Below are 57,671 nucleotides of genomic sequence, written 5' to 3'. Positions count from 1 at the left end.
TTCTTTATTCTAGAATCAGTAAACCATCTTTAACTGCAAATGGGTCTTTTTCATTGATACGATCGTAAAACATGATACCGTTTATGTGGTCAATTTCATGCTGAACAACGATGGAGTTATAACCTTTAAGTTTGATGCGGTGTTTTTCCCCATCCTTGTCAAAGTAGTCAACAGTAACGCGAGCATGGCGAACTACGTAGCCAGGCACGTTACGGTCAACAGACAGACAACCTTCTCCTTCGCCAAGAGCAGCATCTTGAACAGAGTGAGAGACGATTTTTGGATTGTACATAATAGCTTGCAAGTCGTAAGCTTCCTGTGGAGTTTCGCCTTCTTCGACAATGTTTGGCACCAAAACAGCGATAATACGTTTTGAGATATCTAATTGAGGAGCAGCAAGTCCAACACCACCTCGGAGCCCCATTTTTTCAGCCATGACAGGATCTTGGGAATGTTTCAGGAATTGCATCATCTTTTCGCCAAGAATGATTTCCTGATCAGATAGGGGGAAAGTGACTTCCTCAGCAACCGCGCGTAGAGTAGGATTCCCTTCGCGGATAATATCGTTCATATCAATTAAGTGAGCAGCTTTTGTAATACGTTCTATAGCAGACATTTTCTCTCCTTTCATTACCTCTACATGATATCACAAAATGACAAGGATTGAAAGTATTACAGACTTTAGGATTTATAGAAAATAGATACGAAGTTCAATTCATACTCAATGAAAATCAAAGAGCAAACTAGGAAGCTAGCCGCAGGTTGCTCAAAGCACTGCTTTGAGGTTGTAGATAGAACTGACGAAGTCAGCTCAAAGCACTGCTTTGAGGTTGTGGATAGAACTGACGAAGTCAGCTCAAAACACTGTTTTGAGGTTGTGGATAGAACTGACGAAGTCAGTTACATATATACGGTAAGGCGACGCTGACGTGGTTTGAATTTGATTTTCGAAGAGTATCAATTGTGAAAGAAATCCTTATCTGTGATATAATAAAAAGAAAAGGCTTGAATAAGAAAGTAGGGAGAATGAAGATGCAAAGAAGACAAGATCGATATCAGCGTGGTTCAGCTTTTCGTTTTATGAGGGGCTTGGTAAACTTTTTTAGGAGTTATCGCAAGTGGAGCAATAAAGGATTTGTGGCGGTACTCTTGCTAGCAGTTGCTTTATCAATGGGCTTGGTCTTGTTGTTTGAAAGTTTCCAAGGAAACCCTTTAACCAGTCAAAAACGAGATACTATTTCTCAAGAGGGGACTAAGCAAAAGTCTCAGGAGCAGGAAGAGGAAAAAACTGCCAGAATTATGGCCCACGGGGATTTGCTTTATCATGATATTCTTTACTTTTCAGCAAAAAAGGATGATGGAACGTATGATTTTCATGAGAATTTTGAGTATGTGAAACCATGGCTCAAACAAGCAGACTTGATTTTAGGTGATTTTGAAGGTACTGTGAACAAGGACCACTATTTGGCAGGTTATCCTCTCTTTAATGCACCTGGCGAAGTCATGGATGCCATCAAGGATGCCGGTTATCAAGTGCTAGACTTGGCGCATAACCATATCCTAGATTCACAAATAGAAGGTGTCGTTTCAACAGCAGATGCAATTGAAAAGGCAGGTATGACGCCTATTGGAGTGTATACGCATGAGTCCCGTGATCAAGCTCCACTGGTTATCAAGGAAGTGAATGGTATCAAGGTTGCACTTTTGGCTTATTCTTATGGTTTTAATGGAATTGAGCAAAGTATTTCTCAGGAAGATTATAATCGCTATCTTTCAGACCTAAATGAAGACAAGATGAAGGCTGAAATTGAACGAGCAGAGAAGGAAGCAGATATCACCATTATCATGCCTCAGATGGGTGTGGAGTATCGCTTGGAACCAACTGAAGAACAAAAGGTTCTTTATCACAAAATGATCGATTGGGGAGCTGATATTATCTTTGGAGGGCACCCTCACGTAGTTGAACCATCTGAAACGGTTGAAAAAGATGGAGACAAGAAACTCATTATCTATTCAATGGGGAACTTCATTTCCAATCAACGAATTGAAACCATGCAAGATGAAGAGAATGCTAAGTGGACAGAGCGTGGTGTTCTTATGGATGTGACCATTAAGAAAAAGGATGGCAAGACGACAATCGAAACTGCTAAAGCACATCCTTCTTGGGTAAATCGTACACCGAAAGGAACCTATTCTCCAGAAGGTTATCCACTCTTCCTTTACCAAACCTATATCTTAGAAGATTTTATCGAGGGTGGTAGTCATCGTGACCAGTTAGATGAAGCGACTAAGGAACGAATTGATACAGCCTATAAAGAAATGAACGAACATGTAGGATTGAAGTGGGATTAGCTTGAATCCAGAGGGAAGTAAATGACGATTAAAATAATTGCGACAGATATGGATGGGACCTTGCTGGATGCTAGAGGCCAGCTTGATCTTCCACGCTTGGAAAAGATTTTAGATCAGTTGGATCAAAGGGGTATTCGTTTTGTCATCGCGACGGGGAATGAAATTCACCGCATGAGGCAACTGCTGGAGCACTTGGTTGATCGAGTGGTTCTGGTTGTTGCAAACGGTGCTCGTATTTTTGAAAACAATGAATTGATTCAGGCACAGACTTGGGATGATGCCATTGTCGATAAGGCTTTGGCTCATTTCAAGGGTCGAGCGTGTCAGGATCAGTTTGTTGTGACGGCTATGAAGGGTGGTTTCGTCAAAGAAGGTACGATTTTTACAGACCTTGAAAGTTTTATGACTCCAGAAATGATTGAAAAATTCTACCAACGGATGCAATTTGTGGACGAATTAACCTCTGACCTCTTTGGTGGTGTGCTCAAGATGAGTATGGTTGTTGGTGAGGAACGTTTGAATTCGGTCTTGGAAGAAATCAATGACCTCTTTGATGGCCGTGTTCGGGCTGTATCGAGTGGCTATGGTTGCATTGATATCCTTCAAGCTGGAATTCATAAAGCATGGGGCTTGGAAGAATTACTCAAACGTTGGAACTTGAAAGCCCAACAAATCATGGCTTTTGGCGATAGTGAAAATGATGTTGAAATGCTTGAAATGGCTGGAATTGCTTATGCGATGGAAAATGCTGATGATAAAGCCAAAGCTGTGGCGACTGCTCTAGCGCCAGCCAATAGCCAAGGAGGAGTTTATAAAATCTTGGAAAACTGGTTAGAAAAAGGAGAATGAAGTGGCAGTACAGTTATTAGAAAATTGGTTACTAAAGGAACAAGAAAAAATCCAAACCAAGTATCGTCACTTAAATCAGGTTTCTGTTCTAGAGTCAGATATTCTCTTTATTGGCGATTCCATTGTTGAGTATTACCCTTTGCAGGAGTTATTTGGAACTTCAAAGACGATTGTCAATCGAGGTATTCGAGGTTATAAAACAGGGCTTTTACTAGAGAATCTAGATGCGCATCTTTACGGTGGAGAGGTAGATAAAATTGTCCTTCTGATTGGGACAAATGATATCGGAAAAGATGTACCTGTGAATGAGGCTCTCAATAATCTTGAAGCTATCATTCAATCCATTGCTCGCGATTATCCACTGACAGAGATAAAATTGCTTTCTATTTTGCCAGTCAATGAGGGAGATGAGTACAAGCAGACAGTCTATATCCGCACGAATGAAAAAATTCAGAAATGGAATCAAGCCTATCAAGAGCTTGCTTCTGCCTATATGCAGGTAGAATTTGTGCCAGTTTTTGATAGTTTGACAGACCAAGCAGGTCAACTCAAAAAAGATTATACAACTGATGGACTGCATCTCAGTGTTACTGGTTATCAGGTTTTGACCAAAGCTTTGAAAGACTATCTTTTCTAGTTAGTTGATTTCCTTTTTGCATTTTTGTGTTAGATAAGGTATAATGGTTTTACTGTCTTTTGGGGTCGTTACGGATTCGACAGGCATTATGAGGCATATTTTGCGACTCGTGTGGCGACGTAAACGCTCAGTTAAATATAACTGCAAAAAATAACACTTCTTACGCTCTAGCTGCCTAAAAACCAGCAGGCGTGACCCGATTTGGATTGCTCGTGTTCAATGACAGGTCTTATTATTAGCGAGATACGATCAAGTCTTGTCTAGCGGCTTGATAAGAGATTGATAGACTCGCAGTTTCTAGGCTTGAGTTATGTGTCGAGGGACTGTTAAATTAATACATAACCTATGGTTGTAGACAAATATGTTGGCAGGTGTTTGGACGTGGGTTCGACTCCCACCGGCTCCATTATTCCTTTGCATTCTTTTGCATTCCTTGGTAAAACGTTGTTAAATCAACGTTTTTATTTTTGAGTTTGGTATTCCTTGGTATTCTTTTGCGAAAAAGGCAGACCCTAAAACAGACCCTCTTTTTGAAGAAGGTCTGTCGTGTTTAAAAATTAATATACTTCGCAAATCGTTCTCCGATGTCGTCTTTTGCTTGCTTAGTTATGTGTGTATAAACGTTCATGGTCGTCTTCAAGTCAGAATGTCCTAAGCGATGTTGGACTTGCTTCAAAGTCATACCAGCATCAAAACAAAGGCTGGCATGTGTATGTCTGAAGCCGTGGATTTTAATCGGACGCAGGTCGCTACCTTCCACAATTTTGATAAGCCACTTTCTGGACAATGTACTTGGAATTGGCTTTTTAAACTCATTCTCAAAAATGTATTTGGTATCTGTATTTTGCTTTCTCCATTTTTTCAAAATACTTTTTGTCTTTTTGTCTAGACTGATTAGTCGATTGCTGCTGACCGTTTTTGTGTTTCCTATCTCTTCGCCTGCAAAACCTCTTGTAATGGCCTTGTTTATGTCCAGAGTATTATCATTTCAGTCACTCCATTCGAGAGCTAAAATCTCACCTTTCCGAGCCCCTGTGAAGGCTAGAAGGCGAAATAGAGTTATCTTATCTAGATCCTTTGTTTTAGCAACAAGTTTCAAAAACTTTTGAAGTTCGTTTTTGTTGTAAAAGTCGCTTTTGATATCAGATTTCTTTCTTGTTGAGGTAATCACGCTATCAACTGGATTGATTTCTATGTATCCATGTCGGATTGCATATTTGAAAACATTATTCATCAAACCCTTTAACTTACGACCATAGACTAATTTTCTAGACCATTCATTGGCCTGCTCTTGCATTTGAAGAGGAGTGATACTAGCTATTTTCCTATTGCCGAAAGCTGGATAGATGTGATTCTTAAAATTCCTAGAGGTCTTGATATAAGTGCTCTCTTGTACTGTCTCAGAATAATCATTAAGCCATTTTTTAGAAATTTCCTCAACCGTTATTTCTTTCTTAGTTTGCTCGCCACTCTCAATATCATCCTGAAGTTGAAGCAGTGCTGCTCTTGCTTTAGCTTTTGTAGCAAAACCATGGCGGGTAGCATATTGACTATATCCGTTCACTTTACCGATATACGCACGAAACATATAAGCTGTTTCTCCGTTTTTCTTTTTATAAGATCTAATTTCCATTGATTTTCACCTCATTTCTTGATAAAATGGGTACAAGAAAACTACCTTTTTAATGGTCGTTTTTTATATAGATATTCAAAACCTTTTCTAATTGCTTGCCTGCTAGTAGAAATTGTCTTTGAAAATCTCCGTCTAGTCACTTGCTACTGTCGCCAAACTTTCAGCAAGTGACTTTTTTTGGTTTTAAAAAGGGAAGCAACCGTTAAGTTACTTTCCCTGGCACGCTAAGGTGCAAAGTCTAAAATTATGAGGGCTTGCCTCTAAGTAACTTAATTCTATCATGAAAATAAATTTATTCCAATCCGATGCCGACTTTAGCAGTCAATAAATAAGCACCATTTTCTTGTTTGCTAAATGTCAAAGTAACGCTTCGGATTTTTGTCCCTGCTGAAGAATATGAAACTGTTCTGCTTTCGTGATCATTGACAGTAGTAGTGTTTATACTATTTGGTTCTCCATGAACACTAACAATATCATCGTAGTTAGTTCCACCAGCTCCATAATTCGTGATGTCACCCATCTGAAGAGCGTCAAACTGTTCTTTTGTCCAGTTAAATTTAGCATCCTCTTCTTTTTGTGATGATTCGATAGAAGAACTTACTGAGCTGACAGTTTCTTCAACGTTTTTAGCAGCGTTATTCAAAGCACGGGCATACATCAATTGCGTAGCGATAACAATAACCATTGACACAACTGCTAAAACTGTACCAATGATAGCCAACATTTTTGGTCTTTTTCTGTTGATAGCTAGACCTATCAAGCCTAATATAAGCGCTAAGATAGCAATAACAAAAGATAGATTGTTAATAATAGGCATCCAAGACCCAAATAGAGCAATTGCTCCAAAAATAATAGCCAAAATACCTAAAACTTTGCGTTCTTCATTCATAATGAAACCTCTCCCAGCTTTTAATGTGGTTCAGTTATTGCACATTTTTTTATTTCCGTTTTACGCAACTATTTCCAAAATGGGAATAGTTGTTAAATAAAAAATTAAAAGCCCACCTCATAAGAGTAGGGCTAGAGATGTCCTCTTGGGACAGTATCATCTATTTTGTCGTCAAGCGACTTTATGATTTAATTCTAACCCTAATTTTAAAAAAAGTCAATTTTTTATTTAATATAAATCTAGTCCAAGAACTTCTTTTATCTTGTCTAGTAGTTTTTTATGGTCGTTTGTATCTAGCTTGTAAGCTGGTCTATAAACTTTATCATATAACTCTTTTCCCTCTGAATCTATCATTACTTGTCCATCGCTATCAGTCTTTTTCTTTGTTTTATAGACGATTTTCCGTTTGTCTATTTCTTGGATTTTTCGGATATAAGCATAAGCTTTTGGCTTGGAAGGAGTGTTTTGATATTTACTATTTTCAATCGTGATACCACCACGATATTTCTTTCCTGATTTTTACCAGTTAAAGGTGCTACTAGGAGTGTCCCATCAGCTTTGTCAGGAGGTGTTAAGATGATAGCGTAGTGTTTTCCGTAAAATTCATTCCCACTTTTTTGTGGGAAGTTGATTAGATAAACTTCGCCTTGTTGAAATTTCATATAATGCTCCAGATAATAAAATCAGGTGTACCTATTAGAAGTACACCAGACCGTTTTGTCCTTGACGAACAAGGCTTTATAAGTAAATATCGTATCCTTGACGAACAAGGCTTTTGACATTATCAGTGTACTGCTTTTTTAACTTTTTGTCAAGTTTTTTGTTAAATTTATTTTTATTATTGTCAACTATTTCCATTTTGGAAACAGTTGTTTTTACTTGTTTATGTTATAATTATTTAAAAAGAGAGAGGAGAAAAAAATATGTTAAAAAAAGAGTTAAAAAATTTTATTGTATCGACATTTATATTTCTCTTAATTTTCAAGATTTTTTTCTCAATAACTACGATTTACATCACAAATAGCTATCTTTCAATAGCGATAACTACACTTGTCACATTTTTATTAAAAAAAATTATTTCTTTCGAGTCTAACTGATGTTAGACTTTTTTTATTCCTCAAACTTACCTGGTGGATTACTAGTAGCCTGTTGTACAACTGTTTTGTTTTCTATAGCAGCTGTTAGTTTTCTCGGAATACGAATTCCTAATTCAGATATTGGTACACCGAGTTCATCAGCTAGTTCTTTTGCTTGCTTAATCCGGTCGAGTTTGTTTTTTTGATAGTCTTGATACGTATTTATTAATCCTGGGACTTCAAGTTCTAATCCCATAACCTTTAGTTTCCCCCCACTTGTCAGAACAATTGCTCCACCAAGTATCATTGAAATTATAAGTCCATAGTTTACAGTATGCGTAATAAGTTCTATAATACCCTCGGACTGTACATTTATTTTTGAATCTACTCGTGTTTCAGGGAAAAGCAACCTTGTTAATAGAGAATATTGATAAACAAATTGACCCAAATAAACCCCTTGAATATCTTTTTCTTCTGTTACATGGTAGCTAATATATAGTTTTTCGTCTTCAATATAGCAAGGGAAAAGTGCGCGGTTAATGAACGGTTTATAATCATTTATATTTGATAGTGTTGCATGAGAATAAATCATTTTATACAATGCGCTGTCTGCATCGGAACGATTAAACCATCCTAACCAATGTACTTTCCACCTTTTTGCAAAGTCAGATCGACTATGCGTCAACTCTTCACTTTTGTATTGTTCAAGCTCATATTGATCGAGTTCGTAAAGTGGTCCAGTAACTTTACCAACTAAAAATCGTTCAGATCCTTCAGATGGGACAACAACTATATCGTTTTTCTTAATGTTATTTACAAAGCGAAGCAGTTGGCCTGCAGTGATACCATATTTGTTTTCAGATGGTTCTAAGTCATCTTGAAATGTTAGTTTTTCTTTTAAAATTTCTTTTAATATATTGGAGTTATTATCTGCTCGTCTAATATCTTCAAGGGTAATCTCATTCCATCCAATACCTATATAGCCATTTAGATTAAAATCCGTATAATATTCTCCAGAGTTAGCACGCACTAGCCAATAATCACTAGAAGAATCTAAAACAGGGATTTCTTTTTTTATATTTTCTATAATTTCTTTTAATTCTATTGTATTTTCCATCGGTCTACCTCGTTTAATTCCTATATAAATCCACGACTTCTCCAATGATTCGGAAGTCTGTTTCTGGTGTGATTGGCATATCCTTGTATGCAGGATTCAAGCTATGTAGGTAGGATTGTTCTGTATCAATGACTAGTTGCTTGATATATGCCTCTCCGTTGTAGTTAAACACTCCGATAACACCATCATTCAAATCAACACTTGTCTGGATAAATACTAGGTCGCCATCATGATAATCAGGTTCCATGGAGTCACCTTTAATCGGAATAACAAAGTCGGCATCAACATCCACTGGCAACTCAATCCGTTCCACTCGTATATCATTCAAATACTGCCCAGTACCAGCAGAAGCAGCGTGGTCGTAGTAGTCGTAACCATAGAGTTGAACAATTTTCTCTGATACTTCGTTTATCTTCGTTTTATCTTCATTTTTTTGCTCGTCTAGTTGCCTCTCGGCATAGGTTAGGACTTTGCCTTGTCTAGGCGGTGCTAGTTGGTCGTAGATTGATTGGATTTGGGAAGCGGTAGGAGTAATTTCAATAGATGAATCTTCACTTGCAAACCTCGGATCTAAAGTCGATTTTAATACTCCAAAATGATCAGCTATTTTTTGTACATTACCAGGTATAGGCAAAGAAGTTCCTTTTACATAGCCCGTTAAAGTGCTAGCAGGTATACCTGTCGCTCTGGACAATTCAACTTGCTTACAATTCCTATCCGACAAAATAGCATTTAGATTTGCGGAAAAGACCTTCATATCCTCTTTATCTTGAGGAGTTAATTTTCCTCGTCCTCTGGCCATTCTTTTTCTCCTTTTGTCTTTTACTATATAATAACGCTTATTTTCGTATTTGTAAATAAAAAATACGAAAAAAATACGGAAAAATTCTAAAAAAGTATTAATATACGATTTAATTCGTAGTACAATTAAATCAAGCTTAAGGAAAAGGAGGTAAGGCAAATGATGGAACACATCATAAAAAGCCTAGGAACAAAGGACACTGCAACCGTCATCTTGGCACTAGGCTTAGTCAGAGAAGCTCGTCTTTGGCATAAGCAGTACTTAGCATACAAGCTCAAAGACAAAGAGCTTAAGAAAAAGTAGAGAAAGGGGCAGAAGCCCCAACCTCTACTTGATAGTGTACCATCATTTGCCGTGAAAAGCAATGAGTGAAGAAACTGGATTGATAATCCTAGCAGGATTTGTGATTGTATCTTTTACTATTCGTCAAATAGTGAAGTACCAAAGTGATAAAAAAGATAAGGAGTAGGGAAATGAACGAACTAGAAAGAACAGCCCTCAACGAGATATTGAGGACCGTGACATATATTGCTGAGAAAGTGGATGAGTTAGATTCTAAGATTTCTTTGAACGATTCACAAGTTCCTGTACTGACCCCAAAAAGTTAGACAATTAATTTAAGCAAAGGATTTAGTTCTGTATTGTACAGGGCTAAGTCCTTTTAGTTTTACCTTAATTCGTTTATTGTTGTAGTAATCAATATAGTCTACAATAGCTTGTTCCAAGTGTTCAAGTGACTGAAACGTATTCTCATAACCATAAAACATTTCAAACTTAAGAATGCCAAAGAAAGATTCCATCATACCGTTATCTGGGCTATTTCCCTTACGTGACATAGATGGTTGGATTCCCTTATTCTTTAAAAAATGATGATAGAAATCGTGTTGGTATTGCCATCCTTGATCACTATGGAGAATTGTATTTTCGTAATGGTTCTCTGTAAAGGCTTGTTCTAGCATAGCTTTCATTTGTACTAAGTTCGGCGAAGTAGAAAGATTGTAGGAGATAATTTCGCTGTTAAAGCCATCTAAAACTGGTGATAAATAAAGCTTTTGGCTACTTGCTGGAATGGCAAATTCTGTCACATCTGTGTAGCACTTTTGCATTGGTTTGGTTGCTTCAAATTGACGTTGAATAAGATTATCTGCTTTCTTGCCAACCTCTCCTTGGTAGGAAGAATACTTTCGTTTACGGCGAATTCGAGCCGTTAAACCAAGTACTTTCATCAGACGTTGCACCTTCTTATGGTTCACTACGAAGCCACGATTTCGTAATTCTAGAGTCATGCGACGATAGTCGTAATTTCCTTTATGCTCAGTATAAATTGACTGAATTTCAGCTTTAATATCATAATCTTTATCGCTTTGATCCAGCTGTTTTAAGTGGTAATAATAGGTTGAACGGGCAAGCTTAATAATCTTTAGAAGGATATCTAAAGAAAACTCTGTTACCAGTCCTTGAACAATTTCCGTTTTTCTTCTTGCTCCTTTTCGTCCCTCAATCGGAGTTCTCTCAACTTTTTTAGAATAGCATTCTCCGCTCTCAAGTACTCATTTTCTGCTTGAAGACGTTCTAATTCTGTCATATCTTCAAATCTCTTCTTTGGCTTACGTCCCATTTTAGGTGGTCTCCCTCTTGTTTTCTCAACAATAGTATACCCATTTTTCTTGTATTGTGCTAGCCAATTAAGAAGTATCGTACGACTTGGGAGGCCGTATTCAAGAGAAACTCTATCTTTAGTCCAACCTTCATGTAAGACTTTATGAATCATTTCTTGTTTTAAATCAGGAGAATAGTAACGATTTTTTCCTTTTTTGACGAACTCCATTCCGTAACGATCAATCAATTTAATCATGTACCTAATATTAGAATTGTTTATCCCAAATTTATTTGAAAGCTTCTCTAAGCTATATCCTTGTTTTCTAAGTTCATAGATCTGAACTTTATCATCATAAGTTAATTTCATAATAAAAATATCCCAAAAGTTAGATTTTTTCTGTCTAACTTTTGGGGTGCAGTACATAAATCAACGTTTTTTATTTTGAAGTTCTTTATAAAAACTAAAAAAATGAACTTAATGTTCAAAAATTAGATATAACAAATTAAAAAATATACCGATTTTTATTTCCTTGAATGATATAATGATTGTATATTGTAGGTTTATTGTAAAATTGTGTTTGATTTTCAAAGAGAACAATTACCCAGGAAAAGAGGATATGTAACATCTTGAAATGATTTTTGAATTTGAACATTGGGTATAATTGAGTACGATGTTTAAAAAATTTTTGAATATAGACTTAGATACTTTATCTTGGTTGATAGAGTATTTACTTTAAAATACAAGGGTAAGCGGTTAAAAATTAAATAAACAAAAAATGATGTTTATTCGTGATGTTAGGTTTGATAAATCCAATCGTTCTAGTATTTTTATTTTTGGAGAATTACTCAAGAGGCTGAAGAGGACGGTTTGCTAAATCGTTAGGTCGGGTAACTGGCGCGAGGGTTTGAATCCCTCATTCTCCGTTAGAATAATCTTGAGATTTTCTAAAGAAACACTCTTAGGGACTTTTTCCAAGAGTAAATTTTATAAAGAGGTGTATTATGAAAAAAGTTAAGTTGCTTGGTATTTTAGCGCTCTCAGCAGTTGTCTTAGGTGCTTGTTCTTCACTTCCGACTCAGTCAGGGTCGAATTCTGACAAAACCGAACAAACTGATAAGAAAGAAGAATCAGTCAAAGAAAAAGTTACAAAAGATGCTGAAACTTTATTAGATGCAGTTTTGACTACTGATATTGCTAAGTTTAAAAAGATTTACGGCGAAACCTATGAAAAATGGACTGAGGCAGTATTTGCGGTTCAAACTAGTGAAAAGGTAAAAGATGATGGTCTTACACCAGCCTCTACCTATTCTGTTCAATGGCATGCTGATTTCCCTATTGAAACACCAGAAGAAACAATTACTGGCTTCTTAAAAGTAAGACGAAAAATGTTCCAAGAGATTGGTTATTACTCTATTAAAGATGTTAAGTTAGACGAATCAGGGAGTTCAGCTACTGTAACTTTTACATCTAAAAAGTTGCATTCTAAGGGTTTGGCTTCTTCAACAAGAAACGTTTTAACAACTCTAATTGGAGGGATTGACAACTTAGGTAAGTACAATACTGCGGGATCAAATGTTGATATTAAACGATACCAAACATTGATTTCATACTGGATTTTTGAGCATCTGTTTAGGCATGATTTTACTATCTATAACGATGTCGACCCTAACTTAGCGTATACACCATTTACTACTGGAGATTTTGATACTGAAATCAAATTAACCAAAGATAAGGATGGCAACTGGCTTATCTCTCAAGAGGATTATCGTACTCTAGCAACCGAGTTAATTGATAATACAGAAGGTTATGATACTGTTGTCCGAAGTAATGTTTCAAAATCTAACGACAAAGGCAAATCTAGTGATAAATCGACAGACAACTCAACAGACAAATCCTCAGATAAAAAAGATAAAAGTAGTATCTGATAATTAGTTTAAAAAGTAAAGAGGCTGGGCAAAAACTCGCTTCTAACTATTAAAAAAACGAGCATTTCCGTAGTTGGAGATGCTCGTTTTCTTATGTCATGGTTTATAATTAAAATAACAACAAAACAATTAGAAAGCCATGACAATGTATAAAGATTATAACACAAATCAGTTAAGTTTGGAAGTAAATCTTGCCTACGATATTCCATCAAATCACGAAGCAAGAATGATTAGCCTCTTTGTAGACAGTATCCCTAGTCAAGTTCTATTGGAAGAGACCTCTCACACTGGTCGCCCTGCCTTTCATCCAGCCATGCTCATGAAGATGACCCTGTTCGCTTACGCTCGTCAAGTGTTCTCTGGACGTAAAATCGTTCAAATGAACTCAGAAGTCATTCCCATGAAATGGTTGAGCCAAGATACCTATGTTAGCTATAAAACGATTAATAACTTCCGCTCCAGTAAACATGCCAACAACCTAATCAAAACTGCTTTTATTTACTTCACTTTACTCATGCGTGAGAATGGGATGATTGAGGATGATGCCTTGTTCATTGATGGAACAAAACTAGAAGCTGATGCCAACCTCTATTCTTTCACTTGGAAAAGAGCTATTGACAAATATGAAGCAGCCTTGAATGGGAAAATTTCCCAGCTCTATGACCAGCTGATTCAAGAAGGAGTAAATCTCGCCTTATCTAAAGAAGAACGGGAAACCAGTCAGGGTTTGGAGGAGCTACTAGAAAAAACGGAGGCTACCTTAGTTGAAATAGAACAAGCTATTGAAGAAGAGCCTAAAGTGATAAAGGGTGGGTCTGCCAATAGACAAAAACGCCGTCGGATAAAGAAAATCCGTAAGCAATTAAAGGATGATTTCCTTCCTCGTAAACAGCGATATGAAGAAGCTAGAAAAATTTTAGAAGACCGCAACTCTTTCTCAAAAACGGATCATGATGCCACCTTTATGCGAATGAAGGAAGACCATATGCAAAATGGGCAACTGAAACCTGGTTATAATGTCCAAGCGGCTACCAATGGTCAGTATGTCCTTGATTTTGATATCTTTCCAAATCCAACAGACACTCGCACTCTGAAACCTTTCCTCCAATCGATTCAAACCCTAGACTTATTCAACTATATCGTAGCAGATGCTGGTTATGGTAGCGAAGAAAATTATCGTTTTATCATTGATGAATTGGAAAAAATACCGCTTATTCCCTACACCATGTATCAGAAGGAATTGACTAAAAAGTACCAGACGAGCACAGATAATCCAATGAACTGGGAATATCTTGAGGACACGGACCAGTTTATAAAGCCCGACGGCGTAGTTTATTCTTTTAAGAACTACTCTAGTCGAACTGACAAGTATGGCTTTCAACGTGATTTCAAGATTTATGAGGCTGATAAAGTTCAAGACACTCCAGAGTTAGAACAGTTGGCTAAAACAGATAGTGGAAACCAGAAACAAATCCATTATAATCCAACTTGGAATTACTTTAAGGAACTCCTTAAGCAAACATTACATAGTGAAGAAGGCTCTCGAATCTATGCCAAACGGAAAATCGATGTTGAACCCGTTTTTGGTAGATTGAAGAGTGTTTTTGGCGTGCGCAGAGTGCATGTCAGAGGGAAACAAGCTGTCTCAACAGAAATAGGATTCATCTTTATGAGCATGAATCTCACCAAGTTGGCCAAGAATCTAGCCTCTAAAACATCCACTATTCAAAAACCACACAGTATTTCTTTCAGCTTGATTGGATTCAAGACTGGAATCACTGTGTGGTTTTATTTAGAAGCTAGTTTTTGCCCAGCCTCTTTATTTCGTTTTATTAGCAAAAAAGGATACAACATTTGTCGCATCCTAGAAATAATTTTTCTTTTCTACGGAAGACATGGGATTCGAACCCACGCACGCTGTTACACGCCTACCGCGTTTCCAACACGGCCTCTTAAGCCTCTTGAGTAATCTTCCAATACTTACTCAAATAGTCTACCATAAAGGCTCTTATCTTGCAATAAAAATTCTAGAAATAAGAAAAATGATAGATTTTGAAAGAAAATGATAAAAAATGCTTGACTTTGAAAGAAAGTGTGATAGAATGAATAGTGTAAACGATAACAGGAGGTGGTTCGGTGTTAAAAACAGAGCGGAAACAACTGATTTTAGAGGAGTTAAATCAACATCACGTAGTTTCTCTAGAGAAATTAGTTAATTTGTTAGAAACGTCAGAATCAACGGTGCGAAGAGACTTGGATGAGTTGGAAGCAGAAAACAAGCTTCGTCGCGTGCATGGTGGAGCAGAATTGCCCCACTCTTTGCAGGAAGAAGAAACCATTCAAGAAAAATCTGTCAAAAACCTTCAAGAGAAGAAGTTGTTAGCTCAGAAAGCAGCCTCTCTCATCAAGGAACAAGATGTCATCTTTATCGATGCAGGAACAACAACTGCCTTTTTGATTCATGAATTGGTCAATAAGAATATTACAGTCGTGACCAACTCTATTCACCATGCCGCGCAGTTGGTTGAAAAGCAGATTCCAACTGTCATGGTTGGAGGAAGTGTCAAGATGGCCACAGATGCTAGCATCGGGGGCGTTGCTCTTAACCAGATTAACCAATTGCACTTTGACCGTGCCTTTATCGGGATGAATGGTGTGGACGATGGTTATTATACGACTCCTGATATGGAAGAGGGAGCTGTGAAGCGTGCTATTTTGGAGAATGCCAAACAGACCTATGTCTTGGTGGATTCGTCTAAGATTGGACAAACTTGCTTTGCCAAGGTAGCACCACTCAAACGCGCTATTGTTATCACAAGTCAAGGGCATGAGCTCTTGTGGGCTATTAAGGAGAAAACGGAGGTAATAGAAGTATGATTTATACAGTCACACTCAATCCATCCATTGACTATATCGTTCGTTTGGACCAAGTCCAAGTCGGTAGTGTCAATCGTATGGACAGTGATGATAAGTTTGCTGGTGGGAAAGGAATCAATGTCAGTCGTGTCTTGAAGCGATTAGATATTCCAAATACAGCGGCTGGATTTATCGGAGGTTTTACTGGTAAATTTATCACAGATACTTTGGCTGATGAAGCAATCGAGACACGTTTTGTCCAAGTGGCAGAAGATACTCGTATCAATGTTAAAATCAAAGCAGACCAAGAGACAGAAATCAACGGAACGGGTCCAACTGTCGAACCAGCCCAGTTAGAAGAATTGAAAGCTATTTTGTCTAGTTTGACTGCAGAAGACACGGTTGTATTTGCGGGTTCAAGTGCTAAAAATTTAGGCAATGTCATCTACAAGGATTTGATTGCCTTGACACGTCAGACGGGTGCGCAAGTGGTTTGTGACTTTGAAGGACAGCCCTTGATTGATAGTTTGGACTACCAGCCACTTTTGGTCAAACCAAACAATCATGAACTTGGAGCGATTTTTGGGGTTAAACTCGACAGTTTAGAGCAAATTGAGAAATATGCTCGTGAGTTACTGGCTAAAGGTGCTCAAAACGTCATTATCTCTATGGCTGGTGATGGTGCCCTTCTTGTCACATCTGAGGGAGCTTACTTTGCTAAACCAATCAAAGGAACGGTCAAAAATTCTGTCGGAGCTGGCGATTCTATGGTCGCTGGATTTACAGGTGAATTTGTCAAATCAAAAGACGCAGTAGAAGCTTTCAAATGGGGAGTGGCTTGCGGAACGGCAACGACCTTCTCGGATGACTTGGCAACGGCAGAATTTATTAAAGAAACATATGAAAAAGTTGAGGTAGAAAAACGATGAAAATTCAAGACCTATTGAGAAAAGATGTCATGTTGCTAGATTTGCAGGCAACTGAAAAAATTGCTGTCATCGAGGAGATGATTAAAAGCTTGACAGACCACGGTTATGTGACAGATTTTGAAACTTTTAAAGAAGGAATTTTGGCGCGTGAAGCTCTGACTTCTACAGGTTTGGGTGACGGAATCGCTATGCCTCACAGCAAAAACGCTGCTGTCAAAGAAGCGACAGTTCTCTTTGCTAAATCAAATAAGGGTGTTGATTATGAGAGCTTGGATGGACAAGCAACTGACCTCTTCTTTATGATTGCAGCTCCAGAAGGTGCTAATGACACTCACTTAGCAGCCTTGGCAGAATTGTCTCAATACTTGATGAAAGACGGCTTTGCTGATAAACTTCGCCAAGCAACATCAGCTGATCAAGTTATCGAACTTTTTGACCAAGCTTCAGAAAAAACTGAGGAACCTGTTCAAGCGCCTGCTAATGAATCTGGTGACTTTATCGTTGCTGTTACAGCTTGTACAACAGGTATCGCCCACACTTATATGGCTCAAGAAGCCCTTCAAAAAGTGGCTGCTGAAATGGGGGTTGGTATCAAGGTCGAAACCAACGGTGCTAGCGGTGTTGGTAACCAACTAACTGCGGAAGACATTCGTAAGGCTAAAGCTGTTATCATCGCAGCAGACAAGGCAGTAGAAATGGATCGTTTCGATGGCAAACCATTGATCAATCGTCCAGTTGCTGACGGTATCCGTAAGACAGAAGAGTTAATTAACTTGGCTCTTTCAGGAGATGCTGAAGTCTACCGTGCCGCTAATGGTGCAGCTGCAACAGCAAGCAACGAAAAACAAAGCCTTGGCGGTGCCTTCTACAAACACTTGATGAGTGGTGTATCTCAAATGTTGCCATTCGTTATCGGTGGGGGTATCATGATTGCCCTTGCCTTCTTGATTGACGGTGCTTTGGGTGTTCCAAATGAAAACCTTGGCAATCTTGGTTCTTACCATGAGCTAGCTTCTATGTTCATGAAAATTGGTGGCGCTGCCTTTGGTTTGATGCTTCCAGTCTTTGCAGGTTATGTTGCCTACTCTATCGCTGAAAAACCAGGTTTGGTAGCAGGTTTCGTGGCTGGTGCTATTGCTAAAGAAGGTTTTGCCTTTGGTAAAATTCCTTATGCCGCTGGTGGTGAAGCAACTGCAACTCTTGCAGGTGTCTCATCAGGTTTCCTAGGTGCCCTTGTGGGTGGATTTATCGCAGGTGCTTTGGTTCTTGCTATCAAGAAATATGTCAAAGTTCCTCGTTCACTTGAAGGTGCTAAATCAATCCTTCTCTTACCACTTCTTGGAACAATCTTGACTGGATTTGTCATGCTAGCTGTTAACATCCCAATGGCAGCAATCAACACTGCTATGAATGACTTCCTAGGCGGTCTTGGAGGAGGTTCAGCTGTCCTTCTTGGTATTGTTCTTGGTGGAATGATGGCTGTTGACATGGGTGGACCAGTCAATAAAGCAGCCTATGTCTTTGGTACAGGTACGCTTGCAGCGACTGTTTCTTCAGGTGGTTCTGTGGCTATGGCAGCAGTTATGGCTGGAGGAATGGTACCACCACTTGCAATCTTTGTTGCAACTCTTCTTTTCAAAGATAAATTTACTAAGGAAGAACGCAACTCTGGTTTGACAAACATCATCATGGGCTTGTCATTCATCACTGAGGGAGCGATTCCATTTGGTGCAGCAGACCCAGCTCGTGCGATCCCAAGCTTCATCCTTGGTTCAGCAGTAGCAGGTGGCCTTGTTGGTCTTACTGGGATCAAACTCATGGCGCCACACGGAGGGATCTTCGTTATCGCTCTTACTTCAAATGCCCTCCTTTACCTTGTTTCTGTCTTAGTAGGAGCAATTGTAAGTGGTGTGGTTTATGGTTACCTACGCAAACCTCAAGCATAAAACTTAGGTAGAAAATGAAAAGATTGGACTGTTTGATCCAGTCTTTTTCTCTTTTCGAAATGTCTGTCAAATATGGTATAATAAAAGAATGGTAAACAAGAATACAAGTAAAACAAGACGGAGACCGTCTAAAGCAGAACTCGAAAGAAAAGAAGCGATTCAACGAATGTTGATTTCGTTGGGAATCGCGATTTTATTGATTTTCGCAGCCTTCAAATTAGGGGCTGCAGGTATAACCCTTTACAATTTAATTCGCTTACTGGTGGGTAGCCTAGCTTATCTGGCAATATTTGGTATCCTACTCTATCTCTTCTTTTTCAAGTGGATACGAAAACAGGAAGGGCTCCTATCTGGCTTTTTCACCATATTTGCAGGTTTGCTCTTAATTTTTGAGGCCTATTTAGTTTGGCAATATGGTTTGGACAAGTCGATATTAAAAGGAACCATAGCTCAGGTTGTGACGGATTTGACTGGTTTTCGAACGACCAGTTTTGCTGGTGGGGGCTTGATTGGTGTTGGACTCTATGTGCCAACAGCCTTTCTCTTCTCAAATATCGGTACTTACTTTATTGGTTCTATCTTGATTTTAGTGGGTGCTCTCCTAGTCAGCTCTTGGTCTGTTTATGATGTTGCTGAATTTTTCAGTAGAGGCTTTGCTAAATGGCGGGAAGGTCATGAGCGTCGAAAAGAGGAACGCTTTGTCAAACAAGAAGAAAAAGCTCGCCAAAAGGCTGAGAAAGAGGCTAGATTAGAACAAGAAGAAGCTGAAAAAGCCTTACTTGATTTGCCTCCTATTGATATGGAAACGGGTGAAATTCTGACTGATGATGTTGTACTTGACGTTCCTCCTGTTCCAGAAGAAGAGTGGGTGGAACCAGAAATCATCCTGCCTCAAGCTGAACTTGAATTCCCTGAACGGGAAGATGGCTCTGATGATGAAGATGTTCAGGTCGATTTTTCAGCCAAGGAAGCCCTCGAATACAAACTTCCAAGCTTACAACTCTTTGCCCCAGATAAACCCAAAGACCAGTCTAAAGAGAAGAAAATCGTTCGTGAAAACATCAAAATCCTAGAAGAAACCTTTGCTAGCTTTGGTATCAAGGTAACAGTTGAACGGGCTGAAATTGGACCTTCAGTGACCAAGTATGAAGTCAAGCCTGCAGTGGGTGTACGGGTCAACCGCATTTCTAATCTAGCAGATGACCTCGCTCTAGCCTTGGCAGCCAAGGATGTCCGAATTGAAGCACCCATTCCTGGGAAATCCCTAGTCGGAATCGAAGTGCCCAACTCTGAGATTGCGACAGTTTCTTTCCGAGAACTATGGGAACAATCTCAAACGAAAGCAGAAAATCTCTTGGAAATTCCTTTAGGGAAGGCTGTTAATGGAACCGCAAGAGCTTTTGACCTTTCTAAAATGCCCCACTTGCTAGTCGCAGGTTCAACGGGATCAGGTAAGTCAGTAGCCGTTAACGGCATTATTGCTAGCATTCTCATGAAGGCGAGACCTGACCAAGTTAAATTTATGATGGTCGATCCCAAGATGGTTGAGTTGTCTGTTTACAATGATATTCCCCACCTCTTGATTCCAGTTGTGACCAATCCACGTAAGGCCAGCAAGGCTCTGCAAAAGGTTGTGGATGAGATGGAAAATCGTTATGAACTCTTTGCCAAGGTGGGAGTTCGGAATATTGCAGGCTTTAATGCTAAAGTAGAAGAGTTCAATGCCCAGTCTGAGTACAAGCAGATTCCGCTACCGCTCATTGTTGTGATTGTAGATGAGTTGGCTGATCTCATGATGGTGGCCAGCAAGGAAGTGGAAGATGCCATCATTCGTCTTGGACAGAAGGCGCGTGCTGCTGGCATCCACATGATTCTTGCAACCCAGCGTCCATCCGTTGATGTTATCTCTGGTTTGATTAAGGCCAATGTCCCATCTCGTGTCGCATTTGCGGTTTCATCAGGAACAGACTCCCGTACGATTTTGGATGAAAATGGAGCAGAAAAACTGCTTGGTCGAGGAGACATGCTCTTTAAACCGATTGATGAAAATCATCCAGTTCGTCTGCAAGGATCCTTTATCTCAGATGATGATGTTGAACGCATCGTAAACTTCATTAAGGCTCAGGCAGATGCGGACTACGATGAGAGTTTTGATCCCGGTGAGGTTTCTGAAAATGAAGGAGAATTTTCAGATGGTGAATCTGGTGGAGATCCGCTTTTTGAGGAAGCCAAGGCTTTAGTTATCGAAACCCAGAAAGCCAGCGCATCCATGATTCAGCGTCGTTTGTCAGTTGGATTTAACCGTGCGACCCGCCTTATGGAAGAACTGGAGATGGCAGGTGTCATTGGTCCAGCTGAAGGTACCAAACCAAGAAAAGTTTTACAACAATAAAAAATAGCTTCTTTCCAAGTTTGGAAGGAGGCTATTTTAGTGATTATTGATTACTTTTATTTTCTGAAGTTGGAGTATTATTGGACTGTTTTTCATTATCAGCGGCAGGCTTACTTGGAGTAGGAGCAGGAGTAGAAGAATCCAGAGTTGATGCTTTCTGCTCTTCTTTTTTCTCTTCCTTGACGCTAGCTTTTGGTGTTTCTTCTTGTTGTGCTTTTTCTTGACTAGTGTTAGTTTCCTTAGTTGGACTGGTGTTTTCCTTAGGGGATTCCTTTTGGATTTCTTTGACAATGGTTGTCGTCTGGGTTGTCGCAGGTTCTTTTTTAGTATTTTTGTTATTATCCAAGGCGTTCATGATAGTGATACTTGCGGTAATTAAGCCAAGGATACTACCGATAGTAGCGACGGTTTTTTGAAAGACTGTAAAGCCTTTTTTGATGTGTTCTGTTTTTGGTTTTGAAGTTCTACGATAATTAGACATACATTCTCTCCTTTAATTAAAATTTATTATACCTCATTTCTTTAAAAAAATCTTAAAAAAAGAGGAAATGCCCTTTCTTGTCGCAGGCTTCGTTTCATGATACAATAGAAGGAGTGATTTTAGAAAGCGTGAGAAAACATGATTTACTTTGATAATTCGGCGACGACCAAGCCCTATCCTGAAGCACTTGAAACTTATATGCAGGTGGCTTCAAAAATTTTAGGAAATCCATCTAGTCTCCATCGTTTGGGAGACCAGGCAACACGAATCTTAGAGGCTTCTCGCCAACAGATTGCAGATTTAATCGGTAAGAAAAGCGATGAAATCTTCTTTACTTCTGGTGGGACAGAAGGAGATAACTGGGTCATCAAGGGTGTGGCCTTTGAAAAGGCTCAGTTTGGAAAGCACATCATTGTATCAGCCATTGAACATCCTGCAGTCAAAGAGTCAGCCCTTTGGTTGAAATCTCAAGGTTTTGAAGTGGATTTTGCTCCAGTTGATAACAAAGGATTTGTGGATGTTGAAGCGTTAGCAGATTTGATAAGACCTGATACGACCCTCGTTTCCGTCATGGCTGTGAACAATGAAATTGGCTCTATTCAACCTATTCAAGCTATTTCAGAACTGTTAGCAGACAAGCCGACTATTTCCTTCCACGTTGATGCGGTTCAGGCGCTTGCCAAGATTCCGACTGAAAAGTATCTGACAGAACGAGTGGATTTTGCGACTTTCTCTAGTCACAAGTTCCACGGAATCCGTGGTGTTGGTTTTGTCTATATCAAGTCTGGCAAGAAGATCACGCCTCTTTTAACAGGTGGAGGTCAGGAACGTGATTACCGTTCGACAACTGAAAATGTGGCAGGGATTGCAGCGACAGCCAAGGCTCTCCGTTTATCTATGGAAAAGCTAGATATCTTTACTAGCAAGACTGGGCAGATGAAGGCAGTGATTCGTCAAGCACTTCTGGACTATCCAGATATTTTTATCTTCTCGGATGAGGAAGACTTTGCCCCTCATATCCTGACTTTTGGAATCAAGGGTGTTCGTGGTGAAGTCATCGTTCACGCCTTTGAAGACTATGATATTTTTATCTCAACGACCTCTGCTTGTTCGTCCAAGGCAGGGAAACCAGCCGGAACCCTGATTGCCATGGGAGTGGATAAGGATAAGGCCCAGTCAGCTGTGCGTTTAAGCCTAGACCTTGAAAATGATATGAGTCAGGTCGAGCAATTTTTGACCAAGCTAAAATTAATTTACAACCAAACTAGAAAAGTAAGATAGGAGCATTCATGCAATATTCAGAAATTATGATTCGCTACGGTGAGCTGTCAACCAAGGGTAAAAACCGTATGCGTTTCATCAATAAACTTCGCAATAATATTTCAGACGTTTTGTCTATCTATCCCCAAGTTAAGGTAACGGCAGATCGTGACCGTGCCCACGCTTACCTCAATGGAGCTGATTACACAGCAGTAGCAGAATCACTCAAACAAGTTTTTGGAATTCAAAACTTTTCCCCTGTTTATAAGGTTGAAAAATCTGTAGAAGTTCTGAAGTCTGCTGTCCAAGAGATTATGCAGGACATCTACAAGGAAGGCATGACCTTTAAAATCTCTAGTAAACGTAGCGACCACAACTTTGAGTTGGATAGTCGTGAACTCAACCAAACCCTTGGAGGAGCTGTTTTCGAAGCCATTCCAAATGTGCAAGCTCAAATGAAAAGTCCTGACATCAATCTTCAGGTGGAGATCCGTGAAGAGGCAGCCTACCTTTCTTATGAAACTATTCGTGGGGCTGGTGGTTTGCCAGTTGGAACTTCAGGTAAAGGGATGCTCATGTTGTCAGGAGGGATTGACTCACCTGTAGCAGGGTATCTTGCTCTTAAGCGTGGGGTGGATATTGAGGCCGTTCACTTTGCCAGCCCACCTTATACTAGTCCAGGCGCTCTCAAGAAAGCCCAAGATTTGACCCGTAAATTGACCAAGTTTGGTGGAAATATCCAGTTTATCGAAGTTCCTTTTACAGAGATTCAAGAGGAAATCAAGGCTAAAGCGCCAGAAGCTTACTTGATGACTCTAACTCGTCGCTTTATGATGCGGATTACGGACCGTATTCGTGAGGTACGAAATGGTTTAGTTATCATCAATGGGGAAAGCCTAGGTCAAGTAGCTAGCCAGACCTTAGAAAGCATGCAGGCTATCAATGCAGTTACCAACACTCCTATCATCCGTCCAGTTGTGACAATGGATAAGTTGGAAATCATTGACATTGCTCAGGAAATTGACACCTTTGAAATTTCTATCCAGCCTTTTGAAGACTGTTGTACCATTTTTGCGCCAGATCGTCCGAAAACAAATCCTAAGATTAAGAATGCGGAGCAGTATGAAGCTCGCATGGATGTTGAAGGTTTAGTTGAGCGAGCTGTAGCTGGAATCATGATTACTGAGATTACACCGCAGGTTGAAAAAGATGAAGTGGATGACTTGATTGACAATCTGCTCTAATCAGAAAATCCAAAAGAATTTAGAAAATTAAATGAAAAAGTTAGTTTTTAATTCCAAAAGTGGAAGCAAAACTAACTTTTTTTCTATAATTGTGATATAATAAAATAAAATTTTGAATATAGAGAGTTTTCTGACAATGAATCAATCCTACTTTTATTTAAAAATGAAAGAACACAAACTCAAGGTTCCTTATACAGGTAAGGAACGCCGTGTACGTGTTCTTTTGCCTAAAGATTATGAGAAAGACACGGATCGTTCCTATCCTGTTGTTTACTTTCATGACGGGCAAAATGTTTTTTATAGCAAGGAGTCTTTCATTGGCCATTCATGGAAGATTATCCCAGCTATTAAGCGTAATCCTGATATCAGTCGCATGATTGTCGTTGCCATTGACAATGATGGTATGGGGCGGATGAATGAGTATGCGGCTTGGAAGTTCCAAGAATCTCCTATCCCAGGACAGCAATTTGGCGGTAAGGGTGTGGAATATTCTGAGTTTGTGATGGAGGTGGTCAAGCCTTTTATCGATGAAACTTATCGTACAAAAGCAGACCGCCAGCATACAGCCATGATTGGTTCCTCACTAGGAGGCAATATTACCCAGTTTATCGGTTTGGAATACCAAGACCAAATTGGTTGCTTGGGCGTCTTTTCATCTGCTAACTGGCTCCACCAAGAAGCCTTTAACCGCTATATTGACCGCAAGAAACTGTCGCCTGACCAGCGCATCTTCATCTATGTGGGAACGGAAGAAGCGGATAATACGGACAAGACCTTGATGGCTGGCAATATCAAGCAAGCCTACATTGATTCATCGCTACGCTATTACCATGATTTGATAGCAGGGGGAGTACATCTGGATAATCTTGTGCTGAAAGTTCAGTCTGGTGCTATCCATAGTGAAATCCCTTGGTCAGAAAATCTACCCGACTGTCTGAGATTTTTTGCAGAAAAATGGTAAGTTAAGAAAGGAAAAAATGAAATGAATATTGAACATCTTAGCCACTGGAGTGGCAATCTTAACCGTGAAATGTACCTTAATCGTTATGGTCATGCTGGTATTCCAGTTGTGGTCTTTGCTTCATCAGGTGGCAGTCACAATGAATACTATGATTTTGGCATGATTGATGCCTGTGCTTCCTTTATCGAGGAAGGTCGTGTTCAGTTCTTTACCCTATCCAGTGTAGATAGTGAGAGCTGGTTGGCCACTTGGAAAAATAGTCACGACCAGGCGGAGATGCACCGTGCCTACGAGCGCTATGTGATTGAGGAGGCCATTCCTTTTATCAAGCACAAGACAGGTTGGTTTGATGGCATGATGACGACAGGTTGTTCGATGGGTGCCTACCATGCACTCAATTTCTTCCTCCAGCATCCAGATGTCTTTACCAAAGTAATTGCTCTTAGTGGTGTCTACGACGCACGTTTCTTTGTCGGAGATTACTACAATGACGATGCAATTTACCAAAACTCGCCAGTAGATTATATCTGGAACCAAAACGACGGCTGGTTTATTGACCGTTACCGTCAGGCAGAGATTGTGCTGTGTACGGGTCTTGGAGCTTGGGAACAAGACGGTCTGCCATCCTTTTACAAGCTCAAAGAAGCCTTTGACCAGAAACAAATTCCAGCCTGGTTTGCTGAATGGGGACATGATGTCGCCCACGACTGGGAATGGTGGCGCAAACAAATGCCTTATTTCCTCGGCAATCTCTATTTATAAAAGGAGTGACCTATGAATTACCTTGTTATTTCTCCCTACTATCCACAAAACTTTCAACAGTTTACCATCGAACTAGCCAATAAAGGTATTACCGTCTTGGGAATTGGTCAAGAGCCTTACGAGCAATTGGATGAACCTTTACGTAATAGCCTGACAGAATATTTCCGTGTTGATAATCTTGAGAACACAGACGAAGTCAAACGTGCAGTTGCTTTTCTATTTTATAAACATGGCCCAATTGATCGTATTGAATCTCACAATGAATACTGGCTTGAGCTGGATGCAACACTCAGAGAACAATTCAATGTCTTTGGTGCCAAACCAGAGGATCTAAAAAAGACGAAATTTAAGTCTGAAATGAAGAAACTCTTCAAGAAAGCAGGTGTCCCCGTGGTACCTGGAGCTGTTATCAAGACGGAAGCAGATGTGGATCAAGCTGTGAATGAAATCGGCCTGCCAATGATTGCTAAACCTGATAATGGAGTGGGAGCAGCCGCAACCTTTAAACTTGAGACAGAAGACGATGTCAATCACTTCAAGCAAGAATGGGACCATTCGACTGTTTATTTCTTTGAGAAATTTGTCACCTCTAGCGAAATTTGCACCTTTGATGGGCTCGTAGACAAGGATGGAAAGATTGTCTTCTCAACAACCTTTGACTACGCCTATACACCGCTTGATCTCATGATGTACAAGATGGACAATTCTTATTACGTTCTCAAGGATATGGATCCCAAATTACGTAAATATGGTGAGGCAATTGTCAAAGAATTTGGTATGAAAGAACGTTTCTTCCATATTGAGTTCTTCCGTGAAGGGGATGATTATATTGCCATCGAGTACAATAATCGCCCTGCAGGTGGTTTCACTATCGATGTTTATAATTTTGCTCATTCCTTGGACCTCTATCGTGGATATGCAGCCATTGTCGCAGGAGAAGAGTTCCCAGCGTCAGACTTTGAACCTCAATATTGTTTAGCTACATCCCGTCGTGCAAATGCTCACTATGTCTATTCTGAGGAGGACTTGCTTGCCAAATACAGCCAGCAGTTCAAGGTTAAAAAAATCATGCCAGCAGCCTTTGCGGAACTTCAAGGAGATTACCTGTATATGCTGACAACTCCGAGCAGACAAGAAATGGAGCAGATGATTGCTGATTTCGGACAACGTCAAGAATAAGAACTCTTGGATTAAGGAATTGCACCTCCTTAATCCTTTTGTTTTGTCTGATAAAAAATAAGAGCATCCTAACAAGGTAGCTATCATAAGATTCGTTTAGAAATTATAGTGAACTGAATCTGAAGTAGTAGACTGTAGTTCCCAAAGTATTGTTGGAACTTAGTTTGAGTTTCCTAATCAATTTGTTTAGTTTTTTATTGTGTGACTGATAGTATTAATTTCACTATCAGCCTTACAGGTTATTTAACGTTTCAGAAAAACTATAATGTCAAGATTAACTAAACAGTATCTAATTCCTTCAAATAATTTTCTATCTTCATCAACATTAAAGGATTGTTATAAATCTTACATAACTCTCTTGCTTCTATATAATAATTTTTGACTTGTTCTTTGTCTAGAAATTTGGCTCCAGCATTTCCTACAAGAATAAGTAGGGGAGCCAGTTGGTAGCTTGTCTGTCTTTGTTTACAGAGTTCAATCGTCTCAAGAGCTTCTTGGATGGCTTCGTTATATTTTTCCTTTGATACTAGGTAGTGAGCGTAGTTGTAACGAACTCTGATGTAGCCAAATAAAAACTCTTGGTGCTCAAAATTTTTTGTCTGATATAACTCCATCAAATGAGAGTAGTTTGCCTCATATTCTTGTTCGCGACCCACTAAGGAATAGAAATTAGATAGAGTATTCAATGCCTTTAAATAAATCAGAGTATTTGAGGAGACTTTTAATAATATATTTTCCAATGAAGAAATAGCCTCACACTTACTGTCATATTGATAGAAGTCAATAATAGCTTTAATCCACTCAAGGTAAGTTCGGTCTTCTAGTGTTAGAAAAGTACTTCGTTCAATCTCTATTCTATAAATATATTCCAAATCGTCATAATTCCTATCATCTAATAAGCGAGCAGATAATTGCTTGAAGTGAGAGAGGTTAGACTTAACTTCGATTTGTTCATTGAAAAAGTAATCCAAAGGGACTTCAAGTCGTTGAGAGAGTTTGAATAACAAGTCTGCGGAGGGAATAAAATGACCTCTTTCAATTTTACTAATCTGACTTTGTTCACAAATTCCTTCTGCAAGAGTTTGTTGGGAGAGACCTAACTCTTTTCTCTTTACTCTGAATTTCTCAGAGAGTATATTCATAAAAAATATTATTCCTTTCTACTTAATTTAATTATATTTCTTTTAGTTAAAAATAGCAAATCCAAAATAAAAATGCTTATACGTTATAATAATAAAAAAAAGTTAAAATAAACATAAAAATTTGACTGGTCTTCATATGTGTGTTAGAATTAAGCAGAAAGAAAGTTCACAATATAAGATGAGGAGAAATCGTGGAATTAAAAAATAGTTATATTTGTATTACTAAGCGTTCTTGCATTTGGTAATACAATTCCCTATCAACAGTTTGTTCAGAAGAATAGACAAATGGTAAAGTTTATAACTTCTCCTCATCTGGTATGTTAATTTAATATTGGAGGTATATATAAATGAAACTTTTGAAAAAAACTATGCAAGTTGGACTAACAGTATTTTTCTTTGGTTTGCTAGCTACTAATACTGTATTTGCGGATACCACAGGTGGCCAATTTGTTGATAAGGATAATAGAAAATATTATGTAAAAGATGACCACAAAGCAATCTATTGGCATAAAATAGACGGTAAAACTTACTATTTTGGTGATAAAGGAGAAATGGTAGTTGGATGGCAATACTTAGAAATTCCTGGAACAGGTTATCGTGATAATTTATTAGATAACCAACCAATTAATGAAATTGGACTCCAACAAAAATGGTATTATTTTAGCTCAGATGGAGCTTTGCTAGAACAAACAGATAAACAAGTACTAGAGGCAAAAACATCTGAAAATACAGGAAAAGTATATGGTGAACAATATCCTCTATCTGCTGAAAAGAGAACTTATTATTTTGATAATAATTATGCTGTAAAGACAGGCTGGATTTATGAAGACGGCAATTGGTATTATTTAAATAAGCTAGGAAATTTTGGCGATGATTCTTACAATCCACTACCAATTGGTGAAGTTGCTAAGGGTTGGATTCAAGATTTTCATGTTACTATTGACATTGATAGAAGCAAACCTGCTCCATGGTACTACTTGGATCCAAAAACTGGAATCATGCAAACTGGTTGGTATCAACTTGGCAATAAGTGGTACTACCTCCGTTCATCAGGCGCAATGGTAACTGGCTGGTATCAAGAAGGTACCACTTGGTATTATTTAGATCAGCCAAATGGCGATATGAAAACTGGTTGGCAAAACCTTGGTAACAAGTGGTACTATCTCCGTTCATCAGGAGCTATGGCAACTGGTTGGTATCAAGATGGTTCAACTTGGTACTACCTAAATGCAAGTAATGGAGATATGAAGACAGGCTGGTTCCAAGTCAATGGTAAATGGTACTATGCGTATGGTTCAGGTGCTCTAGCTGTTAATACCACAGTAGATGGTTACTACGTAAACTATAATGGTGAGTGGGTTAAGTAACGAATGCTAATAGTTACATAATAAAACCGCTTTCTCATACATTATTTTAGAAAACCTGTTGCTAAAAGATATAAAAATTGATAGAATAAGGATTGTCTAAAAAATTTTAAGGAGAATCTATCAAATGGATTTCACATGGGCAATTAAATATGCCACTGAATTTTTGGCCACTGCTATTTTGATCATTCTTGGAAATGGTGCAGTTGCCAACGTTGAACTTAAAGGTACGAAAGGTCACCAAAGTGGCTGGATCGTTATCGCTGTTGGTTATGGTATGGGGGTTATGATCCCAGCCTTGATGTTTGGTAACGTATCAGGTAACCACATTAACCCAGCCTTCACTCTTGGACTTGCGATTAGCGGTCTCTTCCCTTGGGCACAGGTTGCACCTTATATCCTTGCACAAGTTTTGGGAGCTATCTTTGGTCAAGCCTTGGTTGTGGCAACACACCGCCCATACTACTTGAAAACTGAAAATCCAAACAACATTTTGGGTACTTTCTCAACCATTTCAAGTTTGGATAATGGTACAAAAGAATCACGCTTTGCGTCAACTATTAATGGTTTTGTAAACGAGTTTGTTGGTTCATTTGTTCTTTTCTTTGCAGCTCTTGGAATGACTAAAAACTTCTTTGGTGCTGAATTAGTATCAAAAGCACAAGCAGCTATTAATGCTCAAGTTGCACAAGCAACTACTCAAGGTCAAACTATTCCTCAAGAACAAGTAACAGCAGCACTTGATCAAGCTAAAGAACAAGTAGCACCATTTATGACATCTGGTCTTGGAATTGCTCACTTGGCACTTGGATTCCTTGTTATGGCCTTGGTAACATCACTTGGTGGCCCTACAGGACCTGCCTTGAACCCAGCCCGTGACTTGGGACCACGTCTCCTTCATGCTTTCCTTCCAAAATCAGTTCTTGGTGAGCACAAAGGTGATTCAAAATGGTGGTATTCTTGGGTACCAGTAGTAGCACCGATCGCAGCAGCAATTGCGGCAGTAGCTATCTTCAAATTCCTTTACCTATAAGAAATTGAGACCGAGGGAATCCTCGGTTTTTTAGATGACATTTTACGAAAAATCGGTAAATTTGAGCATAATATCTTGTAAAAAATTCTAAAATCCTTTAAAATAAAAGAGTTGGAGGAATTTATGAATGTAAATCAAATTGTACGGATTATTCCTACTTTAAAAGTTAATAATAGAAAATTAAATGAAACATTTTATATAGAAACCCTTGGCATGAAGGCCTTGCTTGAAGAATCAGCCTTTCTGTCACTAGGTGATCAAACAGGTTTAGAAAAGTTGGTTTTAGAAGAAGCTCCAAGTATGCGAACTCGTAAGGTAGAGGGAAGAAAAAAACTAGCTAGATTGATTGTCAAGGTGGAAAATCCCTTAGAAATTGAAGGACTCTTAGCTAAAACAGATTCGATTCATCAATTATATAAAGGTCAAAATGGCTACGCTTTTGAAATTTACTCTCCAGAAGATGATTTGATTCTGATTCATGCGGAAGATGATAGAGCAATCCTAGTAGAAGTAGGAGAAATGCCAGAATTTCAAACAGATCTGGAATCAATTTCTTTAAGCAAATTTGAGATTTCTATTGAAATACACCTCCCAACGGATGTTGAAAGTTTCTTAGGATCATCTGAAATTGGGGCATCACTTGATTTTATCCCAGCTCAGGGACAGGATTTGACTGTAGACAATACGGTTACTTGGGACTTATCTATGCTCAAGTTCTTGGTCAATGAACTAAACATAGAAAGTCTTCGCCAGAGGTTTGAGTCTACTGAATATTTTATTCCTAAGTCTGAAAAATTCTTCCTTGGTAAAGATAGAAATAATGTTGAATTGTGGTTTGAAGAAGTATGAAGTGGACCAAGATTATTAAAAAAATAGAAGAACAAATCGAGGCAGGGATTTATCCCGGAGCCTCTTTTGCGTATTTTAAGGACTATCAATGGACGGAGTTCTATTTAGGCAAGAGTGACCCAGAGCATGGCTTGCAGACTGAGGCAGGACTAGTTTACGACCTAGCTAGTGTCAGCAAGGTTGTTGGGGTTGGAACGGTTTTTACCTTCTTGTGGGAAAGAGGTCAATTAGATATTGACAGACCAGTAACAGATTTTTTAGCTGAGAGTGATTATCCAGATATTACTATTCGCCAGCTCTTAACCCACGCTACGGATCTTGATCCTTTTATTCCCAATCGTGATCTTTTAACAGCACCTGAATTAAAGGAAGCGATGTTTCATCTTAAGAGACGAAGTCAACCAGCCTTTCTTTATTCGGATGTCCATTTTTTACTTTTGGGTTTTGTTTTGGAAAGAATCTTTAATCAAGACTTGGATGAGATTTTACAGGAGCAAGTCTGGAAACCTTGGGGAATGGCGGATACCCAGTTTGGGCCTGTTGAGCATGCTGTTCCAACAGTTAGAGGTGTCGAGGCAGGTCTGGTACATGATCCCAAGGCTCGCCTCCTAGGCAGACATGCAGGGAGTGCTGGTTTGTTTTCGACTGTAAAGGATTTACAAATCTTTTTAGAGAACTATTTAGCAGATGATTTTGCAAGAGATTTGAGTAAAAATTTTTCTCCTTTGGATGACAAGGAACGTTCTTTGGCATGGAATTTGGATGGAGATTGGCTAGACCATACGGGCTATACAGGTACCTTTATCATGTGGAATCGTCAGAATCAAGAAGCGGTCATTTTTCTATCGAATCGTACCTATGAAAAGGATGAGAGGGCTCAATGGATTGTAGACCGTAATCAAGTGATGGACTTGATTCGCAAAGAAGAGTAAGGAGAGACATGTCAAACAGTTTAAAAGGGACTCTATTAACAGTTGTGGCTGGGATTGCTTGGGGCTTGTCAGGAACGAGTGGCCAATACCTGATGGCACACGGAATTTCGGCTCTGGTTTTGACCAACTTGCGTCTTTTAATCGCTGGTGGAATTCTCATGCTCTTGGCTTATGCTACTGCAAAGGATAAAATGCTGGCCTTTTTAAAGGATAGAAAGAGTTTGCTGTCTCTTCTCATTTTTGCTCTAATTGGCCTCTTCCTCAATCAATTTGCCTATCTAACTGCTATTCAGGAAACCAATGCAGGAACCGCGACGGTGCTTCAGTATGTTTGCCCTGTCGGGATTTTGATTTATAGCTGTATCAAGGATAAGGTAGCACCGACACTGGGAGAGATTGTTTCTATCATATTAGCCATCGGAGGGACCTTTCTGATCGCCACTCATGGGCAGTTGGACCAGTTATCCATGACACCTGCCGGTCTGTTCTGGGGTCTCTTTTCTGCTCTGACTTACGCACTTTATATCATTTTGCCCATAGCCTTGATTAAGAAGTGGGGGAGCAGTTTGGTCATTGGTGTGGGAATGGTCATAGCAGGTTTAGTCGCCCTTCCTTTTACAGGAGTTCTACAGACTGCTATCCCAACTAGTCTTGATTTTCTCCTTGCATTTGCGGGCATTATCCTTATCGGTACTGTCTTTGCCTATACAGCCTTCTTAAAAGGAGCCAGTCTGATTGGACCGGTCAAGTCAAGCTTGTTGGCTTCTATTGAGCCAATTTCGGCGGTTTTCTTTGCCTTCCTAATTATGAATGAACAATTTTATCCTATTGATTTTCTTGGTATGACAATGATATTGTTTGCTGTAACTCTGATTTCGTTGAAAGATTTAGTCTTAGAAAAATAAAAAGACTCTTTGTCCGTGACAGAGAGTTTTTGCGTGGTAATCTAATTATTTTCAAGATAAAATTCAAAGCGTTCGCCTACATACTGACTTTTTACGTATTCAAATGCAGTACCATCTTCTAGATAGGAAACCTGAGTCAAACCAAGAATAGCATGTCCTTTTTCAACTTCCAAATAGTGGGCAATCTTTTCTTTAGCAAGACGAGCATAGATGGTCTGCTGTGATTTGCCTATACGGTAGCCGTGTTTTTGCAAGGTTTGGAAGAAATGACTAGTGATTTCTTCTTTTTTAAAGTCCTTAATGAATTTTTCAGGAATAGAAGCAACTTCATAAACTAGAGGAACTTGGTCGGCATAGCGAACCCGCTCCATTCGGATAATATTTTCGGTAGGAGAAATTCCTAGCTTGGCAACTTCCTGCTCATTGGGAATGGTTTTTCTGTAGGAAATGAGTTGGCTAGAGGGAACTTTACCTTGGGACTTAACAATTTCAGTAAAACTGGTTGTGCCTCTCATCTTTTCTTGTACACGTGTACTGGATACAAAGGTGCCGCTTCCTACACGGCGCTCTAAAACTCCTTCTTCGACCAAGAGGGAAATAGCTTGGCGGAGGGTCATGCGACTGACCGCAAACTGCTCTGCTAAATCTCGTTCACTGGGAAGCCTCTCACCGATGGCCCAACGATGTTCGTCAATATCCTTTTTAATCTGGTCATGGATTTTCATATAAGCGGGTAGCATATTTTTCACTTCATTTCTATCTTTTCTCTATTGTACCCCAATAAACTAGAAAAAGTCAAACTTCGCCTTGTTTAGTTGGTAATTCGCCCTTATTTGTGATAGAATATTGAAAAAAGATATTTCTTTTGAGAAAGGAAAAAGATGAGCAACATTTCAACTGATTTGCAAGATGTAGAAAAAATCATCGTATTGGACTATGGTAGCCAATACAACCAGCTGATTTCACGCCGTATCCGTGAGATTGGTGTTTTTTCAGAACTAAAAAGCCATAAAATTTCAGCTGCTGAAGTTCGTGAAATCAATCCTGTAGGAATTATTCTATCAGGTGGTCCTAACTCTGTATATGAAGATGGTTCATTTGATATTGACCCAGAAATCTTCGAACTTGGAATTCCTATTTTGGGAATTTGTTACGGTATGCAGTTATTGACCCATAAACTTGGAGGAAAAGTTGTTCCTGCAGGTGATGCTGGAAATCGTGAATACGGTCAATCAACCCTAACACATACACCATCAGCTCTTTTTGAATCAACACCTGATGAACAAACTGTATTGATGAGCCATGGTGATGCAGTTACTGAAATTCCTTCTGACTTTGTTCGTACAGGTACATCAGCTGACTGCCCTTATGCAGCCATTGAAAACCCTGATAAACATATTTACGGTATCCAATTCCACCCAGAAGTTCGTCATTCTGTATACGGAAATGATATCCTTCGTAACTTTGCTCTTAACATCTGTAAGGCTAAAGGCGACTGGTCAATGGATAACTTCATTGATATGCAGATCCAAAAAATTCGTGAAACCGTCGGTGATAAACGTGTCCTTCTTGGTCTATCAGGTGGGGTTGACTCATCTGTCGTTGGGGTTCTTCTCCAAAAGGCTATTGGCGATCAATTGATCTGTATCTTCGTAGACCACGGTCTTCTTCGTAAAGGAGAAGCAGACCAAGTTATGGATATGCTTGGTGGTAAGTTTGGTTTGAATATCGTCAAAGCAGACGCTGCTAAACGTTTCCTTGATAAACTTGCTGGCGTTTCTGACCCTGAACAAAAACGTAAAATCATCGGTAACGAGTTTGTGTATGTATTCGATGACGAAGCAAGCAAGCTCAAAGATGTGAAATTCCTTGCTCAAGGTACGCTTTACACAGACGTGATCGAGTCTGGTACAGATACAGCTCAAACTATTAAGTCACACCACAACGTGGGTGGTCTTCCAGAAGACATGCAATTTGAATTGATCGAACCACTCAACACTCTCTATAAAGATGAAGTTCGTGCCCTTGGTACAGAGCTTGGTATGCCAGACCATATCGTATGGCGCCAACCATTCCCAGGACCAGGACTTGCTATCCGTGTCATGGGTGAAATCACTGAAGAGAAACTAGAAACCGTTCGTGAGTCAGATGCTATCCTTCGTGAAGAAATCGCTAAAGCTGGTCTTGACCGCGATATCTGGCAATACTTCACAGTTAATACAGGTGTTCGTTCAGTTGGGGTTATGGGTGACGGTCGTACGTATGACTACACGATTGCAATCCGTGCGATCACTTCTATCGATGGTATGACAGCTGACTTTGCAAAGATTCCTTGGGATGTCCTTCAAAAGATTTCTGTACGTATCGTAAACGAAGTGGACCACGTTAACCGCATCGTCTATGATATTACAAGTAAACCACCTGCAACAGTTGAGTGGGAGTAGTTGTAGGAGAGCTAGAAATCCTCTTATACCAAGGGTTTCTGGCTCTTCTTATCTTTTTACTGCACTTTTATTGCACTTTTTTCATTTCTTTGTTTCGCAAGTAGTCTACAGTAAATTGATTCTTTGGTGAAGTATCATAATTTTGTTTTGCTTCTTTAAAGGAAATGGCTCCATTTAATTTGTTAGCTACCTCGAAATTACTGTTAGGATAAAGATGTCCATACGTTCCTAAAGTCGTCTCAATATCTTCGTGTCCTAGACGATCTTTAATGATAAGTGGATTTTCTCCCATACTGATTAACAAGGAAGCATGAGAATGCCGTAACCCATGGATTCTGATTCGATGGATACCAGCCAGCTTAGCATAGCGTTCAATAGCATATGATAGTGTATGTTTTTGGGTAGGAATACCGTTATAGCTCATTACAAAGTCTGTCTGAATTAGATTTTGTTGTACTTCCTTCCATTCGGATAAATAAGTTAATGTGCATTTATCTAATACAATATGACGAACGCTCGCCTTTGTTTTTGGTTCAACAAATCTATAATTCGATTGATTCTTGTAATAGAGTGTTTTGTTGATGGTTAGTACTCCTGAGTCAAAATCAATATCTTCCCATTGAATGGCAGTAGCTTCACCAATTCGCATTCCAGTCATAAATAAAAACCACAGAGAGATAAATAAAAAGTGTTGATAGTAATCTTCTTTGTAAATTAGAGAGATTACTTTTTCAAATTCTTCTTTTGTCCAAAATTCAATTTTAGACTTTTGCTTTTTCACATTGCCAATAATCTTAGATGGATTTGTGGTGGTTATCCCAAGGACAATTGCTCGATCCATAGCAACTGAAAATAGTCCTTGAACAGCTCTTACATAAGAAGACTTACACTTCTTTGATAATTTTAGTTGCCAATTTTGCACATCAATAGGCTCAATATCGGAAACAGCCATTTTATCAAAATAAGAGAAATGCTTCTTAATAGTTGGTAAGCGATTTTCATATGTTCTGAGCTTTACCTGTGTCTTATACCATGGAAGGAAAATTTCAAAGATATAATGTTTAAACGTCATTTTATCCTTATTCTCACTTAATTCTTCTGGTTTCATCAATAGCAGTTTCGAATATTCTTCTCTTGCTTCTTTTTTAGTAGTGAATCCACTACGATATTTTTGAATTTTTTTCCCTTTAGAATCATAACCTAGATTTGCACGAAAATAATAGGTTCCATTCTTTGCTTTTTTTATTGGGTCTTTAACCATAGTTTTTACTCCTTACTGTGCAAAAACTACTCAGACCTGTTTTCATTTGAAAACCGAATTCCTAGAATTTCTTCAACAGCTTCACGAGGGACTCTATCTATCTTTCGAGATTGATAGTAGATATGCCCTTTTGTAATCATCAATTCTTTTGCTTTTTTTATGATGTCTGCTGAAAAAGAAGTTCCATATCCTAGCTCAACTAAATCCTTTTTTGTGACCGTTATCATTATTACTCCTTTCCCAATTATAGGCTAGGAAAACTCCAATATTCACCTATAATTATATCAAATAGTTTTATAATAATACACTGACAAGAGAAGAATATCTTAGCAATCGAACAGCTCTAGCAAAGCTCACAGGAATTTCACTTCTGCATGGTTCTCATGTAGCCGTACCCATTGCCTGTGACGCTTCTAACGCTCGGACTATGGCTATACGGGAGTATCATTATCACGATAAGAAAGTCATGGCAGCAATCCTGCTAAAGATTACTTTCGAATTACTAACATGAATCGCTCACTAATTTTGTAGGTCATGGCGTGTTAGTTCATCAGCTCTTTTCTTACCGAAACGTATTCGATTGCCTTTATTTGGTTGTCAAAGAACGTTTGGCTTGTTAGCCTATCAAAACCTACTGAACACACAATATGCTTTGATGGAATAACAAACCTCCCAAATTGGGAAGCGTGGATACGATTCGACACGCTTCCACGAAAAAATGGGACTATTTAATTTCGAACGATAAAATCTTAGAGATGAGTTTCGTTTCCATTCTGCCACGTAGGGTTTCATCAATAACCATATGAGAATTTCCATATTCGTCTGTCATGCGACGTAATGAACGTTTTGAGGTATACCCTCGATAATGTTTAACAATCTGATTAATTGCTTCCACGTCGCCATCTGTCGCCTTTACAATGAGGGGGAAGGGAACCCTTGGATAGGCTGTTTTCATTCTTTACACTCCTTCATGAATTCTTTAATCATGGCTAGTCCACTTATTCGATGACGATAAACAGTCGAACGATTCAAATTTAGTAACTCCGCAATCTCCACATCACTCATATCCATAAAGTAATGAAGTAAAATAATGTTCCGTTTTTTCTCTGAAAGATGACGCTGGGCTTCACTTAATAAATCACTTTCAACATTGATTCTTAATCCAAATAATTTAAATAGTTGGAAATCAGTGACGTACGTATCAACAGTAGAAAAAGAGTTGACAAGGTAGTTATCTATATCAGAAAACGAGACTTCTTTTGCTGATAGTCTGTCTAGATGTTTGAAGTAATCTTTTCGTTCATCTTCAATAACTTGTTTGCAGATATAGTCAAACTGATTTTCTATGGTTTCTTGAAAAGAAGATGGTTTCATGCTTTTCACCCCCTTTCTGTCGTGAAAGGGAGTGGCATGTGCTTCTTTATCTCCCTTCATACTAAGCCCCGACACGAAAGGGGGATTTGTTGCATAAATGAAGAGAAATCCTAAAAGATATTTATTAAGTGACCAAAAAAGCACATAAACAGATTGTTTTCTCTGTTCATATGCTTTGATTTTTCTATCTATGTAATCTGCAAAACCACATTGATGGTCATATCTATCCAGTACAGGTGGATAAGTTTTTTTGATAAGAACTTAATTAAGAGAACTAGATGACAGATTATCTTTCTCATGGCGACTTTTCCCTCCATTAAGTCGCCAATTTTATCTACTTTCTAGGAGTATGACTAAATTTTATAAAGTTGTATAGGTAAATAAAATCAGCGACCTTTCTATTTGAAATTGGATTCATCGCATTAATAAATTCCACAGTGTTCTATAGGAACTCATAAACTATATAACATGTTTTTCTATACCTGTTTATGGTTATATAGGAACAGTAAAATGTATAGAGGTGATTTAGTATGCGTAAAAAAGAAGATAAATACGATTTTAGAGCCGTTGGTTTAGCGATTAAAGAGGCTCGAATGAAACGGGGTCTCACTCGTGAACAAGTGGGAACAATGATTGAAATTGACCCACGTTATTTAACAAATATAGAAAACAAAGGACAACACCCAAGTACACAAGTGCTGTATGATCTTGTATCATTACTCCATGTATCTATTGATGAATTTTTCTTACCTACAGATAATTTGATTAAAAGCACTCGAAGGTTACAGGTAGAAAAATACATGGATAGCTTTACAGACAAAGAACTATCCTTAATGGAAGCACTAGCAAAAGGTATCAATGAAGCAAGAAATATTGAAGGCTAGTCAGTAAAATTCAGATAAACAAAAAGAGCCGATAAGATGAGAGTTTCATTTCTCAAATTATCGGCTCTGCGTCTTGGCGTCTGGCTCTTTGATTGTTATTATATTCATTTTTTGAACATTAATTAAAGTTTCGTTCTTACATTTGGGGCAGTATAAAGGGAAATTTTTAAGTATAGTATCCACTCGTATTCGTAGTCTTGTTTTATTTCCACAAATAGGACACAATATCCACTTGTAGTTTATAATAACAATCTCCTCCTTTCCACTTTAATTCAAATCTATATTAAAGAATATTTCATCTTATTTAATAAGAAACCATATTTATATAACAACATAAAACGCACTAAGTTATTTTATTGAACATATATCTTACTTTATCTATCTGACTATTTAGACGACGGGTCTGGCAAACAGGTTCGCCAGTGGTAACCTGATATCCTTTTAGCTCTGCTAAACAAACACTAAGCCCATTTGTAAAAAAAGTTAAATCATTGCGATAATCTTGAATACATCGAGCAGGAATTTCTCCAATAATAATGACCTCATTATTTTTCAGTTGAGTATTTACGATATTTGCACAATATTTGGGAGCATCGTTATATGCCCGTGAAAGATATTCCTGTGGTGCATAAACTTTAAAACTAAGATATGGCTCTAACAATTCTGTTCCAGCTTTTCTAAAGGCTTGCTCCAATACAATAGGAGCAAGCATCCGAAAATCTGCTGGGGTACTAACAGGGCTATAGTATAAGCCATACTTAAAACAGATTTTACAGTCCGTCACATTCCAACCATACAATCCTTGTTCACAACCATAGCGTATCCCTTCCATAACTGCATTTTGAAATGATTGATTTAAGTATCCAAGAGAAACCGAGCTCTCATACTGCATTCCACTTCCCAACGGAAGCGGTGATACAGATAAACCAATGGAAGCCCAGAAAGGATTTGGCGGCACTTCGATGTGAATGGTATATTCTGCATTTTTTAACGGTCTCTCCATATAAATGACTGTAGGCTCTTTTAGTTCTATCTCCACATGATACTTTTCTTGCAACAGTGCACTAATCACTTCCATTTGTACTTTCCCTAAGAAAGAAAGTATAATTTCATGTGTCGTAGAATCCACGTAATATCGTAGAAGCGGATCACTATCTGAGATTTCCAAAAGGGCATCAAGCAACATTTCTCTCTGTTCAGGTTTACTCGGTTCAACAGTTGTTTGTAGTAGAGGGTGCGGATTTTCAATCTTTTTTCTCTGTGGCAATAGTTTTGTATCTCCAAGAACACTATTTAACTTCAAAAACTCATTTTGCAAAATAACAATTTCTCCAGAATAAGCTCTATCAATCTTACATAATTCACCATTTATTGAAGTATACATTTCTGTAACTTTTATTTTTTCTTTTTCTGATACTCTAACCGAATCTCGTAAATGTAGTACTCCACTATAAAGGCGTATATATGCAAGACGTTGTCTTTTTTTTGTATATTCAATTTTGAAAACATTTCCGCAAAGTTCAGACGGACCTCGATGTGTTGATGAATAAAATTTATTAGTAATAACTTCTATAAGGTTATCAATCCCTATATTACTTTTTGCACTTCCATGATAAAGAGGGAACAGAGAACAATTCTGAAATCTTATGCTTTCCTCTTGTTCGAGTTCCAATGCTTCTAATGATTTACCGGACATATATTTCTCTAAAAGGTCATCGTTTCCCTCTATTACCGTATCCCATTGTTCAGATTCGGTAAAGTTCGTCACACACACATTAGGATACAGTTCTACCTTCTGTTTGATTACAATTTCGGCAGAAAGTTTCTCTTTAATATCCTGATAAACCGTTGATAAATCAATTCCATTTTGGTCAATCTTATTGATAAAAAAGATTGTGGGAATCCCCATTTTCCTAAGTGCATGAAATAATATACGAGTTTGTGCTTGTACGCCATCTTTTGCAGAAATCAGTAGAATTGCCCCATCTAAAACTGATAATGAACGATATACTTCTGCTAAGAAATCCATATGTCCTGGCGTGTCTATGATGTTCACCTTCGTATTTTCCCACTGAAAAGAGGTTATTCCTGTCTGAATTGTAATTCCTCTCTGACGTTCTAAAAGCGTATTATCCGTCCTCGTTGTACCTTTGTCCACGCTTCCTAATTCTGTAATCGCTCCACTGTTATATAATAAGCTTTCTGTTAAGGTAGTTTTTCCTGCATCAACATGAGCTAAAACTCCAATATTAATAATTTTCATGTGATTTTCCTCCATTCAAAAGCCCAAAAGGGCATAAAAATCCCAGTGATAAATACTCTTATCACTGGGATTTTTATGCATAACCATAGGCATACAAAGCATACAGATATTCTCCGGATACTTTAGAATCACATGATAAAGGTATTCTTAAACTGGGTACAAAAAACTAAGCCCTCCTAAAAAAGGACATCCAATTATTTGTTCCCGCTATCAAATTGACAGTTTATTTAAGAATACCTTGCCGCATATTTATTAACTCCTTTTAAATAGATACTTAAATTATAGCACGTAAGAGCATATTTGTAAAGGAATCTCCAATTTTTTATCAAAAAGAGTACATGATTACAAAGTATCTGTAATCATGTACCAATATTTGTTATTTTACAATCTTCCAATTATCTTGTTTTTCTAATATCAACTCAAATTGCGAGATTTGGGTTGCCTTTGTTTCTTGATCTAAATATTTCACAGCGACATTCACGATTACTTGGTTATCTTTTCTGGTAAAGATAGGATTCACCAATTCCTCGAAAACATATTCCTTGTTAATCATAGGTAACACATGATTACTTACATAGTAAGTCAATTCTTTTTCTGTGGCGGTAGGATAGAGCTGGAAGAACGTTTCTAAAAAGCTAGTGATTTCGTCCATCGTTTCTGTATCTACTGTATGGTCACTTTCTAGCTGTTTGGGTTGGTAGTCCGATTTTTGAGGTTTCTTACTCATTGTCGGATTTTTGATAATAACCATATTATCTGATTCATCTATATGGACAACCACATGAAAGCTAGACGATATAGTTTCCTTGTCTTTGTCTTCGGTAATAACTTGTTCAACAGAAAACAGTACCTCAAAGGTGTTCTCATTCACTTGAGAAACCTGCCACACCTGTATATCGTTCACACTAGAACTAGTAGGAATATCCTTACGAATCATTTCTTCATTTAATACCTGCAATTCTTCCGTCAAATAATGGGTCAATTTTTCATTTCGTTTATCAATGGCTTCTTGGGATTGTTGCCACGAAAAGTAGTCTTTCGCAAAGGATTTCACAAAACTTTCTACTTGGTTGGTATCGACAATCTGCTGTTTAATGATTTCTGTTTCACGGACAGTATGAGTGTCAATGGCAGTAAAATTTTTATAGATTCCAAATCCGACACTACCAATCAATAAAACCCATAAAACAAAGGTTAATTTCTTATGCGTGCCAACTTTAATCATCGGAACTTTTCTTTGCTTGCTCGGTTTTTTAGATTTCTTTGGTTTCTCCTTCTTTTCTTTTCGCTCGATTTTTATAATCATTTGATTCATTCCTTTCTTAGTTATGAATAACACGTCTAGCCCCAATCAGATGGTCTTGCCAATAACGACTGCTTAAGTCGCCATAACCGATTGGGTCGCCTGCATGATAAAAGCGATTTCCCTCTAAATATATCGCCACATGAGTCACATATGTGCCTGCATTATAGGTTGAATGAAAGAAGATAAGGTCGCCTGCTTGGGCTTCTTCCATAGAGATTTCTTGCGTAGCGTCATACTGATCTTGGGCGACACGAGGGAGAGAAATGCCAGCTTTGTCATACACCCATTGTATTAAGCCACTACAATCAAAAGAGGTGGTAGGCGACGCCCCTCCAAAGACATAGGGAAACCCTTCGTATTTCAAGGCTTCGTCCATAATGACTTGCACGGTTTCATCATCAAATTCTGTTGGGGAAGTGTCGGTTAGGTATTGTGAAACCAACTGAACATAAAACTGATTTCCATAGTTATATCGCCAACCACCATTCACAGGTATGGCTATGGGATTGGGATAGTCTGCTTTTTGACCACCCGACTTCTCTTTAGAAAACTGTTCGGCTAATTCATAGGTATATTTTTTCCCATGACTCCTCACATAATTTAAAAAGCCACCGCCATAATTATAAGATTGGATAACAGAATCTATATCCACTCCTTGTTGTTCTGCACTGGTTAATAATTCACTGAAATATTTAACCCCTTGTTTGATGGACTCTTCGGTACTCAAACTGTTGGGCGGTAAACCCAAAGATTCGGAACTTTGCATAACATCTTCTGCTGTACCGCCCGATTCCACTTGCATAATGGCTAAGATATAAGAAACATAGTCTTCAATCCCATATTCCTTACCATATTTTTCAATCAACGGACGGTGTGCCAACACTTCTGGTGAAACGGTCACACCGCCTTGTGAAATAGAAGAATCCTTGTTGTTTTCGCCACTGTCCGTATCATCTGCAAAGAAAATGACTAGGAATAATAAGAGAAAAAAGAAGAGAGAGAAGACCACACTACAAATCACTGTTATTTTTAGCTTCATGTTTGTTGTCCTCGCTTATCCGTTCTTTTATTTAGCTTCCTCTGATTGAATTGCTTCGGTGGTGTCTTTTGTTTTTGCTCTTTTTTCAATGGTCGCTGATGATTTTCACGTTTAGTGTTTTGTGACAAAACAGGCGTGACGGTTTGCTGACGCTTGCGAACATGCTGCTGGTTATTCTGAACAGGAGATGATGGGTTTTCTTTTCGTCTTTTTTCTTTTGCTTTATCCAGCTCCAAACGCTTTTGAACAATGTTCTTTCGTTTTTGCTCCTGCTGGTTCATACGCTGTTGTTTGCGTTGAGCTTTGGTATCTGCCATAGATTGTTTAAAGTCTGTTACATTATGAGTGACATTCTCTTTTCCTTGATGAAGGGCATATTTGACATGGGTTGGTGTCGCCTGTATCTGTTGTTTAGCCTGCTTTCTTTTATTGACTAGACGATTTTTCGTGTCCAATACATGGGCTGTCTTTTCACCTAATCGTTGCCCGATACCGCCTTGTTGCTTTTTCACATTGGAAAGTGCTGTTTCTTTCTTTGGTGTAGTCCGTTCATTTTGACGAGTATGGTTAGCTTTATTGGTTTGATTCTGCTTTGTTGTCATTGTCTTTTGCTTCGTTGACCCTGCTTTTCCACGAAAAATCTTACTCATACTGCGTTGAAATCTTCTGGTTTGTCGATTCATCATTTGACGAGGTCTGCGAAACACTTGTCTGCCCATGTTTTGAGAGTCGTTGCTTTGTAAAGAGAATAGGCTCATTAAATCGCCCAGTTTAAAATAAATCCCTGCAAAGGTCACAATTTGTAAAAACATAATCATGAAAAAGGGAGAACTTGCTGACAGCGAATAAAGCATAGTGGAAATACTAAAGGCAACGGTAATAATCAAGGTAATACCAGCCCTTGTCATAATCACATTAAATAACTTGGTAATGGCATGCCTGCCCATGCCATCAAAACTCGGCAACATACTTAATAGGAAACTGATTGGCAAAAACATAGCGAAAATAATAAATAGCACTTGCGAAAAAATCATGATTCCTGTTAGAAGGAAAACAAAAATCGAGATACCAATATTGAATACAAACAAAAAGAAGACTGTTCCTAATCTGGAAATCGTCTTCGGTAGGGTTAAATAGGTATTGTCATGATCTTCAATTTCTTCAATCACTACATTTTCTCTATCTTCACCATTGTTTGTATCTGGACTGGTAGACAATAAACTTTCCACACGTTCTTCCCCTAACGCTTCTACATCAGTGGAGCCATATTGAAGCAATAGCCATGGTTGCTTTACTTGAACAGAGAATAAGCTGTCACGTATCATGTCCACACTGTCTTTCCCTTGACTATCCGTGTTAGGAAGAACAATTTTTGTCCCAATATTCAGACTGGCGGTACTGACATCTTTGGAAAAATCATTGATTTTCGCAATATAATCGGGTGCATACGCAATAAAGGAAGCCGATAGAATAAACACCACGACAAAGTTTAAAACAGCTCGTATCACTTTCGTCGTTTCTCGCTTAACCAATCCTGTATAGGCAACATAGATTCCAACAATGAGAATAAAAAGAAGGAGGAAACCGACATAAAACCCTGAACTGGAAAAGCCATTCGGTGTAATGCCTGCAATCGTCTGCATGTTTTCGCCAATTGCTTGGGATGTTTGACTAATGAAATCTAAGGTATAGGCTTCTTTCACCAAATAACCTGTGGCGTTCGATAGATAAAGAGAAATTGTCCAAATAAAATTAGTAATGGCATACAATCCATACATCACCGATTGTCCTATGCCATCACTCCAATTCCATGGAAGCCAGCCCCAGCTATTGTCCACATAATAATCAAGCTGATATTGATTCAAACCATACTTGGAGTATTCATTGCTTGTATCAATGGTTTCATCAACTAAGCCTGTCGCTTGTACTGCATTGCCCAGCGTGCCTAATAAAAGTAAAATAACGCCCACACAAAGGAGCGTTATCCAACTATAGTGAAGAAATTTCTTTTGTTTTTGTGTCATTCTTCCACCTCATTTCGCACAGGCGGTCTGGTATCAAAGGCATGAAGCAACTCTTCAAAAATCGGGTGAAACTGCATAACCCCTACACGACCATAGATGTCTGAAACTAAACATTGTCCATTTTCTAATTCACGTAAGCGTTTCTGATTGTTTTCATCTTCCTTGTCCACACCAAAAAATTCTAAGGTCTTTTTGATTTCCACTAGGTCAGTGGAACGAAAGGCAAATTTCAAGCCAATATTATTCTTCATCTTTTCATCTAGTAAATCGTCCGCGTTTTGAGTAACGAAATAGACCCCTGCATTCATGGCACGTCCTGCTCGAACCAATCGCATAGATAGAGCTTTTCCTTGTGCCACTTGTAAAAAACTCCAAGCCTCATCAAGGTCAACAATTTTAAAAATGGAACGGTCAGAGTGGATAAAGTCTAAAGCAAAGGTACTAATGACAATCAGCATTGCCACACTTAATAATTCCATGGTAGTGTATTCTTCAAAAGAGCTATTGGAATCGGGTAAGACCAAATCTGCCACTTGAATAATATTGAGTTGTTTTTCCAAGCTAATGGATTGGGTGACACTGCCATCACTGAATAACAGATGGGCAAAATCATAATCGACAAAGCTTTCGATATGGTCAGCAATACTATTGCTGATGGGCGTATCTTCTTTTCGCAATTCATCAATCACCAATAACAACCCTCGTTGTTTGCTTTGAGTTACACTCCGAATAGCTTTACGCAGGACAGGAAACTTCTCGCTATCTCGGCTGGAAATACCTGTTAAGAACGTGAGAATATCAATGGCAAGGCTTTCTGAATCTTTCGGGAGTTTTAAAATCACATAAGGGTCAAGTAACCCTTTATTGTCGTTCTCACTCGTGAGATTAACAATATTGATTTCATGGGCAATATCAGGTAAGGTTTCTTTCCATTCACCACGTTCAGCTTTTGGGTCAACAATGGTTGCCTGTCCGCCAAAGAGTACTGAATAATAGACCAGCATATTGTTAGAGAATGATTTTCCGCCACCTAATGAACCAATAAAAGCGGACGCTAATGCATTTGTTACAGAGCCTTTAATTCCTTGACTTGCAAGGCTAGGTTGGAGATAAATATTTCTGCCTGTATCGAGATTGTAACCGACGTAAATACCAGAATTTTCACCAATCATTTGTGTAGCACCGAAACCAAGACCAGCCAAAAAATCCGACGTGACATATTGAATATAGTCATTGATATATCGCTTGCTTGAGGGAATAAATTCATTATGCAAGCCTAGCATATCGCCAAAAGGTCGTACTAATTTGATAGACAGATCATCATAAAAATCTTTTACTTCATCACAACGTTGTTTCAGCTCGTCCAAATTCTTTGCCGATACCCGTACCACATAGCTTAGTTTGTACATAGATTCTTTGGTTTGGTCTAAATTACTTTCTAATTCATCGACAGATTCTAAAGCGTCCACCACATTAGTACTGGTTTCGTTGTCGCTTTCCCATGCGTGGCTATCTAAATCTTTCAGTTCTTTCTTTTTATTGCGAACGGTAGATAAGGCTTTTTTATTGGCGACAATTTCAACATTCATACTGGTATCAACGGGGAAAGTAAACTGCTGTTGCTGGTAATAAAAAATTTCACTATTAGGGAAATCCAATTCACCAACAATACTATTAATTGTAAAATACGCCACATAAGTAGTGGTATCTTCCTGTTCAATCCGTAAATAGCGTTGATTTTCTTCGATTAAACAGCGAGTGGGTTTGAGAATATCGTATTTCTTTACCAACACTTTTTTATCTTCGTATCGTTTCGGTAAATGGTAGTCGTAGTCATCAAAAGGGACACCTGTTTGCCCGTAAAGATGTTCAATAATATAACCAAAATCATCTTTCTCCAATTTACGAATCTGAAAGCGTCTGGATAATTTACTTTCTAACAACTGTTCCATCTTAGAAAAGCGTTCGATTTCCGCCATAGGCATAGAAACAAAATCGCCCATTAATTTGTGATTCACACCATGAAAGAATTCCGCAAATGCTTTTTGAATTTCTTTCCCAACATTTTTTACGGATACTTCCTGTTCATTGAGGTAGAGTTTAAAACCAATAAAAAAGCGATAGTCTACTTGATTGTCACCAATCATAGAAATTAACGCTTCGGTCTGTTCATCTATTTTTTCGTAAGCTATCTCTTTTAATCGTCCAGTGATTTCTTTTTTCGATTGTTCCTGTGTGGCTCGAATACTTGATTCGGTTGCTAGTTGCAGAGCATGAATCTTGCCATCACGATTTTGGGCAATCAATTGACAGAAATTATCATGAACTTGAATTTTTTCATCGGAACTTAAAAAACTGTAATTATAGGGAATTAATTCATAATAAGCGAATACTTCGCCATCATGATTAAATACGAGATTATCTTCCATATATTTAATCGGATATGCCATCTAGTTGTTCACTCCTTACAATCGTAATCGATTCATTCATTGTTTCTTTTTTTAATCGTATTTGTTTGCCAGCGTAGGTTACTTTAGGGCGTAGAGCATAGGTAATGATAGACTTTAGAAATCCATAGGGTTTCTTTCCGTCAAAGGTCTTTTGGCACATGAACCCAGTGAGAACAATGGGAATCCCTAAGTATTTGAGTAGTGCTCCGTCAATCAGAGAAAGTGGTGGTAAACTGCCAAAGAGTATGACGACAAACAAAGAAACGATAAACCATGTCATTTGCGTAAAGGTAATTGGGAAAGGGAGTTGTAAATCATTAATCGCATAAATCACTTTTTCTACTGACCAAATACTGGTGTAACTTCTTATTTTTTTCATGTCTTCACGTCCTTTCCGTAAAAATAGAAAAAGAACAATCAAAATAGGTGATTGCTCTTTCAATGCTTTAACTATTCAATTTTATTTTTTGTCCATTTTGCAATAATACCTTCATCAGTTTCTTCATCATCTGGATTCATTGAATATCTGAAACTTAAATTGGTATCTGACCCTAATCGTTCATATAAGCTGGGTCTATACAATCTCGTTTTATTGTCATTAAAAGGACTTCGTTTTCCCAGCTCACCATTTCCCTTTAAAGGATTTCTTCTAACTGAAAAACAATATTTTTTTCTGGGATCTTCTGAATCACTTTGACTTAATGAGAAACACATGGCTTCTTTTTGGTCTTCATTTTTCTTCTCACTAACTTCTGTCGGAATAAATCGAGCAAGAGTTTGGCTAAATTGAAATAAAACATCTCCCAAGTTACTACTGTATTCGATACCAAAATATTCTCTTATTGTTTTCGTGTCTGTATATAATTTTACCGAATTAGCATAGACAGCTAGCATATCTGAAAAATCGTTTTCCTTTAAAAATTCTAGTTTTAACAGAGCATATTCTGGAACTTTTTCCTCTTTTTCAAATAGCTTAACAAGTACAATATAATTTTGCTGTTTGTAACGAAAGTAAAAGGAATCTATCACCCAGCCTTTATCTTTCATGTCTAGTTTTAATAGTTTAAGATTTTCAAATACATTTACCATAATTTATACCTCTCCGTGCTATTTATTAATTTAATTATAACACGGATTGTTAAACTTACTGACAATATTCAAATACCCCATGAGAGGTAACTAGGTAATTACCCTCTATTTCCATATCACGTCCCAAAGATTGGTAGTCAATATAATTTTGTAAATTGGAAGGGACTTCACCAAGCTGTCCTGTTTCTTCCACGTAATAACGGGCGACATCTTCCATCGAATCACAATCACTATAACAATGAATATCCTCTTTGTTTTCCAGTAATTCTTCCAAGCTACTAAACCACATGCCTTGAATTTCTTTGAGTTCATTATAAATAGGTGTACCTTCGATTTCTTGAATGGCTTCACATAGACGGTTGATTTCACTAATCGGCGTGTATTCGTCCACATCAAAAGGAAGCTCAAAATCATGTATTGCATATTCTTCGTAGTCCTCATTTAAACCGATTCTTTCTGCCATTTCTTCCTCATCAATTGGTGGAGTAAACCATGCTCCGACTAATTCACCTTCATTATACCGTCCTAAATTTGCCACATAGACTTTCATTTCCAATTCTTATCACATCCTTTTTATAAAAATAGTCATAAAAAAAGTAGCAATCAGTTAATGACGCTACTTATCAAGGTATCCGCTAATATAATCTGTAACTGTACTTGAAATACCTATTATTAGTTTTGCTTCTCTCTTTCCAATAATATTTGTATTAGGGTGTGCAAGTGAATGCCTATTTCTTGCTTCATTAAGAGAGCTAATCATTCCATTTGATGACCTTATCGTTGTCTTCACTATATCAGCAAGTTCAGTAGGTTGAATTTCTTTTTCAATTAATTGTTGTATCCTACTATATAATTTAGATAGATTTTCGTCTCTAGGAACTGTAATTTCATATTTTTTTAGTATTTCAATTAAATATCCATGAAAAGCAGTGTGAACTCTGTCAAAGGCACGTTGATATTCACCATTACTCATAAAAGACTCAGCGTCTTCAATAGCTTGTGAAACCACATCACTAATTTTCAACTGACTAAAGTTAATTACTTCGTAATTCTCTGGAAGTGGTACTAAAATAGTATCCACTAATACATTATCACCTTGTTTATCATATATGGAGCTTGCTGTCTGGGTAATCAAATCTTTATGACTTTCAAAAAAGTCTAAATCATCAAAAGGAACTCTTATTTTAAGATATGTGCAAAGCGTATTCCAGCCCTTTTTATATCCTTTATAATAAGTAAAATCGTCAGTCTCATCTAAAGTTACCTCTGATATTTTCATTTTAGAAACAATCTCGTTACCTCCTTCATAATAATTTGAAGAGCTCTTTCTTTCTAATGTTTTAATTAAAAGAGATTTAAATTGATCATTTGTAAACATATTCATAAATCCTTTCATAACAAAATATATACTTCCTATTTTATCATGAAAAATATCTGTTAAGCACCAATGATTCGGTTAAATAAGTTTAATAACACATCTTTCACGCCAGCTGCATTGAACACAAGTCCGACGGCGATTAGAGCAATAATCAAGAAGCCAATGAGTTTTGAAAATTCTCGTTTAAAACCTAAAAACAGTCCAATGACAACAATCGCTAACAATACCAATGACTGTGCATTATCCAAGAACCAGTTGTACAAATTCTGCCCAAAATTCATGTGATTGTCCTCCTTTCCTTAAGATATTTTTCTCGATAATAGATATAGCTTTTTACACGCCTTAATAATTGAAAAGGGGTTAAATGCTCTCCATAGACGGTTACTCGATTGGTATAATTATTATAAAATCTCACCTTGTAAAAATCATAGGTATAGATGGTATCACCAGCTTGCCGTTTTCCCTCAATAATGAGAGACGTATATTTCCCTGTATTTTGTATATACGCTTGAAACTCAATGCCACACTGAAACCCTAACTTCTTTAATTCTTTTGTTAAAAGGCTCATGTAATCAAATCCTCCATGGCTAGATGTTGTTGTTCAATTAATTTCTCATGTTTTTCTGTCAGTTTGGCTTCCTGAATCATGGTGGAGATAATGGTTGTACCGTTGAGAACATCTAAAATGCTTGCGATTTTTAATGTAGGGGCGACTTGATGATGTAACCAGTTCAATGTTCGTTCAAAAGAATAAGGCTCTGGCTGTGTGGTTAGGCGTAATGCTCCACGATTTTTACCGATAAACCATTCCCAACGTTCATTAGTTTTCCAATCACTCCGACGTTTAGTGTCGTCTTTATCTGCAAAGCGGATATAGCGATTGATAATTTCAAAGGCTGTTTTTTCCGCCTGTTGATGTGCCAATAAATCTTTCATGGCTTGGGTGGCTCGGTCATTTTTTAACCGAATTTCAAACCGATTCTTTACTTCTGCGTCTTCTAAGGGAACATCATTTTTCACGTATTGCTCATAATCTTTCTCATATATACAGAAATAGACTTCACTTTTTAATGAGCCAATATAAAGTGTGTTTCCCATGTATGGTTTTTCATCACGGTGAACCAATTCACCACTGCGATAATTTTTAAAGCTTCGAAAGACGGAAATGCATTCTTCCTGTTTACATTTCTTTGCCAAATCTGGAATATTCAAAATCCCTGTTTTATCGTTGATAGCTAAATCCAAGCGTTTGAAAATACCTTTATGTTCCATGCAATCTTGAAAGAAATCATACCAGCTCCGATGTTGAGCCAATAGAAAGTTTTCAAATTGCCGACAGCCTTTTCCTTTCAGTTCTAATAAAACACCTTTACTTACATCATGAGAGACTAGGACAACAATATCACCGAAACGATAGTGTTCGGGATAAGAATAATAGCCAAAGTCTTCGTGTAGCATATAATCCATATTCAAACGTAAAACCTCACCGATAATTTGAGCCACATCATTGGTAGGGAATCGAATCCGTACATAGTCGAATAACATCTCCAATGGGTTATCGGGATTGAAGCGTTCCAAAGCGTTCAGTAAATCTTCTTTCACCTGTTGAGTAGGGACTGCCTTGCCTGTTTCAATATCCGATAGGTAAGGTCTGGTAATATGAGAAGCAACCGCCAGTTTATTTTGAGAAACGCCATAAGCCAGTCGCTTTTCTTTCAATTCCTTAATCCAAATTTTTTCGTTTTCCATTCGCAAACCTCCAATCTAAAAAAGATGTAAACTATGACCCTTGAGTTTACACCTTTCATATTTTCCGCAATCCTTTGTACCATCAACATTGGTTGATGAGAATTGCCTGTTTTCAGTTGTATTTGTGCCCCCCTGTTAGATAGAGGGGGCTAAAGGATTGGCGTGGCTAACGCCACACCAATCAAAGCAAGTCTGAACCTGTACCTTTCACTTCGTGCGGTACAGGCTCAGATTGCTTTTTTTGAATGACTTTTCCTATTTCTCCTAAGAAATCGTACCTTTTTGGTACAAGGGGTGTATAAAACTCACTAATCACACTTTTTCCTGTATCCACGTAACCTCTTCCCTTGATGGGTTTTAAGAAAAATTGTTTTTGTGTATCGCTTCCGAACATCATACCAAAGCCCATTTCAGACATACGACCCAAAGCCACACGGAAGTTAAAGTTGTCCCGAATCCCATCACTAAAATATTTTGCGTCTGGACGTTGACAGGCAAGAATTAAAAAGAAGCCTGCTTGTCGTCCTAACATTACAATTTGTTTGAGTTTATGAATAACGGTGGTACTTTCACGACCTAGCATATCCATCATTGCCACATATTCATCAAAAATAAGAAAATTGGCAGACAAACCAAGATAAGCATAATTTTCTCCTGTTTTATAGTTAGGGTGTTGTTTCATGGTTTCACTGCGATCAATCATATCTTCGTAAAATTGATTGATACATGCCAACATATCTTCTTTACGGTAATAGACATTATTCATGACCGCCCCTAAGTCTGCCAAATCAGCATTTTTAGGGTCAAGAATATAAAGCTTTGCATTTGTATGCAGGAGAGATTCAATCAATGTGAGAATAAAATAGGATTTTCCACTACCAGTGCCCCCAGCAATTAACATGTGAGGGAGAGAATCGAACTCCCAATAGACCGATTCCATCAATTTGACACGTCCATCTTGAGCTACCACGTCTTCAATGCCAATTCGATTGCCAATAGTATCATAAAGTAGGACATACTCTACATAAGAATCTTTCAACGTTTTTTCCACTAATTCACAATACAATCCTGTTTCTAGTTTGTTTTCTAGGTGCAAAAGCTGATCTTGATATTTCCCTAAGGTGATTTCTACATGAATATGGATTAGTCCATCTTTCATTCGATAATATATTTTAGGAAAATGGCGGATTCGTTGTTTGGTTTTCTTGCTGGGTAAATCTTTAAAGAATCCCTCTGATTGAGTTTCTTCGGCTTCATACCAATGATTTTCTAAAATCATACGAGCTAACTTTTGACGGTGCTCTAACTGTTTTATAGAATCTATACGATAGTGATAATAAAGCCAGCTGATAAGTCCGCATACAAAAAGAGCAGTGAGAATACTGCTCCAAAAGTATGGCGTATGAAGTTGATAGAAAAATGTATCTAACTGAACTGCTTGCCAGTTCACCGATTGTAACGCTCTCCAATGAAAAGGGAGTAGGACGACTAGAAAAACTACCAGCAATGAAATTAGTACAAAATGATAGACCAAGTGCTTATCGTTGGCTTTGATTCGCTCTCCTCTGTCATGAAGCAATGGCATAAAAATCCTCCTTTCCACCTATCAAAATAATTGTGTATTGTAGATACGAGCCTGTTTATCAAAAGTTGGTTGAGAAATGGCTTCATATTTCTGATAAGCGATTCGCTTTTCAAAGCGTAAATTTTTTTCTTTCGGATAATAATGACGTCGATAGAGAGTGTGTCCTAACAGTTTTTTCGCTTCTTTTGTCAACGGATAGAGATAGCGAAACATGCGTCCATTGATTTTCTCAATCCCTTTGTATTCGCAAAATGCCTGGGAAAGCCAATGCTTTTTCTCTACCTGTTCAAAGCGAGCATTTTCCTCTAATAAAAGGCGAGCACTTCGAGGGTGTATCTTTTCCCATGACTGCTTATCACGATAGACACTTGTCTTGAAATACCCGCAGTAAAAGAAGTTGGACGCTTGATAGACATAGCCACATTTTCCCTCAATTCCATCTGCCAGTGTATATAAAAAATGACAGTCCGTATGTTCTTTCAACCACTTAATTAGAGCTGAAAGAGCTTGACTGCCAAAATAATTGGTTTGATTCATTTCTGGAAGAAAACACATCTTTCCAATTTCTAAATAATCTGTGGTTTGAAGGGAACTGTCGGGAAAGAGTTTGCGTATGGTTTGTAGGGGTTGCGTACCCCAGCCTAATTCCACAACGCCTAATAATTTTTCTTCTGAAAAAATCCCTAGAAAGTATTTACACAATCTAGGGAGTATCTTTGAATAATGGTATTGCCGAATAAAAGAAATGGCTTCATCTTTCGGAATTTCTTTCAAAATCAATGGTGTGTTTGTCATAAGCAACACCTATTTTTCACTTTCGGACGCTTCTTTTTTATATTTCTGATGAGGTTTTGTCTGTCCTTTTAATACAAGATCGTCTGCTTTCACGTACCAATCAACGTCTGCCCCTCGAAAAGTAGCCGTCGCTACGGTATCTGCCACAGGATTGATTAATTCCACTTCTGCGTTGTAGTCAAATTCTTTCAAAGGAACAGAAGCGGGGATACTGACTTGTATCATGCGTCCTTGTCCTTTTGATTTTAAGTCATAGGTACGTTCTTTAATTTCTTCGGAAACCGTACCATCTTCATTCTGGATACGAACCTCACGACGCAAGGCGGAAAATTTCAATGTGCCAAATGTCTGGTCTTTTTCAATCACAATACCTTCTGCTAATCTCATATTTTTTCACCTTTCCTTTCTTATGCTTTCACCATATCGTCTGCGTGCATAATGTAATTGGTAAATCCTCGATTGCCAATTTTATAACCTTCTGCGGTAATATGTGGGTTGATGAGTTTGACTTTTTCGTCGGATTCAAAATGTTTCTCGCCAGCTTCGGAGGGAAGAATGACAACAATATCATCTGCTCGTTGAATCGTTGAGTATAAATTGTAACTACGAGAGAGAATGGTTGGTCTGCCATTTATTCGACGTTGTTCAATGTTCCCTTCACCAGCATATTCTAATTGTCCAAATGTTTTTTCCATATTGGGAATGACATATTTAAGTTCCATATTTTTACCTATCCTTTCTGTTTTTATGTTTGAATGAATCTTATTTGTGTGATGGTTTTAAAGGGGGGAGAGCGACCTTTTGATTCTTGATTTTTTATTTTCATAAGTTCACTTCCTTTCAAAATTGGGTAAAAAAATAGACGCTCCGTACTGAGCGTCCGATTCCTACTATATTTAAAACAACGACTACCTAGGTATTTTAAATATTATAATCAAATTCTATTTTATCTAATAATTGAGTGGGATAAAGCAAGTCTCCTTTACTCGTAAAATAACCCACCTCTGAGAAAAGAAATAAATTATTTTTTGCTCTTGAACAAATTACGTATAGTAGTTTTCTCGCTGAACTAATTCCTTTATCAGAAACATTAAAAATTTCATTCCAATGAGGAATTTTCCCGTTTAGAAGATTAATAGCGATAACAGTATCATACTCATTTCCTTTAACTTTATGTGCTGTAGTAAGTGTGATACCATCTCGAGATTTAAACATCTTCTTAAAACTAGATACACTACTAGATAATGAATTATTTTTTATCCGATCTTCTACTTCGTTAATAAAAAATAGATAGTGCTTAAAAATAGACGGGTAATTTTTCTCGTCAATATTAAGATTAACAAATATATGTTTGGTAACAAATTTGTATAAATCAACACCGTTGTCGTCTCCACTATACATTCTTTTCACACTGTTTATTAGCTGTAATAAATCTAAGTCAATAAAATAATCTTTAACTTCTATTCCAAATTCATTTTTTAATATAATTAAAATATCGTTTGCAATTAGCTTTCTTCTTCGAACCTTTTCACCTGATTCAGTAAAGTACAAAATTGCTAACTTGAAAAATAAACTATGATTATTTACCTTAATTGGTGATATATTTATAGCATCAAAATTGCAATACGGTAATTCTTTCTTTAAATACTCACCCAGTGAAAACAGAGGATAGTGTTGAGGAGCAAGTACACAAATATCTTTTTCATGAATGCCGCTTTCAATCTTTTCCTTTATTATATTTTTTATTATGTTGGGTAAATCCTCCTTAGTAACTTTGCAATCATAACTTATAAAACCACGGTCGTTTTTATTATTCCCTCTGCTTTCAATCTCGTAAGGACAACTCTGAAAATTAGAGTAGAAGTCTACTAATCTCTGATTAGACCTGTAACAGCCATGTAGCGTCTTTGATTGAAAAGTGTGACTAGTTAGCATTTCTAGTTCTTCAACTGATTTAGCTATACCATCTAATGATCCATAAATTGCTTGGTCAATATCTCCAACAAACATTGACTGAATTTGAGGGTTGTTTTGAAGTAATTTAGCTATTACATTGTATTGTAATTCTCTAGTATCTTGAAATTCATCCACATAAATCGCCCTTATATTACTAGCAATATTACGTGCAACGTTACTGTTTACAGTTAAAATTTTATACGCTACTAGTAAAATCATATCAAAATCAATTTCTTTATTTTTTTCCAACATAGTGTGATACATTTCAGAAACTTGAGTATACTGAACTTCATTAATTTTAAAATCATGAGAAAGTGACAAATCAATTTTGTTCAGTTCATACGTTTTGAGATTTAAATTCAGCATATTATTAATTTGGCTGACGTAAGCTCTTTGAGTATAATCATCAATAATTGTAAATCCTTTTGATACTCTTGAGAGATTCATTTTAAAAGGATAAATAATAAATTCAAGACAAAACTGATGTATTGTCCCCACCCAAATATTAATATCATCATCTATACTAAGTAAACTTAGGCGTTCCTTAATTTCTTCAGCAGCTCTATTAGTGTATGTGATAGCAATTATTCTTTTTAGTGATCCATCGTGTTTAATTGCTTGGTAAGCAATTTTCCTTGTAAGTACCCTTGTTTTCCCACTCCCAGGACATGCATTTACATAAAGGTTATCTTCACTTTCCACAACATCTTTTTGTTCTAAATTTAAATCATTTACAATTTTTTCGAAGATATTTGTCATTTTGAAACCTCAGCATAAAGTATTTTTGTGTAATTTTCTATCTGATTGATTAGATACACAACATCCTCATCTTTACCAAAGTACTCTAATAAAGAAATTATTGCTATATTCAAATCAGCTGTATCACTTGTTTTTAAACTAGCTGATAAAGCTGACAATTCTGTAGTTTCCTCGTACAAGTCGATTGTATGGAGTAGAAT

General features: G+C 37.8%; 54 protein-coding genes, 2 tRNA genes, 1 other RNA gene and 4 pseudogenes (1 of these 61 cut by a window edge). 26 read left to right on the top strand and 35 right to left on the bottom strand.

All coding sequences use genetic code 11. The features are described from left to right. Window positions 1-4: 4 nt before the first annotated feature. Window positions 5-616 (bottom strand): peptide deformylase, encoded by a 612-nt coding sequence (def, locus tag SMI_RS06970; RefSeq protein WP_001272956.1) that lies wholly within the window; start codon window positions 614-616, stop codon window positions 5-7. Window positions 617-1,032: 416 nt separating this feature from the next. Between def and SMI_RS06965 the strand changes: the two genes are divergently transcribed. The 4 genes from SMI_RS06965 (at window position 1,033) to ssrA (ending at window position 4,247) form a co-directional block, all read left to right on the top strand. After that, window positions 1,033-2,352, top strand: a complete 1,320-nt coding sequence (locus tag SMI_RS06965) for a CapA family protein (RefSeq protein ID WP_001189738.1) — start codon at window positions 1,033-1,035, stop codon at window positions 2,350-2,352. A gap of 21 nt (window positions 2,353-2,373) precedes the next feature. Next, a complete protein-coding gene (locus SMI_RS06960; protein ID WP_000152854.1) occupies window positions 2,374-3,201 on the top strand; it encodes an HAD family hydrolase in 828 nt (275 codons plus the stop codon). A 1-nt stretch (window position 3,202) separates the two neighbouring features. Next, a complete protein-coding gene (locus SMI_RS06955) occupies window positions 3,203-3,838 on the top strand; it encodes an SGNH/GDSL hydrolase family protein (RefSeq protein WP_000290661.1) in 636 nt (211 codons plus the stop codon). A 61-nt stretch (window positions 3,839-3,899) separates the two neighbouring features. Further along, window positions 3,900-4,247: a transfer-messenger RNA gene (ssrA, locus tag SMI_RS06950) on the top strand. Window positions 4,248-4,388: 141 nt separating this feature from the next. Here the strand turns inward: ssrA and SMI_RS06945 are convergent. The 5 genes and pseudogenes from SMI_RS06945 to SMI_RS06925 form a co-directional block, all read right to left on the bottom strand. Beyond that, window positions 4,389-5,471, bottom strand: a pseudogene (locus SMI_RS06945) (tyrosine-type recombinase/integrase). A 292-nt stretch (window positions 5,472-5,763) separates the two neighbouring features. Then, on the bottom strand, window positions 5,764-6,360 hold the full coding sequence (locus SMI_RS06940) for a CD20-like domain-containing protein (protein WP_001001539.1): 597 nt from the start codon (window positions 6,358-6,360) through the stop codon (window positions 5,764-5,766). Between the two features lie 410 nt (window positions 6,361-6,770). Next, entirely contained in the window at window positions 6,771-7,022 is a 252-nt protein-coding gene (locus SMI_RS10815; RefSeq protein ID WP_000671972.1) for a type II toxin-antitoxin system PemK/MazF family toxin, read from the bottom strand. Between the two features lie 448 nt (window positions 7,023-7,470). Then, window positions 7,471-8,553, bottom strand: coding sequence for a hypothetical protein (locus SMI_RS06930; RefSeq protein WP_000432060.1), 1,083 nt, complete (start codon window positions 8,551-8,553; stop codon window positions 7,471-7,473). A 13-nt stretch (window positions 8,554-8,566) separates the two neighbouring features. Next, window positions 8,567-9,355, bottom strand: coding sequence for a S24 family peptidase (locus SMI_RS06925; RefSeq protein WP_000090697.1), 789 nt, complete (start codon window positions 9,353-9,355; stop codon window positions 8,567-8,569). 159 nt (window positions 9,356-9,514) lie between these two features. On the opposite strand from SMI_RS06925, the gene SMI_RS10575 reads away from it, so the two are divergent. Next, entirely contained in the window at window positions 9,515-9,658 is a 144-nt protein-coding gene (locus tag SMI_RS10575; RefSeq protein WP_000969965.1) for a hypothetical protein, read from the top strand. Between the two features lie 170 nt (window positions 9,659-9,828). Beyond that, complete coding sequence (locus tag SMI_RS10945) at window positions 9,829-9,963, top strand: hypothetical protein (RefSeq protein ID WP_001003832.1); 135 nt, start codon at window positions 9,829-9,831, stop codon at window positions 9,961-9,963. Between the two features lie 9 nt (window positions 9,964-9,972). Here SMI_RS10945 and SMI_RS06920 read toward each other — a convergent pair. After that, a protein-coding gene (locus SMI_RS06920) for an IS3 family transposase (RefSeq protein WP_164925562.1) occupies window positions 9,973-11,321 on the bottom strand; the annotation gives its coding sequence in 2 pieces (ribosomal slippage) (window positions 9,973-10,871 and window positions 10,871-11,321; 1,350 coding nt in all). Window positions 11,322-11,790: 469 nt separating this feature from the next. Between SMI_RS06920 and SMI_RS06915 the strand changes: the two genes are divergently transcribed. The 3 genes and pseudogenes from SMI_RS06915 to SMI_RS06905 all read left to right on the top strand — a co-directional run. After that, window positions 11,791-11,878, top strand: a tRNA-Ser gene (locus SMI_RS06915). A 78-nt stretch (window positions 11,879-11,956) separates the two neighbouring features. After that, entirely contained in the window at window positions 11,957-12,880 is a 924-nt protein-coding gene (locus tag SMI_RS06910; RefSeq protein ID WP_000756234.1) for a hypothetical protein, read from the top strand. 145 nt (window positions 12,881-13,025) lie between these two features. Further along, a pseudogene (locus tag SMI_RS06905) lies at window positions 13,026-14,699 on the top strand (IS1182 family transposase); the annotation flags it as partial. Between the two features lie 68 nt (window positions 14,700-14,767). On the opposite strand, the gene SMI_RS06900 reads toward SMI_RS06905, so the two are convergent. Continuing rightward, window positions 14,768-14,855: transfer RNA gene (locus SMI_RS06900), tRNA-Ser, on the bottom strand. A 161-nt stretch (window positions 14,856-15,016) separates the two neighbouring features. Here SMI_RS06900 and SMI_RS06895 point away from each other — a divergent pair. From SMI_RS06895 to SMI_RS06880, 4 genes are all read left to right on the top strand, one after another. Next, window positions 15,017-15,757: a DeoR/GlpR family DNA-binding transcription regulator gene (locus SMI_RS06895; RefSeq protein WP_000920629.1), complete on the top strand. Its 741-nt coding sequence runs from the start codon at window positions 15,017-15,019 to the stop codon at window positions 15,755-15,757. Further along, the gene (gene pfkB, locus SMI_RS06890) at window positions 15,754-16,665 is read left to right on the top strand and encodes a 1-phosphofructokinase (RefSeq protein WP_000640794.1); all 912 of its coding nucleotides are present in this window, start codon (window positions 15,754-15,756) and stop codon (window positions 16,663-16,665) included. The genes SMI_RS06895 and pfkB overlap by 4 nt, the downstream gene beginning before the upstream one ends. Then, window positions 16,662-18,611, top strand: a complete 1,950-nt coding sequence (locus tag SMI_RS06885; protein ID WP_000701411.1) for a PTS fructose transporter subunit IIABC — start codon at window positions 16,662-16,664, stop codon at window positions 18,609-18,611. Before pfkB ends, SMI_RS06885 begins: the two co-directional genes overlap by 4 nt. An 88-nt stretch (window positions 18,612-18,699) precedes the next feature. Further along, window positions 18,700-21,003, top strand: a complete 2,304-nt coding sequence (locus tag SMI_RS06880) for a DNA translocase FtsK (RefSeq protein WP_012972539.1) — start codon at window positions 18,700-18,702, stop codon at window positions 21,001-21,003. Between the two features lie 43 nt (window positions 21,004-21,046). Here the strand turns inward: SMI_RS06880 and SMI_RS06875 are convergent, their stop codons facing one another. Continuing rightward, complete coding sequence (locus SMI_RS06875; protein WP_000073946.1) at window positions 21,047-21,484, bottom strand: DUF6556 family protein; 438 nt, start codon at window positions 21,482-21,484, stop codon at window positions 21,047-21,049. 138 nt (window positions 21,485-21,622) lie between these two features. On the opposite strand from SMI_RS06875, the gene SMI_RS06870 reads away from it, so the two are divergent. From SMI_RS06870 to SMI_RS06850, 5 genes are all read left to right on the top strand, one after another. Next, on the top strand, window positions 21,623-22,765 hold the full coding sequence (locus tag SMI_RS06870; RefSeq protein WP_000638923.1) for a cysteine desulfurase family protein: 1,143 nt from the start codon (window positions 21,623-21,625) through the stop codon (window positions 22,763-22,765). An 8-nt stretch (window positions 22,766-22,773) separates the two neighbouring features. Continuing rightward, entirely contained in the window at window positions 22,774-23,988 is a 1,215-nt protein-coding gene (thiI, locus tag SMI_RS06865; RefSeq protein WP_001200061.1) for a tRNA uracil 4-sulfurtransferase ThiI, read from the top strand. Between the two features lie 136 nt (window positions 23,989-24,124). Beyond that, on the top strand, window positions 24,125-24,949 hold the full coding sequence (locus tag SMI_RS06860; protein ID WP_001076720.1) for an alpha/beta hydrolase: 825 nt from the start codon (window positions 24,125-24,127) through the stop codon (window positions 24,947-24,949). A 21-nt stretch (window positions 24,950-24,970) separates the two neighbouring features. Then, window positions 24,971-25,711, top strand: a complete 741-nt coding sequence (locus SMI_RS06855) for an esterase family protein (protein ID WP_001019252.1) — start codon at window positions 24,971-24,973, stop codon at window positions 25,709-25,711. A 12-nt stretch (window positions 25,712-25,723) separates the two neighbouring features. Then, window positions 25,724-26,890 carry an ATP-grasp domain-containing protein gene (locus tag SMI_RS06850; RefSeq protein WP_001108625.1) on the top strand — a complete coding sequence of 389 codons (1,167 nt, stop codon included), beginning with the start codon at window positions 25,724-25,726 and terminating at the stop codon, window positions 26,888-26,890. A 278-nt stretch (window positions 26,891-27,168) separates the two neighbouring features. Here SMI_RS06850 and SMI_RS06845 read toward each other — a convergent pair whose 3' ends face one another. Beyond that, on the bottom strand, window positions 27,169-28,032 hold the full coding sequence (locus tag SMI_RS06845) for a helix-turn-helix domain-containing protein (protein ID WP_001024038.1): 864 nt from the start codon (window positions 28,030-28,032) through the stop codon (window positions 27,169-27,171). 178 nt (window positions 28,033-28,210) lie between these two features. Here SMI_RS06845 and SMI_RS10940 point away from each other — a divergent pair. From SMI_RS10940 to SMI_RS06820, 6 genes and pseudogenes are all read left to right on the top strand, one after another. Further along, window positions 28,211-28,320 (top strand): annotated as a pseudogene (locus SMI_RS10940) (PhrA family quorum-sensing system peptide); the annotation flags it as partial. A 59-nt stretch (window positions 28,321-28,379) separates the two neighbouring features. Beyond that, entirely contained in the window at window positions 28,380-29,399 is a 1,020-nt protein-coding gene (gene cbpC, locus SMI_RS06840; protein ID WP_000771154.1) for a choline-binding protein CbpC, read from the top strand. Between the two features lie 124 nt (window positions 29,400-29,523). Next, window positions 29,524-30,429 (top strand): aquaglyceroporin Gla, encoded by a 906-nt coding sequence (gene gla, locus SMI_RS06835; RefSeq protein WP_000348097.1) that lies wholly within the window; start codon window positions 29,524-29,526, stop codon window positions 30,427-30,429. 123 nt (window positions 30,430-30,552) lie between these two features. Beyond that, on the top strand, window positions 30,553-31,278 hold the full coding sequence (locus SMI_RS06830; RefSeq protein ID WP_001102228.1) for a CppA N-terminal domain-containing protein: 726 nt from the start codon (window positions 30,553-30,555) through the stop codon (window positions 31,276-31,278). Further along, window positions 31,275-32,210: a serine hydrolase domain-containing protein gene (locus tag SMI_RS06825; protein WP_000872230.1), complete on the top strand. Its 936-nt coding sequence runs from the start codon at window positions 31,275-31,277 to the stop codon at window positions 32,208-32,210. The genes SMI_RS06830 and SMI_RS06825 overlap by 4 nt, the downstream gene beginning before the upstream one ends. 8 nt (window positions 32,211-32,218) lie before the next feature. Further along, on the top strand, window positions 32,219-33,115 hold the full coding sequence (locus SMI_RS06820; RefSeq protein WP_000071683.1) for a DMT family transporter: 897 nt from the start codon (window positions 32,219-32,221) through the stop codon (window positions 33,113-33,115). Window positions 33,116-33,156: 41 nt separating this feature from the next. Here SMI_RS06820 and SMI_RS06815 read toward each other — a convergent pair whose 3' ends face one another. Beyond that, entirely contained in the window at window positions 33,157-33,855 is a 699-nt protein-coding gene (locus SMI_RS06815; protein ID WP_000936183.1) for a GntR family transcriptional regulator, read from the bottom strand. A 141-nt stretch (window positions 33,856-33,996) separates the two neighbouring features. Here SMI_RS06815 and guaA point away from each other — a divergent pair, with 141 nt between their 5' ends. Beyond that, entirely contained in the window at window positions 33,997-35,559 is a 1,563-nt protein-coding gene (guaA, locus tag SMI_RS06810; RefSeq protein WP_012972538.1) for a glutamine-hydrolyzing GMP synthase, read from the top strand. A gap of 67 nt (window positions 35,560-35,626) precedes the next feature. Here guaA and SMI_RS06805 read toward each other — a convergent pair whose 3' ends face one another. The 4 genes from SMI_RS06805 to SMI_RS06790 form a co-directional block, all read right to left on the bottom strand. Continuing rightward, complete coding sequence (locus tag SMI_RS06805) at window positions 35,627-36,820, bottom strand: site-specific integrase (RefSeq protein WP_000237797.1); 1,194 nt, start codon at window positions 36,818-36,820, stop codon at window positions 35,627-35,629. A gap of 26 nt (window positions 36,821-36,846) precedes the next feature. Then, the gene (locus SMI_RS06800; protein WP_000633906.1) at window positions 36,847-37,047 is read right to left on the bottom strand and encodes a DUF3173 family protein; all 201 of its coding nucleotides are present in this window, start codon (window positions 37,045-37,047) and stop codon (window positions 36,847-36,849) included. Between the two features lie 497 nt (window positions 37,048-37,544). Further along, entirely contained in the window at window positions 37,545-37,775 is a 231-nt protein-coding gene (locus tag SMI_RS06795; RefSeq protein ID WP_000845143.1) for a helix-turn-helix domain-containing protein, read from the bottom strand. After that, a complete protein-coding gene (locus SMI_RS06790; protein ID WP_000804880.1) occupies window positions 37,772-38,194 on the bottom strand; it encodes an RNA polymerase sigma factor in 423 nt (140 codons plus the stop codon). Before SMI_RS06790 ends, SMI_RS06795 begins: the two co-directional genes overlap by 4 nt. A gap of 530 nt (window positions 38,195-38,724) precedes the next feature. Here SMI_RS06790 and SMI_RS06785 point away from each other — a divergent pair. After that, on the top strand, window positions 38,725-39,078 hold the full coding sequence (locus SMI_RS06785) for a helix-turn-helix domain-containing protein (RefSeq protein WP_001227350.1): 354 nt from the start codon (window positions 38,725-38,727) through the stop codon (window positions 39,076-39,078). Between the two features lie 57 nt (window positions 39,079-39,135). Here SMI_RS06785 and SMI_RS06780 read toward each other — a convergent pair whose 3' ends face one another. From SMI_RS06780 to SMI_RS06685, 20 genes and pseudogenes are all read right to left on the bottom strand, one after another. Continuing rightward, the gene (locus SMI_RS06780; protein ID WP_413926387.1) at window positions 39,136-39,321 is read right to left on the bottom strand and encodes a cysteine-rich KTR domain-containing protein; all 186 of its coding nucleotides are present in this window, start codon (window positions 39,319-39,321) and stop codon (window positions 39,136-39,138) included. A 100-nt stretch (window positions 39,322-39,421) separates the two neighbouring features. Next, window positions 39,422-41,341: a tetracycline resistance ribosomal protection protein Tet(M) gene (gene tet(M), locus SMI_RS06775; RefSeq protein WP_000691748.1), complete on the bottom strand. Its 1,920-nt coding sequence runs from the start codon at window positions 41,339-41,341 to the stop codon at window positions 39,422-39,424. A 15-nt stretch (window positions 41,342-41,356) separates the two neighbouring features. After that, window positions 41,357-41,404: pseudogene (locus tag SMI_RS11045) on the bottom strand (hypothetical protein); the annotation flags it as partial. Between the two features lie 313 nt (window positions 41,405-41,717). Then, window positions 41,718-42,647 carry a conjugal transfer protein gene (locus SMI_RS06765; RefSeq protein WP_000584387.1) on the bottom strand — a complete coding sequence of 310 codons (930 nt, stop codon included), beginning with the start codon at window positions 42,645-42,647 and terminating at the stop codon, window positions 41,718-41,720. Between the two features lie 16 nt (window positions 42,648-42,663). After that, window positions 42,664-43,686: a bifunctional lytic transglycosylase/C40 family peptidase gene (locus tag SMI_RS06760; RefSeq protein WP_000768374.1), complete on the bottom strand. Its 1,023-nt coding sequence runs from the start codon at window positions 43,684-43,686 to the stop codon at window positions 42,664-42,666. Further along, window positions 43,683-45,710: a CD3337/EF1877 family mobilome membrane protein gene (locus tag SMI_RS06755; RefSeq protein WP_000192395.1), complete on the bottom strand. Its 2,028-nt coding sequence runs from the start codon at window positions 45,708-45,710 to the stop codon at window positions 43,683-43,685. Before SMI_RS06755 ends, SMI_RS06760 begins: the two co-directional genes overlap by 4 nt. Next, window positions 45,707-48,160 (bottom strand): ATP-binding protein, encoded by a 2,454-nt coding sequence (locus SMI_RS06750; protein WP_000331165.1) that lies wholly within the window; start codon window positions 48,158-48,160, stop codon window positions 45,707-45,709. The genes SMI_RS06755 and SMI_RS06750 overlap by 4 nt, the downstream gene beginning before the upstream one ends. Continuing rightward, window positions 48,144-48,539 carry a conjugal transfer protein gene (locus tag SMI_RS06745; RefSeq protein WP_000723887.1) on the bottom strand — a complete coding sequence of 132 codons (396 nt, stop codon included), beginning with the start codon at window positions 48,537-48,539 and terminating at the stop codon, window positions 48,144-48,146. Before SMI_RS06745 ends, SMI_RS06750 begins: the two co-directional genes overlap by 17 nt. A 71-nt stretch (window positions 48,540-48,610) precedes the next feature. Further along, window positions 48,611-49,249 (bottom strand): DUF6037 family protein, encoded by a 639-nt coding sequence (locus SMI_RS06740; protein WP_000248477.1) that lies wholly within the window; start codon window positions 49,247-49,249, stop codon window positions 48,611-48,613. A gap of 55 nt (window positions 49,250-49,304) precedes the next feature. After that, entirely contained in the window at window positions 49,305-49,805 is a 501-nt protein-coding gene (locus tag SMI_RS06735; RefSeq protein ID WP_000425404.1) for an antirestriction protein ArdA, read from the bottom strand. A 60-nt stretch (window positions 49,806-49,865) separates the two neighbouring features. Further along, entirely contained in the window at window positions 49,866-50,645 is a 780-nt protein-coding gene (locus SMI_RS06730) for an abortive infection family protein (RefSeq protein WP_000675717.1), read from the bottom strand. A gap of 41 nt (window positions 50,646-50,686) precedes the next feature. Continuing rightward, entirely contained in the window at window positions 50,687-50,908 is a 222-nt protein-coding gene (locus SMI_RS06725) for a hypothetical protein (protein ID WP_001009054.1), read from the bottom strand. Then, on the bottom strand, window positions 50,905-51,195 hold the full coding sequence (locus SMI_RS06720; protein WP_000055376.1) for a hypothetical protein: 291 nt from the start codon (window positions 51,193-51,195) through the stop codon (window positions 50,905-50,907). The genes SMI_RS06725 and SMI_RS06720 overlap by 4 nt, the downstream gene beginning before the upstream one ends. Continuing rightward, entirely contained in the window at window positions 51,192-52,376 is a 1,185-nt protein-coding gene (gene mobT / locus SMI_RS06715) for a MobT family relaxase (RefSeq protein ID WP_000426689.1), read from the bottom strand. The genes SMI_RS06720 and mobT overlap by 4 nt, the downstream gene beginning before the upstream one ends. Before the next feature lie 181 nt (window positions 52,377-52,557). Beyond that, window positions 52,558-53,961 (bottom strand): FtsK/SpoIIIE domain-containing protein, encoded by a 1,404-nt coding sequence (locus SMI_RS06710; RefSeq protein ID WP_001130244.1) that lies wholly within the window; start codon window positions 53,959-53,961, stop codon window positions 52,558-52,560. 21 nt (window positions 53,962-53,982) lie between these two features. Beyond that, window positions 53,983-54,756 carry a hypothetical protein gene (locus SMI_RS06705; RefSeq protein WP_000185761.1) on the bottom strand — a complete coding sequence of 258 codons (774 nt, stop codon included), beginning with the start codon at window positions 54,754-54,756 and terminating at the stop codon, window positions 53,983-53,985. 9 nt (window positions 54,757-54,765) lie between these two features. Further along, on the bottom strand, window positions 54,766-55,143 hold the full coding sequence (locus tag SMI_RS06700) for a YdcP family protein (RefSeq protein ID WP_001234191.1): 378 nt from the start codon (window positions 55,141-55,143) through the stop codon (window positions 54,766-54,768). 20 nt (window positions 55,144-55,163) lie between these two features. Then, window positions 55,164-55,478: a YdcP family protein gene (locus SMI_RS06695; protein WP_000421279.1), complete on the bottom strand. Its 315-nt coding sequence runs from the start codon at window positions 55,476-55,478 to the stop codon at window positions 55,164-55,166. A 199-nt stretch (window positions 55,479-55,677) separates the two neighbouring features. Continuing rightward, entirely contained in the window at window positions 55,678-57,471 is a 1,794-nt protein-coding gene (locus SMI_RS06690; RefSeq protein ID WP_000181735.1) for an ATP-dependent helicase, read from the bottom strand. Beyond that, window positions 57,468-57,671, bottom strand: partial view of an ATP-dependent nuclease gene (locus tag SMI_RS06685; protein WP_000470932.1) — the final stretch only. It continues 1,983 nt past the right edge of the window; the window shows 204 of its 2,187 coding nt (coding positions 1,984-2,187); its start codon lies beyond the right edge, outside the window; its stop codon occupies window positions 57,468-57,470. Before SMI_RS06685 ends, SMI_RS06690 begins: the two co-directional genes overlap by 4 nt.

The organism is Streptococcus mitis B6, assembly GCF_000027165.1.
GTDB classification, from domain to species: Bacteria; Bacillota; Bacilli; order Lactobacillales; family Streptococcaceae; genus Streptococcus; species Streptococcus mitis_AR.
This window is presented reverse-complemented; position numbering and strand designations above follow the sequence as displayed.

Excerpts from the sequence above, each read along its gene's own strand:
- SMI_RS06830 (WP_001102228.1), top strand. The coding sequence starts at position 30,553 with ATGAATGTAAATCAAATTGTACGGATTATTCCTACTTTAAAAGTTAAT.
- SMI_RS06740 (WP_000248477.1), bottom strand. The coding sequence starts at position 49,249 with ATGGTAAATGTATTTGAAAATCTTAAACTATTAAAACTAGACATGAAA.
- SMI_RS06695 (WP_000421279.1), bottom strand. The coding sequence starts at position 55,478 with ATGGAACTTAAATATGTCATTCCCAATATGGAAAAAACATTTGGACAA.
- gla (WP_000348097.1), top strand. The coding sequence starts at position 29,524 with ATGGATTTCACATGGGCAATTAAATATGCCACTGAATTTTTGGCCACT.
- SMI_RS06870 (WP_000638923.1), top strand. The coding sequence starts at position 21,623 with ATGATTTACTTTGATAATTCGGCGACGACCAAGCCCTATCCTGAAGCA.
- SMI_RS06825 (WP_000872230.1), top strand. The coding sequence starts at position 31,275 with ATGAAGTGGACCAAGATTATTAAAAAAATAGAAGAACAAATCGAGGCA.
- SMI_RS06885 (WP_000701411.1), top strand. The coding sequence starts at position 16,662 with ATGAAAATTCAAGACCTATTGAGAAAAGATGTCATGTTGCTAGATTTG.
- SMI_RS10815 (WP_000671972.1), bottom strand. The coding sequence starts at position 7,022 with ATGAAATTTCAACAAGGCGAAGTTTATCTAATCAACTTCCCACAAAAA.
- mobT (WP_000426689.1), bottom strand. The coding sequence starts at position 52,376 with ATGGAAAACGAAAAAATTTGGATTAAGGAATTGAAAGAAAAGCGACTG.
- SMI_RS06960 (WP_000152854.1), top strand. The coding sequence starts at position 2,374 with ATGACGATTAAAATAATTGCGACAGATATGGATGGGACCTTGCTGGAT.
- thiI (WP_001200061.1), top strand. The coding sequence starts at position 22,774 with ATGCAATATTCAGAAATTATGATTCGCTACGGTGAGCTGTCAACCAAG.
- SMI_RS06855 (WP_001019252.1), top strand. The coding sequence starts at position 24,971 with ATGAATATTGAACATCTTAGCCACTGGAGTGGCAATCTTAACCGTGAA.
- SMI_RS06690 (WP_000181735.1), bottom strand. The coding sequence starts at position 57,471 with ATGACAAATATCTTCGAAAAAATTGTAAATGATTTAAATTTAGAACAA.
- SMI_RS06795 (WP_000845143.1), bottom strand. The coding sequence starts at position 37,775 with ATGAAAACAGCCTATCCAAGGGTTCCCTTCCCCCTCATTGTAAAGGCG.
- cbpC (WP_000771154.1), top strand. The coding sequence starts at position 28,380 with ATGAAACTTTTGAAAAAAACTATGCAAGTTGGACTAACAGTATTTTTC.
- SMI_RS06730 (WP_000675717.1), bottom strand. The coding sequence starts at position 50,645 with ATGAAAGGATTTATGAATATGTTTACAAATGATCAATTTAAATCTCTT.
- SMI_RS06925 (WP_000090697.1), bottom strand. The coding sequence starts at position 9,355 with ATGGCCAGAGGACGAGGAAAATTAACTCCTCAAGATAAAGAGGATATG.
- SMI_RS06785 (WP_001227350.1), top strand. The coding sequence starts at position 38,725 with ATGCGTAAAAAAGAAGATAAATACGATTTTAGAGCCGTTGGTTTAGCG.
- SMI_RS06930 (WP_000432060.1), bottom strand. The coding sequence starts at position 8,553 with ATGGAAAATACAATAGAATTAAAAGAAATTATAGAAAATATAAAAAAA.
- SMI_RS06965 (WP_001189738.1), top strand. The coding sequence starts at position 1,033 with ATGCAAAGAAGACAAGATCGATATCAGCGTGGTTCAGCTTTTCGTTTT.
- SMI_RS06725 (WP_001009054.1), bottom strand. The coding sequence starts at position 50,908 with ATGAATTTTGGGCAGAATTTGTACAACTGGTTCTTGGATAATGCACAG.
- SMI_RS06760 (WP_000768374.1), bottom strand. The coding sequence starts at position 43,686 with ATGAAGCTAAAAATAACAGTGATTTGTAGTGTGGTCTTCTCTCTCTTC.
- SMI_RS06765 (WP_000584387.1), bottom strand. The coding sequence starts at position 42,647 with ATGATTATAAAAATCGAGCGAAAAGAAAAGAAGGAGAAACCAAAGAAA.
- SMI_RS06790 (WP_000804880.1), bottom strand. The coding sequence starts at position 38,194 with ATGAAACCATCTTCTTTTCAAGAAACCATAGAAAATCAGTTTGACTAT.
- SMI_RS06720 (WP_000055376.1), bottom strand. The coding sequence starts at position 51,195 with ATGAGCCTTTTAACAAAAGAATTAAAGAAGTTAGGGTTTCAGTGTGGC.
- SMI_RS06940 (WP_001001539.1), bottom strand. The coding sequence starts at position 6,360 with ATGAATGAAGAACGCAAAGTTTTAGGTATTTTGGCTATTATTTTTGGA.
- SMI_RS06805 (WP_000237797.1), bottom strand. The coding sequence starts at position 36,820 with ATGGTTAAAGACCCAATAAAAAAAGCAAAGAATGGAACCTATTATTTT.
- SMI_RS06880 (WP_012972539.1), top strand. The coding sequence starts at position 18,700 with ATGGTAAACAAGAATACAAGTAAAACAAGACGGAGACCGTCTAAAGCA.
- SMI_RS10945 (WP_001003832.1), top strand. The coding sequence starts at position 9,829 with ATGAACGAACTAGAAAGAACAGCCCTCAACGAGATATTGAGGACCGTG.
- guaA (WP_012972538.1), top strand. The coding sequence starts at position 33,997 with ATGAGCAACATTTCAACTGATTTGCAAGATGTAGAAAAAATCATCGTA.
- def (WP_001272956.1), bottom strand. The coding sequence starts at position 616 with ATGTCTGCTATAGAACGTATTACAAAAGCTGCTCACTTAATTGATATG.
- SMI_RS06755 (WP_000192395.1), bottom strand. The coding sequence starts at position 45,710 with ATGACACAAAAACAAAAGAAATTTCTTCACTATAGTTGGATAACGCTC.
- pfkB (WP_000640794.1), top strand. The coding sequence starts at position 15,754 with ATGATTTATACAGTCACACTCAATCCATCCATTGACTATATCGTTCGT.
- SMI_RS06705 (WP_000185761.1), bottom strand. The coding sequence starts at position 54,756 with ATGACAAACACACCATTGATTTTGAAAGAAATTCCGAAAGATGAAGCC.
- SMI_RS06745 (WP_000723887.1), bottom strand. The coding sequence starts at position 48,539 with ATGAAAAAAATAAGAAGTTACACCAGTATTTGGTCAGTAGAAAAAGTG.
- SMI_RS06815 (WP_000936183.1), bottom strand. The coding sequence starts at position 33,855 with ATGCTACCCGCTTATATGAAAATCCATGACCAGATTAAAAAGGATATT.
- SMI_RS10575 (WP_000969965.1), top strand. The coding sequence starts at position 9,515 with ATGATGGAACACATCATAAAAAGCCTAGGAACAAAGGACACTGCAACC.
- SMI_RS06750 (WP_000331165.1), bottom strand. The coding sequence starts at position 48,160 with ATGGCATATCCGATTAAATATATGGAAGATAATCTCGTATTTAATCAT.
- SMI_RS06800 (WP_000633906.1), bottom strand. The coding sequence starts at position 37,047 with ATGATAACGGTCACAAAAAAGGATTTAGTTGAGCTAGGATATGGAACT.
- SMI_RS06845 (WP_001024038.1), bottom strand. The coding sequence starts at position 28,032 with ATGAATATACTCTCTGAGAAATTCAGAGTAAAGAGAAAAGAGTTAGGT.
- SMI_RS06910 (WP_000756234.1), top strand. The coding sequence starts at position 11,957 with ATGAAAAAAGTTAAGTTGCTTGGTATTTTAGCGCTCTCAGCAGTTGTC.
- SMI_RS06860 (WP_001076720.1), top strand. The coding sequence starts at position 24,125 with ATGAATCAATCCTACTTTTATTTAAAAATGAAAGAACACAAACTCAAG.
- SMI_RS06710 (WP_001130244.1), bottom strand. The coding sequence starts at position 53,961 with ATGCCATTGCTTCATGACAGAGGAGAGCGAATCAAAGCCAACGATAAG.
- SMI_RS06875 (WP_000073946.1), bottom strand. The coding sequence starts at position 21,484 with ATGTCTAATTATCGTAGAACTTCAAAACCAAAAACAGAACACATCAAA.
- SMI_RS06700 (WP_001234191.1), bottom strand. The coding sequence starts at position 55,143 with ATGAGATTAGCAGAAGGTATTGTGATTGAAAAAGACCAGACATTTGGC.
- SMI_RS06850 (WP_001108625.1), top strand. The coding sequence starts at position 25,724 with ATGAATTACCTTGTTATTTCTCCCTACTATCCACAAAACTTTCAACAG.
- SMI_RS06820 (WP_000071683.1), top strand. The coding sequence starts at position 32,219 with ATGTCAAACAGTTTAAAAGGGACTCTATTAACAGTTGTGGCTGGGATT.